Genomic DNA, 53,878 nt, shown 5'->3' with positions numbered 1-53,878 from the left:
GGCGGCCGGCAGCTTGGTCGCCAGATCGGGCGAGTGGGTGAGCAGGACCGCTGCCCCGCCCATGCTGCGCAGGGCCGCCATCGTCGCGGGCAGGTTGTCGGCGTGGCTGTAATCGTCGTCGACGCCGCCGATCGCGAGCGGTCCGCGTCGTAGTGCCTGATTGGCGAGCACGGTCACGCCCGCGCGGGTCAGCGCGGCGCGGACCGCGGCGATGCTGGTGCCGTGGTCGTGGTTGCCCGGCACTGCGACGACGCCGAGCGGCGCGCGCAGCCGCGACAGCGCGGCGGTGAGCGGCGCCTCGACCTTCAGCGCGTCCTCCGCACCGTAGCCGTTGATGAAATCGCCCGCGATCAGCACGATGTCAGGATGGAGCGTGTTGACCTGCGCGACGATGCGCGAAAGCCGCGCCTCGTCCATCGCCATGCTGCCGATGTGGATGTCGCTCAACACTGCGGCGCGGATCGGGGCGGCGCCGGCGGGCCAGTCGCGTAAGGCCACGCGCGCGGTGCGCACCACCGGATCGGCGCGCGCGTTCCACACACCCGCGGCAAAGGCGGCCGCGCCGAGCACGATCACGGCGGTGAGAAGGAGCAGCAGGCGACGACGCATGGCGCGGGGGTGTAGTGGCGGCGGGCGGTGGTGCACGCGCTTCGGCGCTACGCCGTGCTTGCGCTAGGTGGCTCGATCTACGCGGCTGCTGCGCGAACGCCCGCCTGGTGCGCGCCGATGCCCGCGAGTACCCCGGCGGCGGAGGCGAGTGTCGCGTTGTGCATGGGCGTCGCGAGATCGCCCGCCGCCCAGACACCCGGCACCGAAGTCGCGCCCCATTGGTCGACCTTGACAAAGGGACCGGTCGGGCCGTCCTCGAGTTTGCAGCCGAGCCGCGCGGCGAGCGGGGTCGAGGGACTGGTGCGCGGCGCGGTGAAGACCGCCGCGACCGCGACGACGCGTCCGTCCGCCAATCGGACGCCGTCGAGCGCGGGTGCGTCGCCCAGCAGCTCGACCACCGGGGTGCGCTCAACCGTGATGCCGCGCGCGACGAAGGCGTGAAGCTCGGCCGGCTCGGGCTCGAACTGCGCTTGCGTGAAATAGGTGGTCGGCCCCCAGTCGGGGATCAGGACGGCCTGATGCGCCGACATGGGATGCGCGGCGATGACGCCGAGGGCCAAGTCGCGCATCTCGTAGCCGTGACAATAGGGGCAGTGGAGCACGGTCGCGCCCCAGCGCTCGCTCAGCCCCGGGATCGCGGGCAGTTGATCCGAGACGCCGGTCGCCAGGATCAGCCGGCGCGCGTGGCGCTCGCCGCCGGACAGCGCGACCGTGAAGCCGTCGCCTGTTGCCGCGGCGTCTACTGCCTCACCCGACACGATCTCGGCCGTCGGGTAGCGTTCGAGCTGGCAGCGGGCATCACGCATGATCGCTGCGGGTGCGCGACCGTCCTGCCCGAGGAAGCCGTGCGCCTCGTCGGCGAAGCGGTTGCGCGGCGATCCAGCGTCGATGACCAGCACGTGCTGCCGCGCGCGCGCCAGCTGCAACGCCGCCGACAGCCCTGCGAAACTGCCCCCGATCACGATTGCGTCGTACATCAGACCGTCCTTATGTAATCCCATGAGCTACATGACGTGTCCAGGTGTAATAAGCAACACGAGAAGTTACATGACGGACTGCTCGTGATCGGGGATGAGGGCTGATGGACGCGCGCCTGTCGAGAATGCTGCACCTGTTGATCCACATGGGGCGGAGGGATGGTCCGCTGACGTCGGAAGCGGCGGCGGTGATGCTGGGGACGAATCCGGTCGTGGTGCGGCGGACGATGGCGGGCTTGCGCGAGGCGGGGTACGTCCGGTCGACCAAGGGGCACGGCGGCGGGTGGATGCTGACGCGCGGGCTCGACCAGCTCACCATGTTGGACGTGTACCGCGCGCTCGGCGAGCAGCGCGTGTTCGCGCTGGGGCCGGCGGACCCGGCGCCCGCCTGCCTGGTGGAGCAGGCGGTCAACGAGTCGCTGGGTGGCGCGCTGCGCGAGGCGGAGGCGCTGCTGATCCGGCGGCTGTCTGAGGTGTCGCTGGCCGACATCGCGACCGATTTCGAGCAGCGGCTGGCAGCGATGCCGGGGATCGTAGCCGCGGCGGAGCGTCACATCTGACGCCGGCGGAGAGTTCCTGAGCACGGAGCCGCGTCGCGCGCCGATCGTTACGCCCGCATGCACGCCTTTGCGCAGCTTCTCGACTCGCTGATCTATACCCGGTCGCGCAACGCCAAGTTGAAGCTGATCGGCGATTACCTGCGGGTGACGCCCGATCCCGATCGCGGCTGGGCGATGGCGGCGCTGACGGGGGACCTCGACCTGCCGGGCGTCAAGCCGGCGCTGCTGCGCGCGCTGATCGAGGAACGGTTCGATCCGGTGCTGTTCCGGATGAGCCGCGAATATGTCGGCGACACCGCGGAGACGATCGCTTTGCTGTGGCCGACCCCCGAGGGTGCGTTCGAGGCCGAGCCGCTGAGCGTGGCGGCGGTGGTCGACCGGTTGATGCATTTGTCGCGGTCGGACGCGGGCGGGGTGCTGGCGGGGATGCTCGACCGGCTGGACGCGGAGGAGCGGTTCGCGCTGCTCAAGATGGCGACGGGATCGCTTCGCGTCGGTGTGTCGTCCAGGCTGGCGAAACAGGCGCTGGCGGACGCGTTCGGGCTCGACGTCGATGCGGTCGAGGAGGTGTGGCACGGGCTGGAGCCGCCGTACCCGACGCTGTTCGCCTGGGCCGAAGGGACGGGCGAGCAGCCGACGCCCGCCGACGTGCCGGTGTTCCGGCCGTTCATGCTGGCGCACCCGCTGGAGGACCTGCGCGTCGATTTGTCCGACTATGTCGCGGAGTGGAAGTGGGATGGTATCCGCGTGCAGCTGGTCCATGTCGTGGATGCGACAGGGCACGGCGAGACGCGGCTGTACAGCCGAACCGGCGATGACGTGACCCGGGCCTTCCCCGACGTGGCGGCGGCGTTTCGGACGCCGGGTGTGCTCGACGGCGAGCTGATGGTGAAGGGCGACGTGCAGGGCGGCACGCTGGAAGACGGCGGCGGCGCGGCGAGCTTCAATGCGCTGCAGCAGCGGCTGGGGCGGAAGGTCGTGTCGGCGAAGATGCTGGAGGAAAGCCCGGCGTTCGTGCGGCTGTACGACATATTGTTCGACGGCGCGGAAGACCTGCGGCAGCTGGGATGGACCGAGCGGCGCGCGCGGCTGGAGGCGTTCGTGCCCCGGCTCGATCCCGATCGGTTCGACCTGTCGGCGGTGGTCGAGGCGGAGGATTTCACCGCGCTGGAGGCGATCCGCATGGGCGCGCGCGACGCCGCGATCGAGGGCATGATGCTCAAGCGCCGCGACGCGCCGTATGTCGCGGGGCGGCGCGCGGGATTGTGGTACAAGTGGAAGCGCGATCCGCTGACCGCCGATTGCGTGATGATGTACGCGCAGCGCGGCAACGGGCGGCGATCGTCCTACTACAGCGATTATACCTTCGGGTGCTGGACCGGCGGGGCGGCGGGCGAGGGCGAGCTGCTGCCGGTGGGCAAGGCGTATCAGGGGATCACCGACGAGGAACTGCGCCAGCTCGACCGGTTCGTGCGGCACCATACCACCAACCGCTTCGGGCCGGTGCGCGAGGTCGAGCGGTCGCTGGTGCTGGAGATCGCATTCGATTCGATCCACGACTCGAAGCGGCACAAATCGGGGCTGGCGATGCGCTTTCCCCGGATCGCGCGCATTCGCACCGACAAGCCCGCGCACGAGGCGGATACGATCGAGGGCCTGCGCAAGCTGGTGACGTGAAGTGGAACGCGTGGCACGCTGCGATGCTGTGACGCCTTTCACCCTCGCCGCCGTGCTGATGATCGTGTCGGGATCGGTTCACGCGATCGTCAACGCCATCGGCGCCTAAGGTTTTTGGGGGCGGGCGCGACAAGATGTCGGCGCGTGCGCTGACCGATGGCTCGAGCGCGCTGATCCTGCTGCCGGCACTGCCGTTCGTCTCGCCGCCCGCGGGTGCATATTGGTGGTTGGCGGCGAGCACGGTGGCGTATCTGATTTACCTCTACGCGCTGATCCGCGCGTTTGAGCAGGCCGATCTGAGCGCGGCCTATCCGGTGCTGCGCGGGACGGCGCCGCTGCTGACCGCGGTGGTCACGATCGGATTGCTGGGCGAGCCGGTGCGCGCGGCGCAGGTGGCGGGGATCGCGCTGATCGGCGCGGCGATGCTGTTGCTGGTCGTGGGGCGGCATCTGGGACGCGGGGCGCTCGGCTGGTCGTTGCTGACCGGTTGCACGATCGCGCTCTACACGGTGATCGACGCGCACGGCGTGCGCGCGGCACCGGCGACGGCGAGCTATATCGTCTGGTTGTTCGTGGCGATGGGTGTGGGCGTGACCGCGATGTTCGCGATTGTGTCGCGCGGGCGGATCATCGCGAGTGTGGGGACGCAGTGGCGCGCAGGCGTGGTCGCGGGGGCGCTGTCGATCGTGACCTACGGCGCGGCGCTGACGGCGTTCGCGCTCGGTCCGACCGCACCGCTCGCCGCGCTGCGCGAGACGGGGATGGTGACGGCGCTGCTGATCGGGGTGTTCGCGCTCGGCGAGCGAGTGACGGTGCAGCGCGCGGGTGCGGTGGCGGCGATCCTGGGCGGGGCGGCGCTGATCCTGGCGGGATAGCGCCGCGCACCTCGTGCCTACGCGAAGTCGCCGAGGTCTTCGGCCGGTTTGTCGGGGAGGCCGGAGGCGTCGTCGTCGAGCGGCGGTTGTTCGGGGTGGGCGACGGGATCGGCCTCGGTCGGGGTGACGCCGGTCTGGTCCGGGTCATGCTCGCCGTGGTCGGGTAGGGGATCGGGGGTGCTTGCCATGATCTGCTCTCCTGTGTCCGGGTGCGAACGCGTGGGGAGCGGGGAAAGTTACGCCTCTTCCGGTTGTGGCTGACCGAGGCGACGGACGTCGAGCGCGCTGATGCCGATCAGCGTGACGCTGCCGAAGCGGCGGTCGCCTTCGACCACGATGCCCTCGACCGTCTGGCGCAGCGCGGTCCAGGGGACGATGCAGGCGAGCGCGCGTGAACCGCGCAGGCGGACGGCGAGCACCTGTCCCGCAGCGTCGATCGCGAGGCCCGCGCGGCCGTCGTTCGAGACGAGCGCGTCGATTGCGGCGAAGGCGACGGGTGTTTCCGCGATCGCGGCGATCACCTCCCCGGGGGAACGCAGCAGGCGGTTGGGGCGGCCGAACCCGAGCATTACGCGAGCCTCAACGCGGGCGTGGTCACTGCTCGGCGCCACTCCGGTCGCCGCTATTTTGGTCCGGCGAGACCGCGTCCATCAGCGGGCGCAAGCCGTTCAAGTCGTAGCCGGCGGCGGCGCCTTGCCCGACCAGCGTGTCGTGATCCTCGCCGAGCCCGGCTTGCGCGAGCGCCCAGAGATTGCACGAGCGCGTGCCCGAGCGGCAATAGGCGAGGACAGGGCCGTTCGCCTGTGCCATCGCGTCGATCATCGCGGCGACCTGCGGGTGCGAGAAGCCGGCGTGGGTGACGGGAATAGCGGTATAGGCGAGCCCGGCGTCCTCCGCCGCGGCGCGGATCGCGTCGCCGCTGGGCTGCGCGGCTTCCTCGCCATCGGGGCGATTGTTGACGATCGCAGTGAACCCGGCGGCCTTGATCGCGGGGATGTCGGCGGGGTCAATCTGGGGCGAGACGGCGATGCGCGCGTCGATGCGGCGGATGTCCATGCGCGTGGCGATAGAAGATGATCGCGCGATCGTCACGAGGCTTGTGTGGGTTTGATCGGCCGCCGTCACTCCCGATCAAGCTTGGACGGCTGGCCTGTCAGGCATGCTCGCGGATGACCTGGAGGAAGGCGTCGCCGTAGGCGTCGAGCTTGCGCTGGCCGATGCCGGTGATGCGGCCGAGTGCCCAGCCGTCGCGCGGGCGCGCCTCCGCCATCTCGCGCAGCACCGAGTCGTGGAAGATGACGTAGGGGGGCACGCCCTGTTCCTTGGCGAGGTCGCGGCGGCGGGCGCGCAATGCCTCGAACAGCGGATCGTCGCTGGGGTTCGCGCTCGCGCCCGAGCCGCCGCCGCGGCGGCGTTTGGGACGGGCGGGAGCTTCTAAAAGCGCGACGTCGGTCTCGCCTTTCAGGATCGCCCGCGCGGCGGGGCCGAACTCGAGCCCGCCGTGGGGGTTGGTGCGCAGCGCGTCGCGCAGCAGCAGCGCGCGGCCGACCGGCTTGAGAAGTGCGGCGTCGTCGCCCTCGACGATGCCCCAGACCGATAGCTGCTCGTGCCCGTTCATCAGGCTGCGCTCGCTCGACTTCGCGGTCAGCACACTCTCGATATAGCCCGAGCCGAACATCTGGCCCGTGCGGAACACGGCGGAGAGGTATTTGCGCGCGACCTCGGTCGCGTCGGTCGAGCGCGGGGGGGAGAGACAGTTGTCGCAATTGCCGCAGGTGGCGGGCGGGTCTTCGCCGAAGTGACGCAGCAGGATCGCGCGGCGGCAGCCGGCGGTCTCGACCAATGCGCCGAGGCTGGCGAGGCGCTGACGCTCGCCGGCGTGGCGCTCAGGCTCCATCTCGGCGATGCGCTGTCGCGCGCGGGCGAAATCCTCCGCGCCCCAGAAGAGATGCGCGACGCTGGGATCGCCGTCGCGGCCAGCACGGCCGGTTTCCTGATAATAGGCCTCGATCGACTTGGGCAGCCCGGCGTGCGCGACGAAGCGGACGTCGGGCTTGTCGATGCCCATACCGAAGGCGACCGTCGCGCACATCACCATGTCCTCCGACGCGACGAAATCGCGCTGGTTCTTCGCGCGGATCGCGGGGTCGAGGCCGGCGTGATAGGCGCGGGTCGGGCGGCCGGTGGCGGCGAGCGCGGCGGCCATCTTCTCGGTCGCGGCGCGGGTCTGGACGTAGACGATGCCGGGGCCGCGCGTGTCGCGCACCACGTCGGCGATCTGGCGGGTGAGGTTGTCCTTCGGCTGGATCGTGTAGCGGATGTTGGGGCGATCGAAGCCGGCGACGATCATCCCCTCGGCCGGAATGCCGAGCTGTTCGAGGATGTCGGCGCGGGTGTGCGCGTCGGCGGTGGCGGTGAGTGCCAGGCGCGGTACGTCGGGGAAACTGTCGAGCAGCGGGCGGAGCAGGCGGTAGTCGGGGCGAAAATCGTGCCCCCATTCGCTGACGCAATGCGCCTCGTCGATCGCGAACAAGGCGAGCGGGGCTTGCGACAGCAAATCGCGGAAGCTGGCGTTTGAGGCGCGCTCGGGCGCGACGTAGAGCAGGTCGAGCTGGCCGTCGCGGAAGCGGGCAATCGTCTCGGCGCGGTTCTCATCGACGCTGGTGAGGGTGGCGGCGGCGAGGCCGACCGCTTCTGCGGCGCGGAGCTGGTCGTGCATCAGCGCGATCAGCGGCGAGACGACGACGCAGGTGCCCGGCAGCATCGCGGCGGGGAGCTGATAGGTCAGCGACTTGCCCGCGCCCGTCGGCATGACGGCGAGCGTGCGCTGACCGGCGAGGGTGCGGTCGACCACCTGCCGCTGGACGCCGCGGAAGTCGGGAAAGCCGAAGATGCGTTGTAGTTCGAGCCGGGGGTCTTGCACGGCTTCCCTATCGTGATTGCGATGGGCGCGCGCAACAGGCGGGCGGGGCGCGGCGTTGGGGTGCGCGACGAAGCGGGCGCGTGCTCGCGGGCGAAGGGAGTTGGTATGAAGAGCGTGATCGACAACAAGGCCGAGCAGGAATTCGAGCTGACCGTGGACGGTTATCGCGCGGTCGCGGCATATCAGCTGGAGGGCGACACGATTGTGTTCACCCACACCGAGGTGCCGCCCGCGATCGAGGGGCGCGGGGTGGGATCGAAGCTGATCCAGGCCGCACTCGATTCAGCGCGCGATCGCGGGTTGAAGGTGGTACCGCAATGCCCGTTCGTGCGGGCGTACATGGATAAGCACCCCGAGATGCGCGACATGCTGGGGTGAGGTGATCTCCCCTCCCTTGCGCGGGAGGGGTGACCAGTGAGCGTTCTTACTTGCCGATCTTGCCCGGTGCGGCCGGGCGCGGCGCCGGCGCGGTCGGGACCGGGCCGTCGCTGTTCGGGGTCGCGCCGGACGAGGGCGCGATGCGCGAGCCGTCGGCGTTCAGGCCCAGGTCGGCGAGGAGCGGTGCGACCTGCGGATCGGCGCCGTTGAAGGCGCGGAACATCGGCGCGTAATCCATCGTGTGACCCTTCGACAGGATCATGTCGCGGAAACGCTGGCCGTTGGCGCGCGTCATCCCGCCGTGCTGCTCGAACCAGTTGAACGCGTTCGCGCTCAGCATCTTGGTCCAGCTGTAGGCGTAGTATCCGGCCGAATAGCCGTTGCCCCAAATGTGGAGGAAATAGGGCGAGCGGTAGCGCGGCGGTACGTCGGCGACGTCGAGCCCGGTGGCGGCGAGCGCCTTGGCCTCGAACGCGTCGGCGTTCTGCTTGCCCTGAGCCGCGGTCAGCGAGTGCCAGCTCATGTCCATCTCGGCCGCGGCGAGCGCCTCGCCGAACGAATAGCCCGAGTTGAACGTGCCGGCGCGCTTGATCTTGTCGACCAGTGCCTGCGGGATGACCGCGCCCGTCTTGTAGTTGACCGCATAGTGCGGCAGCACCTTGGGATCGAGCGCCCAATGCTCGTTGAACTGCGACGGGAATTCGACGAAGTCGCGCGCGGTGTTGGTGCCCGAGACGCTAGGATAGGTCTGGTTGGCGAACAGGCCGTGGAGCGCGTGGCCGAATTCGTGGAACATCGTCGTCACGTCGTCGAAGCTGATCAGCGCGGGCTGACCGGCGGCGGGCTTGGTGAAGTTGCCGACATTGTAGATGACCGGCTTGGTGCCGTTCAGCTTCGACTGGTTGACGAAGTTCGACATCCACGCGCCGCCGTTCTTGTTGTCGCGCTTCCAGTAATCGAAGTACATCAGGCCAACGGGGGTGCCGTTCTCCTCGTTGACTTCGTAGACCATCACGTCGCTCTGGTAGACGGGGATGTCGGTGCGGCGCTTGAAGGTGAGGCCGTAGAGCTGGTTGGCGGCGTAGAAGACGCCGTCGGTCAGCACCTTGTTGATCTCGAAATAGGGCTTCAGCTCGTCCTGGTTGAGGTCGTATTTCGCCTTGCGAACCTGCTCCGAGTAGAAGTCCCAGTCCCACGGCTTGAGCTGGAAGTTGCCACCGGTCGCCTTGATTTGCGCCTGGAGCTCGGCGGCCTCGCGGCGTTGCTCGGCGGCGACCGGCGTGCCGAGCTGCTGCATGAAGCCGAGCGCAGTCTTCGGGTTCTTCGCCATCTGGTCTTGCAGGACGTAGTCGGCCCAGGTCGGGAAGCCGAGCAGCTTGGCCTTCTGCGCGCGCAGCAGCGCGATCTGCGAAATCGTGTCGCGCGTGTCGTTGGCGTCGCCGCGGCTGGCGCGGGTCCAGCTGGCGTTGAACAGCGCCTCGCGCGTGGCGCGGTCGCGCATGGTGGCAAGTTCGGGCTGCTGCGTCGTGTTCTGGAGCGTGAGGACGTACTTGCCGTCCAGCCCGCGCGCCTTGGCGGCGTCGGCAGCGGCGGCGATCTCAGCGTCGGAGAGGCCGGCGAGCTTCGACTTGTCGTCGATCACCAGCGCGCCCGCCTTGGCGGCGGCGAGCAGCTTCTGCTGGAACGCGGTCTCGAGCGTCGAGAGCTGCGCGTTATACTTGCCGAGCGTCACCTTGTCGGCGGGCGAGAGCTGCGCGCCGGCGCGGACCATCCCCTCGTAGGTGAGGGTCAGGACCTGGAGCTGCTCGGGCGTGAGGTTCAGCGACTGGCGCTGGTCGTAGAGCGTCTTCACGCGCGCGAAGAGTGCGGGGTCGAGGTTGATTGCGTCTTGATGCGCGGCGAACTTCGGTGCGAGATCGGCCTGCGTCTTCTGGAGCGTGTCGTCGGTGTTGGCGCCGACGACGCCGTAGAACGCCATGCTGGCGCGTTCGAGCAGCCGGCCCGAGCGCTCCATCGCGGCGATCGTGTTCTCGAACGTGGGTGCGGAGCGCGCGCGGGTGATCGCGTTGATCTCGGCACGCTGCTGCGCCATGCCGGCGAGAAGCGCGGGTTCGTAGTCGCTGCTCTTGATGCGGTCGAACGGGGGCGCCTGAAACGGCAGCGTGCTGGCTTGCGCGAAGGGGTTCGAGGCGGGGAGCGTCGCGGTCGTGGTGGCCGGGGCGGGCGCGGCGGTTTGGGCGATCGCAGTGGTCGACATCAGCGTCATCAGGGCAGTGGCAGCGAGCAGGCGCATCGTTGTTCCTCTTGGGCGTGTATGGTGCGCGTGATGCACCGCGCGGCGGCGGGCATCAAGGGCGCGGGCGAAACATGGCGTTACATTTAGGGCAGCGGGGCTGACGCGGTGCTGAACGGTGCGGCGCGAGTTCAGGCGGCTTCGGCCTCCGCCTCGGCTTCCTCGCGCTCGCTCGCCTGGCGTTCCCACATTTCGGCGTAGAGGCCACCCAGGCGGAGCAGTTCGGCGTGGGTGCCGCGCTCGACGATCTCGCCCGCTTCCAGCACGACGATCTGGTCGGCGTGGACGATCGTGGAGAGGCGGTGCGCGATGACGATCGTGGTGCGGCCGCGCTCGATCGCCTCCAGCGTGTCCATGATCTCGGCTTCGGTGCGGCTGTCAAGCGCGCTGGTCGCCTCGTCGAGGATCAGGATCGGCGGGTTCTTGAGCAGGGTGCGCGCGATTGCGACGCGCTGTTTCTCACCGCCCGAGAGCTTCAATCCGCGCTCACCGACGCGGGTGTCGTAGCCGTCGGGCTGGCGTTCGATGAAGCCCGCTATGGCGGCGCCCTTCGCCGCGCCCTCGATGTCAGCGCGCGTCGCGCCCTCGCGACCGTAGGCGATGTTGTAGCCGATCGTGTCGTTGAACAGCACCGTGTCCTGCGGCACGATGCCGATCGCGGCGCGCAAAGACGCCTGCGTGACATGCGCGATGTCCTGCCCGTCGATGGTCATGCGGCCGCCGGTCAGGTCGTAGAAGCGGTACATCAGCCGCGCGAGCGTCGACTTGCCAGCACCCGAGGGACCGACGACCGCGACCGTGCTGCCGGGCGCGACGTCTAGGTCGATGCCTTTTAGGATCGGCATGTCGTCGTCGTAGCCGAAGCGAACGCCCTCGAAGCGGACGTGGCCGCGCGCGACCGCGAGCGGGCGGGCATCGGCGGCGTCGGTGACCTCCGACGGCGTGTCGATCAGGTCGAACATCGCCGCCATGTCGATCACGCCCTGGCGGATGGTGCGATAGACCATGCCGAGCAGGTCGAGCGGGCGGAACAGTTGCGACAGCAAGGTCGAGATGAGCACGACGTTGCCCGCGGTGAAGCGGCCCTGGCTCCAGCCCCAGGCGACGTACGCCATCCCGCCGCCGAGCATCAGGTTGGTGATGAGCGCCTGACCGACATTGAGCCACGCGAGGCTGTTCTCCGACTTGACCGCGGCGTCGGCGTAGGCGCGCATCGCGCCGTCGTAGCGGCGCGCCTCGCGCTCCTCCGCGCCGAAATATTTCACCGTTTCGAAGTTCAGGAGCGAATCGACCGCGTGCGCGACCGCGCCGGTGTCGAGGTCGTTCATCCGCTCGCGCAAGGACGAGCGCCAGTCGGTGACGGTGCGGGTGAACCAGATGTAGGCGACGACCATGACGAGCGTGGCGGCAACGAGCGGCCAGCCGAACTTCACCCAGAAGATGCCGACGACGAGTGCGAGTTCGAGGATCGTCGGCGCGATGTTGAACAGGAGGAAGTAGAGCATCGTGTCGATGCTCTTGGTGCCGCGCTCAACCACCTTGGTGACCGCGCCGGTGCGGCGTTCGAGGTGGAAGCGCAGCGACAGCTGGTGGAGGTGGCGGAACACACGCGCGGCGAGGCGGCGGGTCGCCTCCTGCCCGACCCGCTCGAACACGGTGTTGCGCAGGTTATCGAACAGCGTCGAGCCGAAGCGCGCGGCGGCGTAGCCGAGGATCAGCAGCACGACGAGCGATACCGGCGTGCGTGCGATTCCTCCTGATGATCCGGCCATCCCGTCGATCGCGCCTTGGAGCGCGAAGGGCGCGCCATAAACCTGCACCAGCTTCGACGCGATGACGAGCAGCAGCGCACCCGCGACACGCAGCTTCATGCCGGGCGCGTCGCTGGGCCAGAGATCGGGCAGGAAGCGGCGGATGGTGGGGAGCAGCGGGCGATCGGCGCCCGGTGCGATGGTGGTTTGCGGCGGCATTGACACCGATGTCGTGCGCGCGGGTGCCCGCGTCAATGCGGCGCGCGGTGCGGTGAGCTTCGATCCGGAACGACGCAGATCGGGCCGCTTGTCAATAGCCAGCGTGGAACCGGGAAGCGATCCTTACGTTTTGAATCACATAAGGGAGGCCGAAGATGGAAGCTGTCTTCTTCGTCATGGCGATCATGGGCTGCGGTGACGCGAGCACCGCCTGCACCGAGGTCCGAGTCGATCCGGTCCGTTACAGCACAGTGCAGCAGTGCCAGGCGGCGTTGCCCGCGGCGCTCGCACGTAACAACGACCTGTCGTTTCCGGTGATCAGCGGGACGTGCCGCTCGAATGCGCCGCAGTGGGCGAAGTCGTCGCCGAAGGTTGCGACGCGCGGGTAATCTGCGCGGCGTGAGTTAGCCGGGCGGCGTAACCGTCGCGACTTGCTGCAGTTCGGCCGAGTGCGTGCGCGCCAAATCTGCTACTTACTGCGCCTAATCGCGATCTTCCGTGCCGCGGGCCCTCCGATCGCGATGTTTTTCGGCCTTCTTACGCTCTCGCCAAGTTTTTGCCGATCAGAAGCCGGTCGGTTCAAGCATTCTGCGAGGGTAAGGCGGCGGGGTTGGGGAGCGTGACGATCCCGTGATCGGCCTCCGGCGCTTCGGATGGGCGGCGCGCGGTGACGAAATAGTCGAGCGTGGTGGACTGGCCGAGTGCGAAGCCCTTTGCCGACAGCGTCAAGCCGGTGGTGTCGATCACCTCCAGCCCGGCTTGGTGGATCAGCGCGGTGAGTTCTTCGGGAGTCAGGAACTTGTCCCAGTCATGTGTGCCGCGCGGAATGACGCCGGTACGCTCCGCGCCCTCGACCAGCGCGAGGCGGGTGAGCCAGGTGCGGTTGGGGGTCGACATGGCCAACAGCCCGCCGGGTGCGACCGCGTCGGCGAGGCCGCGGACGAACGACGCGGGATCGGAGACGTGCTCGACCACCTCCATTGAGGTGACGAGGTCGAAGCGCTCGCCCGCCGCGGCCTCTACCCCGCCGACGCGGTAGTCGATCGCGAGCCCGCGGCGCGAGGCGTGGTCGCGCGCGACCGAGATGCTCTCCCCCGCGGCGTCGATCGCGGTGACGTGTGCGCCCAGCCGTGCGAGCGGTTCGGCGAGGAGGCCGGCGCCGCAACCGACGTCGAGCACGCGACGCCCGCGCAAGGGTGCGAAGCTGCGGTCGTCGAGATCCCAGTAGCTGTCGACGCGCTGGCGGATGTAGCCGAGCCGCACGGGGTTGAGGCGGTGGAGCATCGCCGACGAGCCCTTGGGATCCCACCATTCCGCCGCCATGCGCCCGAAATGCGCTGCCTCGCGGTCGATCACCGATGCGTGAGGGGTCGCCGAAATGGTCGCGGTTGTTACGGTTGCGGTCGTCATGGGGCGATCCTATCAGGACCGCCCTCTTACCCCAAGGCGTTTGGACCAGCGGCATGGCGCGCATCGTGATGAAGTTCGGCGGCACCTCGATGGCAGGCATCGAGCGCATCCGTTCGGTCGCCGCGCGCGTCAAACGCGAAGTGGAGGCGGGCAACGAGGTGGCGGTGGTCGTCTCCGCGATGGCGGGGGAGACCGATCGGCTGGTCGGCTTCTGCCGCGAGGCGTCGCCGCTTTACGACCCGCGCGAGTATGACGTGGTGGTGGCGTCGGGCGAGCAGGTGACGAGCGGGCTGCTCGCGATCGCGTTGCAGGCGATCGGCGTCAAGGCGCGGTCGTGGCTGGGCTGGCAGTTGCCGATCAACACCGATCAGGCGTTCGCCAAGGCGCGGATCGGCGGCATCGAGACCGAGGCGCTGAACGTGAGTCTGTCGGCGGGCGAGGTCGCGGTGATCCCGGGGTTTCAGGGCGTCAGCGAAGACGGGCGGATCACGACGCTGGGGCGTGGCGGATCGGACACCTCGGCGGTCGCAGTCGCGGCGGCGATGAAGGCGGACCGGTGCGACATCTACACCGACGTCGACGGCGTCTACACCACCGACCCGCGCATCGTGCCGCGCGCGCGCAAGCTCAGGCAGGTGACGTACGAGGAGATGCTGGAGCTGGCGAGCGTCGGGGCCAAGGTGCTGCAGACGCGCTCGGTCGGGCTCGCGATGAAGGAACAGGTGCGCGTGCAGGTGCTGTCGTCGCTGACCGGCGACGACGCGCCCGCGGCGGATACATTGCCCGGCACGATGATCGTGGGCGAAGAGGAGATCGAAGACGTGGAACGCCAGCTCATCACCGGCATCGCGCACGACAAGAATGAGGCCAAGATCACGCTGACGGGCGTGCCGGACAAGCCCGGATCGGTCGCGGCGATCTTCGCGCCCTTGTCGGCGGCGAACATCAACGTCGACATGATCATCCAGAACATCGCGCACCGGAGCAGCGGCTCAACCAGCGCGACCGACGTGACCTTCACGGTGCCGTCGTCCGACCTGCCGCGATCGATCGAGGCGCTCAATCAGGCGCGGGCCGAGATCGGTTTCGGCGAGCTGATCCACGACACGCGCGTGGCGAAGATCAGTGTCGTCGGCGTCGGCATGCGCAGCCACGCGGGCGTCGCGTCGACCATGTTCGAGACATTGGGCGCGCGCGGGATCAACATCCTCGCGATCTCGACCAGCGAGATCAAGGTCAGCGTGCTGATCCACGAGGACGAGACCGAGCTGGCGGTGCGTGTGCTGCACACGGCGTACGGGCTGGACGCGGAGGCGGCGTAGCGGTTTCGCTGCCCTACCTCGCGTCAGCGGGCAAAGGGGGTGCGGACCCACGCGCAGCGGTTGATGATCGCGCGTCGCTGGTGCTGGCGGCTCGTGTCGGTCCGTCATCGCGAACATCGCGACTTGGTGCCGGCGCATACCGGCCGAGCGCTAGTCAGTCGTCGATCGAGAGCACGCGCAGCTGCTTCTCGCGCGCCAGCGCGCGGTCGCGGATGATCGCGATGGCGTCCGCAGCCTGCATGGGAGCGTACATCGTGCCGGTGCGCGTCGCGTACAGTGCCGATTGCGCGTCATCGTCCGCGTCGCGAAAGGTGATCCGCGCGCGTTGCGCGATGCGCAGCCGGGCCGCCGCGGGCGCGGGCGGGCGGCGCATCAGTGCCGAGTAGGCGCGGTTCATGCGCGCGTCGTAGCGGCGAGGGGGGTGTCCTCGCACATCAACTGCCCCGCGGTAGAAGGATCGGAGGCGGCGCAGCGGACGAGCTCGTGCGCGGTCAGGTCGGCGAACGCCGCCGCCACGGCGAGCAGTGCGGTCACTCCCCGATCACGTGGAGCGCGATGCGCCGGCGGTGGGGGGCGGTGCGATGTTCGAAGAGGTAGATGCCTTGCCAGGTGCCGAGCACGGGCTGACCCCGGGCGATGGGGATCGACAGCGACACGTCTGTCAGCGCGGTGCGCAGGTGGGCGGGCATGTCGTCGGGCCCTTCGTCGTCGTGTTCGTAGTCGCGGGACTCGGGCGCTAGCCTCGCGAGATAGCGTTCCATATCGCGGCGGACGGCGGGGGCGGCATTCTCGTTGATGAGGAGCGAGGCGGAGGTGTGTCGGCAGAAGACGGTCAGCAGCCCGGTCGTGATCGCCTGATCGTCCAGCCAGCGCGCGACCTGATCGGTGATCTCGATCAGGCCTTGCCCGCGCGTGTCGATCGTCAGTTCGCCCGATGCCTGCTTCATGCTTTCTCCGCTGGTCTGCCCGCGCTAGGGACGTTCGATGAACGAGATGAACAACACCGGCGCCGATCGCCTGTCCCGCCGCATGGAACGCGGATGCGCCTTTCTCGGGTCCGAGGTCGCGATCATGGCGGGCGCGATGTCGTGGGTGTCGGAGCGCAACCTCGTGTCGGCGATGTCGAACGCGGGCGGGTTCGGGGTGATCGCGTGCGGCGCGATGACGCCCGCGCTGCTCGACGCGGAAATCGCCGCGACGAAGGCGCTGACCGAGCGGCCGTTCGGGGTCAACCTGATCACGATGCACCCGCAACTCGACGAATTGATCGCGGTGTGTGCGCGGCACGAGGTCGGTCACGTCGTGCTGGCGGGCGGACTGCCGCCGAAGGGGTCGCTGGAGGCGATCAAGGCACCAAGAAATGGTGGGGCCGCGAAGGTGATCTGCTTCGCGCCGACGCTGGCGCTGGCGAAGAAGCTGATCCGATCGGGCGTCGACGCGCTGGTGATCGAGGGGATGGAGGCGGGCGGGCATATCGGGCCGGTCTCGACCAGCGTGCTGGCGCAGGAGATGCTGCCCGAGATCGCCGACAAGGTGCCTGTGTTCGTGGCGGGTGGGATCGGGCGCGGCGAGGCGATCGCGGGATACCTCGACATGGGCGCGGCGGGGGTGCAGCTCGGCACGCGGTTCGTCTGCGCGACCGAGTGCGTGGCGCATCCGAACTTCAAGCGCGCGTTCATTCGTGCGTCGGCAAGGGATGCGGTGGCGAGCGTGCAGATCGATCCGCGGCTGCCGGTGATCCCGGTGCGCGCGCTGAAGAACGCGGGCGGCGAATTGTTCACCGCCAAGCAGCGCGAGGTGGCGCAGCGGCTGGACGAGAGTGCGGTCGCGATGGCCGAGGCGCAGCTGGAGATCGAGCATTACTGGGCGGGCGCGCTGCGCCGCGCGGTGATCGACGGCGATGTCGAGCACGGCAGCGTCATGGCGGGACAGTCGGTCGGCATGGTGACGAAGGAAGAGCCGATCGCCGACATCATCGCGCAGCTGATGACCGAGGCAGCGGACGCGCTGCGCGCGCGGGCGGCGTGATGTTCGGGCGGTGAGCGCGCTAAATGCGGTGAGCCGCGCACGGTTCGCCGCATGATTACCGCGCGTTAACCATTAGGCGGCTAGCAGCGAGTCATGCCGGGGGGCCGGAAGGATTCGTGATGCGTAGGTTGCCGCTCCACAAGATCGTCGTCGCGGGCACGCTCGCGATCGTTGCCGGATGCGCGAAGGTCGCGCCGCCGCCCGTCGTCGCGACGCTGCCACCGCCCGCGCCTGTGGTGGCGCAGATGCCGAAGGGCGGGCGTCCGGGCATGGTGATCCCTATCCGGCTGGCCGACGGCAGTTACGCGACGCCCAACCGCGCACTGACCGGGGCGGCGACCGTGTGGCATTTGCGCACCGCGCTGAACGTCGCCGCACTCGCGTGCCGCGACGCCGACGAAGCGCAGACGACGGCGGCGTACAACGCGATGCTGACCGCGCGAAAGGCGGTGCTGGCGAGTGCGGAGACGACGCTGTCGGCTGAGTTCAAGGCGCGCGGCGGCGACTGGCGCGACAGCTACGACGACGCGATGACTAGGCTGTACAATTATTGGTCGCAGGATTTCGCGCGCGCCGGTTTCTGCGCGGCGGCGAAGCAGGCGCTGGCGGCGGCGCCCAGCGTGCCAGAGGCGGAGTTCGCGAGCTTCGCGACGACGCAGCTGGCCGCGCTCGACCAGCCGTTCACCGATTTCTTCCGCGCGTACGATGCATGGCGTACGCAGGCGGCGCTGGTGCCGGTGGGTCCGCGCCCGCTAGCCGCACCGGTCGTCGCAACCGCGGCGACCGTGCAGGCGGTGCCGGGGCCCGAGCCGCGCGCGCAGGTGGTGACGCAGGCTGTGCCCGCACGTGCCACCGCGACGCCGCTGGTCGCGAAGGACCTGCCGAAGATCAACGTGGACGCTTCCGCGCTCAACTAGGCCGCGCGCTAGCTTGAGTGATGGGCCGCGCGCGGGGTTCCGTTGCGCCGCGGTCTTGGTTAAAGCCCGGCGCATGGCGAGTGGCGGACCATTGCCCGCGAGTGGAGGCTTCGAGGGCAGGGTGCACCTGTTCCCGTTGCGCGTCTATTTCGAGGATACCGATCTGTCGGGCGTCGTCTACCACGCCAATTACCTGCGCTACATGGAGCGCGCGCGGTCGGACATGCTGCGCGTCGCCGGCATCGACCAGCGCGCGCATTTCGACGGCGGCGGCGGTGCCTACGCGATCCACGACCTGCAGATCCGCTACGCCGCGCCGGCGCGGCTGGACGATGCGCTGGTGGTCGAGTCCAGCGTCGAGGCGGTGACGCCCGCGCGCGTCGTCATTCATCAGACAGTCAGGCGCAACGCGGTCTTGCTGACGCGCGGCGTCGTCACCGCGGCGCTGGTCGGACCCGACGGCCGCCCGCGGCGGCAACCGGCGGCGTGGCTCGACCTGTTCCGCACGCTGACGCCTATCAACGACATGAACACTGGGGAGCCCGTCACTTGAACCCGATCGTGAACACCGATGCGGCGACGCTGTCGCCGATCGCCCTGTTCCTCCAGGCCGACTGGGTGGTGAAGGGCGTGATGCTGGGGCTGCTGCTCGCCAGCATCTGGACCTGGGCGATCATTATCATGTTCTGGCTAAAGGTCGGGCGGACCAGGAAGGCGACGGAGAAGTTCGAGCGCGATTTCTGGAAGGCGGAGGATATCGACGCCTTCTACAAGTCGAACGGCAATGCCGACCTGCCCTCCGCGCGCGTGCTTGCGGCGGGCGTCGCGGAGTGGCGGCGGTCGACGCAGGGGCAGGTGATCGACCGCGAGGGCACGCGCGACCGGTTGGCGACGACGATGGGCGCGGCGGTCGCGAAGGAGATCGACGAATTGTCCGACCGGCTGAACGTGCTGGCGACGGTCGGGTCGGTCGCACCGTTCGTGGGATTGTTCGGCACGGTGTGGGGCATCATGCGCAGCTTCACCTCGATCGCGAGCCAGCAGAACACCAGCCTGGCTGTCGTGGCGCCGGGCATCGCCGAGGCGCTGTTCGCGACCGCGATCGGGCTGTTCGCCGCCATCCCGGCGGTGATCGCGTACAACCGGTTCAGCCACGGCATCAACCGGATCGAGGCGCGGTTGAACCGCTTCGCCGACGGGTTCCACGCGACCTTGTCGCGCCAGCTCGACCGAGAGCGCTGAGGCAAGCACATGGCAATGCATCTTCCTTCCGGGCGGAGCCGCGGGCGGCGCGCGCCGATGGCGGACATCAACGTCACGCCGCTGGTCGACGTGATGCTGGTGCTGCTGATCATCTTCATGGTGACCGCGCCATTGTTGACCGCGGGCGTCCCGGTGAATTTGCCCGACAGCCGCGCCAAGCCGCTGGACCAGGAAAAGCAGCCGACCGAAATCTCGCTGGACGCGCAAGGGCGTATCTTCATCGCGAAGGAGGAGATGTCGTTCGACACGCTGTCGGCGCGGCTTGATGCGATCGCGGCCGCCGCGCAAGGTGGTGAGCCGCCGCAGGTGTATCTGCGCGCCGACCGCAAGCTCGATTACGGGCAGGTGATGCGCGTGATGGGCGAGCTGAACCGCGCCGGGCTCAACCGCGTCGCGCTGGTGACGGTCGGGGAGGATTGATGGACCGCGCCGAGAAGGTCGGCCTGGGCGTCGCGATCGCGGGCCACGTCCTGCTGTTCGGGTTGATGTCGCTCGGCTTTCTCGACACGCCCAATCCGGTCAAGCTGAAGCAGACGCCGGTCGAGGTCAGCCTGGTGCCCGAAGTGGCGCTGGAGGCGGCGGCACCGGCGAGCAGCGAGGCGCCGTCCGAGCGCGTATCGCCGCAGGAAGGCGAGCCGGAGGATGCGGCGCCGCCCGCGGCCGAACCGGAGCCCGCGCCCGAGCCGGCACCTGCACCGGCGCCCGCGCCCGAACCGAAGCCGGAACCCAAGCCGCAGCCGAAGCCCCAGCCCGCGCCAAAGCCGGCGCCGCCCAAGCCTGCACCGAAGCCCGAACCGGCGCCAAAGCCCAAACCCGCGCCGAAGCCGAAGCCGGTTGCGAAGCCTGCGCCCAAGCCGAAGCCGAAGCCGCCGGTGCGCGAGGCGGCGGAGAAGGCGCCGGCCAAGCCGACCGCGAAGCCAGCGGCCAAGCCCGCGCCGGCCAAGCAGGCGAGTGCGAGCAAGTCGACGTCGAGCAAATCGACATCCAGCAAGTCTGCCTCGACCGCCAAGTCGTCGGGCAAGCCCGCCGCCAAGCCGGCGGCGAAGCAGGGCAGCGGTGCGAGCGAGAAGGCGACCGCGTCGCGTCCGCGCGGCGGCCGATTGGGCGACGATTTCCTGAAAGGGCTGTCGGCCGAGCCGAGCAAGGCGAAGAGCAGCGATGCGCCGCCGTCGGCCGCGCGCGTCGACGGCGCCGCGCTCGCCGCGATCCAGCAGGCGATCGCGCGGCAGATTCAGCCATGCGCCGACAAGCAGGTTGATCCGGGTCCCGGTGCGAACCAGATCGTGACGACGCTGAACCTGCGCCTCAACCGCGACGGCACGCTGTCGGCGACGCCGACGGTCGTGCGCCAGCGCGGGGTCGACGACGACAACCAGCGCTATGCACGCCGCGTCGTCGATCTGGGGATCGCGGCGTTCAAGGGGTGTTCGCCGCTGAAACTGCCGGCCGAATATTATGCCACCGCCAACGGGGGGTGGAGCAACATCAACTACAATTGGAAATTGCGGTGAGGATCAGCGCGCTTCTTCTAGTCTCGGCACTCGCCGCCGGGATCGTTTCGGCTCCCGCATCGGCGCAGGACGTGCCGCCGGTAACGCTCACGCCGCCGGCGGGCACGCAGCCGGCGCAAGGGGCTGTGCCTGCGCAAGCAGCGCCGGGGCAGACGCCGCCGCCGCTCGAGGTCGACGTGACCGGCGGCATCTCCGCGCCGATGCCGATCGCGATCCCCGCGATGCCGACGCCCGCGGTGACGAGCACGCCGGCCGGATCGACCGACGCGCTGGGGCGGCAGTTGGCCGACATCATCGCCAACGACCTGCGCGGATCGGGGCTGTTCACGCCGATCCCGCCGGCGCAGCTGCGCACCGTTATGTTCCCCGAGGTGACCGCGCCCGCGTATGATTACTGGGGCGGGACGGGCGCGCAGGCGCTGGTGCAGGGCTATATCCGCGCCAACAGCGACGGGTCGCTGGCGGTCGGATGTTATCTGTACGACGTGACCGCGCGCGCCGAGCTGGTGCGGCAGGGCTTCGTCGTGCCGCCGTCGCAGTGGCGTCGCGCCGCGCACAAATGCGCCGACGCGATCTATGCAAGGCTGACGGGCGAGGGGCCGTATTTCGACAGCCGCGTCGTCTACGTCAGCGAGACCGGGCCGAAGGGCAACCGGATCAAGCGGCTGGCGATCATGGACCAGGACGGCGCCAACCACCGTTTCCTGACCGCGGGATCGTCGATCGTGCTGACGCCACGCTTCGCGCCCAACCAGCAATCAATCGTCTACATGAGCTACGTCGGCAAGAACCCGGCGATCTACGTCTACGATATCGGCACGGGCAAGCAGCGGCTGGTCGTGCAGAATGCGGCGACGACGTTCGCGCCGCGCTTCTCGCCCGACGGGCGCTGGATCCTGTTCTCGCGCGCGGACGGCGGCAACACCGACATCTACCGCGTGTCGAGTGCGGGCGGAGGCACGCCGCAGAAGCTGACCAACTCGCCCGGGATCGACACCGGCGGCAGCTACTCGCCCGATGGATCGAAGATCGTGTTCGAGAGCGACCGTTCGGGCGGGCAGCAGATCTACGTCATGAACGCGGACGGATCGAACCAGCAGCGGATCAGCTTCGGCGGCGGACGCTACGCGACGCCGGTGTGGAGCCCGCGCGGCGACCTGATCGCGTTCACCAAGCTGGCGGGGTCGTTCCGCATCGGCGTGATGAACCCCAACGGTTCGGGCGAGCGATTGCTGACCGATGGCTATCAGGACGAGGGGCCGAGCTGGTCGCCGAACGGGCGCGTCATCACCTTCTTCCGCACCGGCAGCGGCAGCGGGGGCAAGGCGGATCTGTGGTCGGTCGACCTGACCGGCGTCAACGCGCGGCGTATTCCGACCCCGCTGGACGGGTCCGATCCGGCGTGGGGACCGCTTCAGCCGTAAGCGCTTGGGTCAACCGATAGCGCAGGTTACCACTGGGGGCATCTGCCCGGCACGGGCATCCAGGGGATCATCACGGGAGTTGAAGAGCATGGCACGACTGACGACGACGATATTGCTGGCGACCGCATTGGTGGCGACGGCGGCGTGCTCCAAGAAGCGCCCCGCGGTGCTGCCGCCCGCCGCCGGCGAGGCGCCGCCGCCCGCGTACCAGGACCCGAACGGTGGGATGAACGGTGGCGCGGGTGCGGTGACGCCCGGGTCGGCGGCCGATTTCAAGCGATCGGTGACGAGCGACACGGTGCTGTTCGCGCTCGACATGTACGACATCGACAGCGAGGCGCGGGCGATCCTCGACACGCAGGTGCAGTGGCTGACGCGCTATCCCAACGTGCGCGTCACGATCGAGGGCCACGCCGACGAGCGCGGGACGCGCGAGTACAACCTCGCGCTGGGTGACCGCCGCGCCAATGCGGCGAAGAATTATCTGGCGGCGCGCGGCATCAGCCCGTCGCGGTTGAGCGTCATCAGCTACGGCAAGGAACGCCCGGTCGCGCTCGGATCGGACGAGGCGAGCTACGCGCAGAACCGCCGCGCGGTGACGGTGGTGGTGAACTGATCGCGGGGCAGGCGATCGCTCCGTTGTCCCGGATCGGGTCCGGGGTGGCGCTCAGGCTCTGAGCGCCCAGCGGAGCACGCCGCCCATGCCGTTGGCGCCGAGGCGGACAGCGGGGCGCGCGTAGGCTGGCAGGCTGCGACCGTGGAGCGCCTGCGCCCAGGGCGGCAGCAGATCGACCGCGGCGGCGGCGGCGAGGTTCATCGCCGAGGTCGTCGCCTTGTCCTCGCCGGGTGCGAGCAGCGCGGTCGCCACCTCGCGCATGCGGTGATCGGCGCGCAGGTCGGGGCGGACACGGGCGTAATAGGCATCGATCTGGCTTCGCGAGCGCGGCACCTCGGTGGCGCCGAGCGCTTCGGCGACGGTCGTGGTTTCAGCGAGGTAGCGCTCCTGATCGGCGATGCTCATCTGCGGATCGCGGTAACGGAGATAGGCGCGCAGGAAGCTGTCGACCTCCGCGACATGGACCCAGGTGAGCAAAGCGGGATCGTTGGCGCTGTAGCGCGTGCCATCGGGCAGCGTGCCGCCAACGCGGTCGTGGATGCGGCGGACCTGCGCGATTGCGGCGCGCGCCTGCTCGGTCGAGCCGAAGGTGGTCATGGCGATGAAGCGCGCGGTGCGTTTCAACCGACCGTGGCGATCATCGCGGAACCCCGAATGGTCCCACACGCCCGCTAATGCAGCGGGGTGAAGCATCTGCAGCAGCAGCGCGGAGATGCCGCCGATCATCATGGCGGTAAAGTCGCCGTGCACGCGCCACGCGGCGGACTTGGGGCCGAACAGCCCGTCGTCGCCGAGCGGGCGCGTCAGGTCGACCTCGCCCGAGCCGACCAGCGCGCGCACACGCGTGGCGAGTGCGGCGCGAACGTCGGTCAGGGGCGAGGGGAGATTGAGCGAGGGGATCAGGCCTCGGCGCTGGCGGCGGGCTTGCGGCCGCGGCGCGGCGCGGGAGCGTCGCTGTCGGGGGCCTGCTCGGTCGCCTTCTTCGCGCCGGCCTTGCGGCCTAGACCGATCTTCTTGGCCATGTCGCGACGCGCCTCCGAATAGCTCTCGGCGACCATCGGATAATCCGACTTGAGGCCGTAGCGCTGGCGGTACTCGTCCGGAGTCAAACCCTGACCCGCGAGGTGACGACGCAAGGTCTTGTACGGCTTGCCGTCGATCAGCGAGATGATGTGATCCTTCGATGCCAAGGACTTACGCACCGAAACGGCGGGCGTGTACTCGGCCTGCGGTTCCTCATTGCTCTCGCTCGTGCCAGTACCGGTCAAGTTGCTGACCGCCTGATGCATCTGCTGCAGGAAGGCGGGAACGTCTTCACTGGCGGCGCGGGTGTTGGGATTGGAGAGCCACGCGATGGTCAACTCGGTTGCAAGCTCCACGGTGTTGTTGGTCATCGCGTCATCGGTCACTTGTGCTGGCTCCTTGTTCTTGATCTCCCAGATAACACCGGGCCGTTTATGGTCAACATGCAAGCTTGTAAATTTCAACATAACTGGATCAAAGATTATCGATTAATCATCAATATTCGCCCTGATCGTAAAGTTCGGTGTCAAGTATCGCATCGGCAAGTTGTTCATCGCGCAGGAGCAAGTGCGATCGGCGGCGTGGTTTAGCGCTTGCGCCCGTCCGGGCCGCGCGTCAGGATCGCTGCCAGAATAATCGAACGGGGGCAGGCATGAAGACGGGGCGCGCCGGACGGGCGCTGGGGATGACGGCGGCGCTCGCGCTGGTGCTGCCGGCGTGTACGCAGGCGGGAGCACGACCGCAGACGGCGTCGCGCGACGCGCCGGCGCGCAAGGCGCCACCCAGGCCCTATTCGCGCGATCCGTTTCCCTCGACCTACCACCCCTATCCGGGTGTGCCGACGCTCCTCACCAACGTCACCGTGTTCGACGGCGAGGGCAACCGGATTGAGCGCGGGCAGGTGCTGTTCGCCGATGGCAAGATCGTCGCCGTGGGGCAGAGCGTCTCCGCGCCCGCGGGCGTCACGACGATCGACGGCACCGGCAAGTTCGTGACGCCCGGCATCGTCGATATCCACAGTCATTTGGGCGATTACCCGAGCCCGCAGGTGCGCGCGCTGTCCGATGGCAACGAGGCGACCGCGCCGGTCACCGCCGACGTGTGGGCCGAGCATAGCGTCTGGCCGCAGGACCCGGGGTTCAGCCGCGCGCTGGCGAACGGCGGGGTCACCACGCTGCAGATCCTGCCGGGCTCCGCCAATCTGTTCGGCGGGCGATCGGTGGTGCTGAAGAACGTCTACGCGCGCACGACGCAGGGGATGAAGTTTCCCGGCGCGCCCTACGGATTGAAGATGGCGTGCGGCGAGAACCCGAAGCGCGTCTACGGATCGAAGGGGCGCGAGCCGTCGACGCGAATGGGCAACATCGCGGTCGACCGCGCCACCTGGGCGAAGGCGGCGGCGTACAAGCGCAAGTGGGACAAGTATGACGCCGACGGCGGCGACATGCCCGACCGCGACATCGCGATGGACACGCTGCGCGGCGTCCTGTCGGGCGAGATCCTGGTGCAGAACCACTGCTACCGCGCCGACGAGATGGCCAACGTGCTCGATATGGCGAAGGAGTTCGGCTACCACGTGGAGGCGTTCCACCACGCGGTCGAGGCGTACAAGATCGCCGACCTGCTCCGCGCCAACAACACCTGCGCCGCGGTGTGGGCCGATTGGTACGGGTTCAAGATGGAGAGCTACGACGGGATCGGCGAGAACCTGGCCATCCTGGAAAAGTCGGGCGCGTGCGGGATGATCCATTCCGACGACGAGAACGGCATCCAGCGGTTGAACCAGGAAGTCGCCAAGGTGCTGTCGTCGGCGCGGCACGCGGGGATACAGATCAGCGATGCGGCGGCGTGGAAGTGGCTGTCGCTCAACCCGGCGAAGTCGCTGCACATCGCCGACAAGACCGGCAGCCTGGTCGCGGGGAAGATGGCGGACGTGGTGCTGTGGAACGGCAATCCGTTTAGCGTCTACACCCGGCCTGAAAAGGTGTGGATCGACGGCGCGCTGCTCTACGACGCGGACAATCCGCGGATGCGGCCGGTGAGCGATTTCGAGTTGGGGCAGCCGGGTTCGGGAGATGTGAAGTGAAGCGCGCCCTTCTTCTCGCCGCCGCAGCTAGCTTCGCACTGCCCGCCACGGCTCAGACGGTGGCGATCACCGGGGGCACGGTCGCGATCGGTGACGGCTCCGCGCCGATCGAGGGCGGCACGGTCGTGGTACGCGATGGGCGCATCGTCGCGGCCGGGCGCGGGGTCGCGGTGCCCGCGGGGGCGCAGGTGATCGACGCGACGGGCAAGTGGGTCGCGCCGGGCTTCGTCGCGGGCTTCTCCAACCTGGGGCTCGAGGATGCCGACGGGGTCGAGGAGAGCAATGACGTGACCGCGCGGCAGTCGCCGTTCAACGCCGCGATCGACATCGCGCCGGCGATCAATCCGGCGAGCGTCATCATCGCCAACGAGCGGCTGGGCGGCGTCACCCGCGCGATCGTCTCGCCGCGATCGGCGGGGTCGATCTTCGCAGGCCAGGGCGCGGTGATCGGGCTGGGCGGTGATGCCGACACGGTGATCCGTCCGCGCGCGTTCCAGTATGTCGAGCTGGGCGAGGAGGGTGGGCGCCAGGCCGGCGGCAGTCGCCCGGCGGCATACGCGGCACTGCGCGACGCGTTCGCGCAGGCGCAGGATTATCGCCGCAGCCCGGCGACCTTCGACGGACGTGGACGCGATTCGCTCATCAAGCGCGGCGATGCCGCGGCGCTGGTGCAGGTGCTCGACGGGCGCGTGCCGATGCTGGTGCATGTCGAGCGCGCGAGCGACATCCGCTCGGCGTTGGCGCTGAAGCGCGACTATCCGCAGGTGAAGCTGGTGCTGGTCGGGGTGGCCGAGGGCTGGCTGGTCGCGCGCGAGATCGCGGCCGCGCGCGTGCCCGTGATCGCGCAGGCGCTGGCCGACCTGCCCGCCTCGTTCGAGCAGGTCGCGGCGACCGAGTCGAACGTCGGACGCATGTCGGCGGCGGGGGTGACGGTGGCGCTATCCACGCTCGGCTACAATGACGCGCCGGGCGAGCATGTGGTGAAGCAGTTCGCCGGCAATCTGGTCGCGATCACGCGCGTGCCGGGTGCGACCGGGCTCGACTGGGGCCACGCGCTCGCCGCGATCACCAGCGGGCCGGCGGCGGCGCTGGGGATGGACGGCGAGATCGGTAGCTTGCGCGCCGGGCGGCGCGGCGACGTGGTGATGTGGGACGGCGACCCGCTGGAATTGTCGTCGAAGCCGGTCGCGATCTGGATCGACGGCAAGCCGCAGCCGATGCGGTCGCGCCAGACCGAATTGCGCGATCGTTACCTGACACCGACCGAGGGCGCGCTGCCCAAGGCGTACGAGCGGCGCTGAGGCTGGCGTCGCCGTGCGCGAAGGCGTCCGTGTTGCCTGATCTGCGTCAATTCTCTCCCGCGCGTGACGTTTTGCGTACGCACGGGAGCAGAATGCGCGCGGCGCCGTTCAGGCCGCAGCACGGGGCGTGAAGCGGTTCCGCGCGGCGGAGGTGTTGCATGTCCCGAACGCTCGACCAGCAGGCGCGTTACCGACCCGATGAGCCCGAGGGCGAGCGGATGACCGAGGATGCGGCGAACACGGCCATTCCGCGCCACAGCGAGGCGGAGTTGTTGGAGCAGCAGCCGATCCAGGCGCCGGGGCTGCACCCGACCGCGATGAAAGCGGCGGATGTCTTCTCGACGCTGGAGCTGGAATTGAAACCCGATCCGTCGCGCACCGTCGTGCGGCCGTTCGGCTTCGGCTATCCCGAGGCGTTCGCGGACGGGCGGACGCCGCGGAGCAAGGCGGTGGCCGAGCGGCTGATGGCGCTGGCGCCCGAGATGCGCGCGCGGATGCGCGAGTTGCTGATGAAGCCGATGTGCGAGCGGCATCGCAACGTCCAGCACACCTTTCTGCGCCGATACGATCAGATGCGCGAGGAGATCGGCGATCCGGCGAACGACGAAACCGACCGGCTGCTGATCGGCGCCTATTTCAGCCAGGAATATGCGTTCGAGTCCGCCGCGCTGTTCAACCCCAGCATGGTGGCGCTGCCCGAAGAGGCGAAGACGGAAGGGTCGGTGCGCTTCCTGATGTCGCTGCGCGGGATCGGCGAGGGGCATATTTCCTCCGTCACGTTCCGCACCGGCGAGTGGGACGGCGAGCGCGGGCTGACGCTCGATCCGCCGAGTTCGACCGGCATTCCGCCGCAGGTCGAGCCGCACGACGACGGGTGGCTGCGGCTGATCTGCGAGGAAAGCCAGGATGTGTCGGAGACGGTGATCTTCCCGATGCTGCCGAGCCAGCGGCAGGGGATCGAGGACGTGCGGCTGGTGAATTTCACCGACGACGATGGCACCAAGAGCATTCTGGGCACCTATACCGCGTTCGACGGGCAGAATGCACGGCAGGAGATGCTGCGCGGCGTCGACCTGCGCACGGTCGAGATGCGGCCGCTGACGGGCCGGATGGCGGCGTACAAGGGGATGGCGCTGTTCCCCAGGCGGATCGACGGCGACTTCGTGATGCTGGGGCGGCAGGACAACGAGAATATCTGGCTGTGTCGGTCCAACGACATGGACGTGTGGGAGGAAGGGCAGATCATCATGACGCCCAAATACCCGTGGGAGTTCGTGCAGCTGGGCAATTGCGGGTCGCCGATCGAGATCGACGAGGGATGGCTGGTGTTCACCCACGGCGTCGGCATGGTGCGGGGTTACTGCGTCGGCGCGTGCCTGCTCGACCGCGACGATCCGGCCAAGGTGCTGAAGCGGACGCCGTCGCCGCTGCTGTTCCCGAGCGCCGAGCAGCGCGGTGGGTATGTGCCCAACGTCACGTACAGCTGCGGTGGGTTGCTGCACGGGCGGCGCGTATTGCTGCCCTACGCGATCGGCGACGAGTTCAGCGCATTCGCGGTCGGCTCGGTCGACGACATTCTGGCGGTGATGGAGCCGGCGTAAACGGTCGAAGTCGTCCGTTATCGCGGCGTAAAGTGGAGGGTGCTCAGGCGAGATGATCGCCTGAGCACCCGAGGTGTTACGACAGCCCGACGCGGAGTGACGGGTTGGGATTGTTCGTGCCGTTGGGGAAGAACCCGCCGCCGGTGCGATTGGCGCCGGTCGCGTTGAGGTACACGATGTTGTGCACCTGCTGGCTGTTGCGGCTGTAGGCGAGCCCGTTGACGTTGGCGGGCACGAGGTTCGCCGTGTTGCCAGAGCCGACCAGACCCTGGTCGTCGTCCGATCCGATGCCGCGCACGTCGTCGTTCGCGGGCGTGCCGTCGAGCAGGTCGCGTGCGTCGGAGATCTTGGTCGTCGCGGTGATAAGCGACGTGGTCGACATGCCCTTTGCGTAGAGCACGGTGCGCACGATGCCGGCGTGGTACGATTCCGCCGCCAGGATGCCGGCTGCTGCCTCCAGATAGGTCTTATTGGAGAGCAGCGGCGCTGCGCCCTTGTACGCGGTGACGCCCACGTCCTCAAAGATAAACGCGCCGAGCAGGAAGTTCTCGGGCGAGGAATAGGGGTTGAACGTGTCGGTGGCCCCGATCACCCCGGCCGCGCGCGCGGCGGCCGTGAACGCACCGTTCGCGCCACCGTCGATGTTGATGTTGGGCATCGCGATCGCCGCCGAGCCAAGTACGTTGCGCAGGAACACGACGTGCGCGAGCTCGTCCGCCGCGATCTCGCGCGCGTAGGCGCCGACGACCGGATCGCCCGAGAAGTCGACCTTCGCGCCGCCGGTGACGGTCCCGCCGGCCGTGCCCGAGCCGCTTGCGGTCAGTGCCGCTGTCAGGCCGGTGCCGCCGACCGCGTAGAGGTAGAATTGCGCTTCGAGATATTCGAGGTTGAGCGCCAGGTTGAGGACGTCGTTGTCGGTGACCGCGGTCGAGGTCGGCGTGGGGGTCGGCGACGGGGTCGGCGTCGCGGTCGGCGGGTAATTCTCGTCCTCCTTGCAGGCGGAGAGGAGCGAGGCACCACCCAGCAGCACGGCACCGCCGCCGGCGGCTTTCAGGAACCCGCGTCGCGCCGCGCGCCGGTTTTCGGCCGCAGTCAGGATTTCGATGGCTTTGAAGGGATCAATCATGTGAGCTTTCCTTGGAAACGTCGAAGGGAACATCAGCGAAGCGACGCGTCGCTCAGGTGGTCGATTTGATGTTTCCGTTGACGCCGTTGGGGAAAAAGCCGCCCATCGTGGCGGCGCCGCCATTCAGGTAGACGATGTTGAGCACCTGCCCCGGCGTGCGGCTGTAGGCGAGGCCGTTGCTGTTGAGCGGCGCCAGGTTGGCGGTCAGCGTCCCACCACTACCCGACGGTGCGATGCCCTGGTCGTCATCGGGGCCGATGCCGCGCACGGCGTCGAGCGTCGGGTTGCCGTCCAGCGTGTCGCGCGCGTTAGAAATCTTCTCGGTCGCGTCGACCAGCGCCTGCACGCCCTTGCTGTAGAGCGTCGTGCGGACGATCGCGGCGTGATACGCCTCCACCGCCAGGATGCCGGCGGCGGCTTCCAGGAAGGTCTTGTTGCTCAGCAACGGTGCCGCGCCCTTGTAGGCGGTCACGCCCACGTCCTCGAAGATGAAGGCGCCGAGCAGGAAATTGTTCGGCGACGAATAGGGATTGAACGTATCGGTCGATCCGATGACGCCTGCTGTACGCGCCGCCGCCGTGAAGGGGCCGTTCGCGTCCGAGCTGATGTTGATGTTCGGCATCGCTACTGCCGACCCGCCGAGCGCCGTGCGGAGAAAGGCAACGTGCGCCTGCTCGTCGGCCGCGATTTCGCGTGCATAGGCGCCGACCAGCGGATCGCCTGTGAAGTCGACCTTCGCGCCGCCGGTAACGGTTCCGCCCGCCGCGCCACTGCCGCTGGAGGTCAGGTTGCTGGGCAGGCCGCTGCCATTGACGGCGTAGAGATAGAATTGCGCCTCGAGGTATTCGAGGTTGAGCGCGAAGTTGAGCACGTCGCTGTCCGTCACCGTCGTCTGCGCGAGCGCGGGATCGGCGTAGGCGAAGGCACCGCCGGCGGCGGCGACACCGAGGGCCGCGGTGAAGAATGCGCGTCGGTCGGCGCGGCGTCGCGCGCGTCCGTCAAACGTTTCGATTAGCTGATCCTGCTCGGCTCGTTCGTCCTGCATCGTCACTAGGCACCTCCCAGCCCGCGCAAGGCAACACAAACGCCTTTCTTCATGCGGGCAAATGAAGGTACGAGGTTGATCCGGATTAGGATGCAGGCGCGATCATATAAAATGACGGTCGATCAAACGGAGGCAATGGCGCGGCGAGCGGCGCTGATCACGGCACTGGCGGCGTGCGGCGACGGCGACCGGGCGGCGTTTCGCCAAATCTACGACATGACCGCCGCGAAGCTTTTCGGCATCTGTCTTCGTATCTGTGGCGAACGACAGGTCGCCGAGGACGTGTTGCAGGAGGTTTATCTCATCATCTGGAAACGCGCGCCGACCTATGACGCCGCGCGCGGCAGTCCGATCACCTGGCTTTGCGTCATCGCGCGCAACCGCGCGCTCGACTGGCGCCGGTCGAAGCAGGCGCATTTTGCCGCGGCACATGACGAGGTCGACACCGGTAAGTTCGCCGAGGTCGCGGACGAGGCCGCGCTCGCCGACGACGCGCTGATGCTCGCACAAGAGCGCGAGCGGCTACACCTGTGTATCGATCAGCTCGACGACCGTCCGCGCGCGGCGATACATTCCGCCTTTCTCGACGGGTTGACGTACGTCGAGGTGGCCGAACGCGCGGCCGTGCCCCTGCCGACGATGAAGAGCCTGATCCGCCGTGCCCTGCTCCGTTTGCGGGAGTGCCTGCGCGATGACGGATGACGATCGCGTCACCGCCGCTGAGGTGGCGATCGGCCTGCTGACGGGCGACGAGGCCGCGGACGCGCGTGCCCGCGCTGCGGTAGACCCGTCGTTCGCGCGGGAGATCGACTGGTGGCAGCAGCGCCTGGCGCCGCTGTTCGCGCAAGTCGGCGACGTGGAGCCGCCGTCATACCTGCGCGAGCGGATCGACGCGCGGCTCGACGTGCCGACAATCGGCGCGCACGGGGGCCGAGCTGGAGCGGGGGCGAAATGGCGTCTGCTCGGCCTGGGCGGCGCGCTCGGCGCGCTGGCGGCGTCGATCGTCGCCTTGATGATCCCGGCGACGCCGCCGATCCCGACATCACCCGCGCCGCAGGTCGCGACGGCAACGCGGCCACTCGTTGCATCGCTGCTGCCGACGACCGGATCGACGAAGCAGCCGGTCACGGTCCTGCTCGAGCGCGACGCGGCGCGGCTACGGCTGTCCGCGAGCATCGCGGTGCCCGATGGGCGTAGCGCGCAATTGTGGCGCATTCCGGCCGGTGGCGCGCCCGTGCCGCTCGGCGTGCTGTCGCGCGCGTCGCAGGCGTACGTTCGCTTGCAGCAGTCGAACCTGCCCGCGGCAGGAGACCAGCTGGCGGTGTCGATCGAGCCAGTGGGTGGATCGCCGACCGGCCAGCCGACGGGGCCGGTGATCTTCGCGGGTGTGGTCACCACGGTGTAGCGGCGAGATCGCCACTCGATGCAGCGTGTCCGCGCTGGTTCTCCGACGCGAGCGCGGGTAAGGCGGCGGGCGACGTGAGCTTCGATCCTTTCCCCGCATGACGGCCGAATTCGGCCTTGCCGCCCTTTGGTTCGCCGCGACGCTCGCGGTGTTGCAGATCGCCTTGTCCGGACTCGCGCTTCGGCGTGGACGCGACGACGTGGCGGCGGCGATGCGGCCGGTGGCGATCGTGCAGGGCGCGCTCGTCGCGCTCGCGATGGCGGCGCTGATCGCGTGCTTTCTCGCCTCCGACATGTCGGTGGCGTTGGTGGCGGCGAACAGCCATTCGGCCAAACCGTGGCTGTACAAGTTCGCGGGCGCGTGGGGAAATCACGAAGGCTCGATGCTGCTCTGGGTGACGATCCTTGGGCTGGCGGGTGCCGCGGTCGCGCAGTTCGAGCGGCGATTGCCCGAGCGAACGCTGATCGCGACGCTGGGCGCGCAGGCCGCGATCGCGCTGGGGTTCTACGCGTTCCTGCTGTTCGCCTCCAACCCGTTCGCGCGCGCCGATCCGGCGCCGGCGGACGGCGCGGGGCTGAACCCGCTGTTGCAGGACCCGGGTTTGGCATTCCACCCGCCGACGCTCTACGCCGGTTACGTCGGTCTATCGGTCGCCTTCTCGTTCGCGGTCGGGGCGCTCCTCACGCGCGACGTGGGGCCGGTGTTCGCACGCGCGATGCGGCCGTGGGTGCTGGGCGCGTGGGTGTTCCTGACGCTGGGGATCACCGCGGGGTCGTACTGGGCCTATTACGAGCTCGGCTGGGGCGGGTGGTGGTTCTGGGACCCGACCGAGAACGCGAGCCTGATGCCGTGGCTGGCGGCGACCGCATTGCTCCACTCGGTCAGCGTGCTGGCGACGCGCGATGGATTGCGCGCGTGGACGATCATGCTGGCGGTGGTCGCATTCTCGATGAGCATGATCGGCACGTTCCTGGTGCGATCGGGTATATTGACCAGCGTCCATGCCTTCGCGGTCGATCCGACGCGCGGCAGCTTCATCCTCGCGTTGCTGGTGATCTACATCGGCGGCGCGCTGGCGCTGTTCGGCGCGCGTGTCGGGACGGTTCGGCAGGGCAATCTGTTCGATCCGCTGAGCCGCGAGGGTGCGCTGGTGGTCAACAACCTGCTCTTGTCGGTGATCCTGGGCGTGGTGCTGATCGGGACCTTCTACCCGATCGTCGCGGGCGCGATGGGGGTGCAATTGTCGGTCGGGGCGCCGTTCTTCGACAAGACGGTCGGGCCGCTCGCGCTGCTGCTCGTCGCGGTGATGGCGGCGGGGCCGTTGATGCGGTGGCGACGCGACGAGGTCGGCGCGGTGATCGAGCGGCTGCAATGGCCGATCGCGGCCGCGCTGTTCGCGAGCGTCGGCGTGTTCGTGCTGGGCGGTTGGATCGGCGTGCTGCCGACCGCGGGGATCGGGCTCGCCGCGGGGTTGGCGGTGGCGAGCGTCGCGCCGCTGGCGAAGCGCAACCTGCGCCGCGCGCCGCTGACCTTGTGGGGCATGGTGGTGGCGCATCTAGGCGTAGCGGTGAGCCTCGCGGGAATGGCAGCGTCGAGCGCGTTCACGACCGAGCGGCTGGCGGCGGTGTACGTCGGCGATCCGGTGCGGGTGGCGGGTTTCACGGTGACGCTGGACGGCGTGCGCCCGGTGATCGGTGACAATTGGACCGCGCTGGAGGCCAGGCTGTCGGTCCGCGAGGGCGAAGACGCGCCATTCGTGCTGCGCCCGCAGGTGCGCTATTTCACCACGCCGGTGACGACGACCAACGAGAGCGCGATCGCGACGCTGGCGGGCGGGCAGCTCTACACCGTGCTGGGCGCGCTGGGCGACGACGGGCGCTGGCAGCTCAGGTTGTGGTGGAAGCCGTTCGTGACGCTGATCTGGCTGGGCGGCGCGATGATCGCCGCGGGTGGGGCGCTGTCGATCGTCGGGCACCAGCGGCGCGGGTGGATGAAGCGGCGGCGACGCGCGGAGATGGAGTGGTACGCGTGAGCGGCAAGCGGTGGGTCGTCTGGCTGCCGTTGTGCGCGTTCGGCGTGATCGTCGCGGTCGTGATGTGGGGGCTGTACCTGCCCGCGGACCGCACCGTGCACTCGGCGATGGTCGGCAAGCCGCTGCCCGCGTTCACGCTGCCGCCGATCGTGCCGGGCAAGCCGGGGCTGTCGGACAAGGATTTCAGGCAGGGCAAGCCGCGGCTGCTCAACGTGTTCGCGAGCTGGTGCATCCCCTGCATCGCCGAGGCGCCGCAGCTGATGACGTTGAAGGCGGCGGGCGTGCCGATCGACGCGGTCGCGATCCGTGACACGGGGCCGGCGATCACCGGTTTCCTGCGGCGCAACGGCGACCCGTACGCGCGGATCGGCGACGATGCGACGAGCCGGCTGCAACTGGCGCTCGGCTCGTCGGGGGTGCCGGAGACGTTCGTGATCGACGGCCGCGGCGTGATCCGCATGCAGCACGTCGGTGACATCCGCCCCGAGGATGTCGCGCGGTTGCAGCAGGCGTTGGCCGAGGCTGAGGTTGGGGCCGAGTGAGGAAGTTCGTTCTCGCGCTCGCGCTGATCGCGGCACCCGTGATGGCGCAGCGACCGCCCGCCGCGCTCGCCTATACGCAGCTGCCTGATCCGGCGCAGGAAGCGGAGGCGCGCGCCCTGATGGCGACGCTGCGCTGCCTCGTCTGTCAGGGGCAGTCGATCGCGGACTCGGACGCCGACATGGCTGGCGACATGCGCGCGCTGGTGCGGCAGCGGATCGCCGGCGGCGAGCGACCCGACGAGGTTCGCCAGTGGCTGATCGCGCGCTACGGCGACTACGTGACGTTCGACCCGCCGGTCGGAGGCACGACGTGGCCGCTGTGGGTCGCGCCGATCGTGCTGCTAGGGCTTGGCATGCTGGTCGCGCGCGCGTCGTTCCGCCGTCGCTAGAAAGCGCTTGGGCGCGGCGACGATCGCGCTTAGTCTCGCCAGAACAAAAGTTATGGGCGAGGGAAGTTCGATGCGGCTGGTCAGCGACCATATCGTCGAGGGACGCGCAGGACCGACGTTCGCGCCCGCTTACCCGGTGCTCGAGCAGGTGCGACTGACCGACATTCGCGCGTTCACGCACGGTCAGCCGTGGGATGATTACGCCGCGATGCGCGCGCGCGCACCGGTGATGTGGCACGAGGGACCGCGCACCAGCGGCGGCGGCACGGGCGTCGGTTTCTGGGCGGTGACCGGGTATGAGGACGTGAAGCGCGTCAACGGCGATCCCGAGACCTTCTCGTCGGAGGCGGGCGGCATCCTGATGGGGCTGGGGCCGGAGGAGACGCGGCACCCGACGTTGTTCTCGGCCTCCACCAATTCGATGATCAATCTCGACGGACGCGCGCATCGGCAGCTGCGGCGCGAGCACATGCCGTATTTCACCGCGAGCTACATGAAGGGGCTGCGCGCGCGCGTGGCGGGTGAGGTGGCGCGGTTGCTCGACGGGGTGGCACCGATGGGCACGTGCGACTTCGTCGAGAAGTTCGCGCAGCGGTTGCCGATCTTCACCTTGTGCGAGATGCTGGGGGTGCCGGTGGCGGACCGCGAGCGGTTCGTCGGCTGGATCCACTTCCTGGAAATGGCGCAGCAGGTCGCGGCCGAGCAGATCGAGCAGCTGGCAGGGCTGGCCGCGCCGAGCCCGCAGATCGCGGCGTTCATCCAGTTGTTCAACCACAACGTCGGCGAGATGTTCGAGTATGGGCGCGACATGCTGGCGAAGCGGCGCGCCGACCCGCAGGACGACCTGATGAGCGCGATCGCCAACGCCGAGGTAGAGGGCGAGCGGCTGCCGGGCGAGTATCTCGACGGGGCGTGGCTGCTGATCGTGTTCGCGGGCAACGACACGACGCGCAACACACTGTCGGGCGCGATGAAGCTGTTCACCGAGCACCCCGAGCAGAAGGCGCGGTTGCAAGCGGATGGAAGCCTGCTGACCAATGCGGTGCATGAGATCACGCGCATGGTGTCGCCGGTCATCTACATGCGGCGTACCGCGACGCGGGACGTCGAACTGAACGGTCAGATGATCGCGGCGGGCGAGAAGGTCATCATGTATTACGGTGCCGCGAACCGCGACGCCGCGATGTTTCCTGATCCCGACCGGTTCGACATCGCGCGCACCAATGCGGAGAAGAACATCGCCTTCGGCTACGGCCCGCATCTGTGCATCGGGCGGATGACCGCGCAGGTGCAGCTGGAGGAAGCGTACCGCCAAATCTTTCGGCGCTTTCCCGACATGCACTGGTCGGGCGGGATCGACATCGCGCCGAACAATTTCGTTCATGCGCTGCGGCGACTGGAGGTCGCGTTCACGCCCGAGCGGCGGGCGGCGTGAGCCGCTAGAGCGTGCCGGCCAGGATCGCGCGGGTGCCGGCGTGCAGCGGATCGTATTCGACGATCGTGTCGAGGCTCTGCGCCATTGCGCGGATCAGCTTGGTGCCGACGCCCGTACCCTTCGGCACCGCGTCCCCGATGCCGACGCCGTCATCCTCGACCGACAGGCGGAAGCGCTGGTCGCCGTCGCGGGTGAGCGCGATGCGCACTTCGCCGGGGCCGTGCGGATAGGCGTATTTGCACGCGTTGCTGACCAGTTCGGTAACGATCACGCCCAGCGACACCGCGCGATCGGTCGGCAGGCGGACGGGTTCGGCCGCGAGCTTGAGCGCGCGCGGGGTGGCGGGCGTCGACCAGGTCGCGGTCAGCTCGTCGATCAATGCAGTCAGGTATTCGTGCATGTCGACGCTCTCCACCGCGTCGCCGGTGTAGAGGCGGCGGTGGACCTGCGCGATCGCGGTGATGCGGCGCTGCGTATCCTCCAGCGCCGCACGCGCGGCCGCGTCGGTCAGCGCGCTCGATTGCATGCGGACCATCGCCGAGACGAGTTGTAGCGAGTTGGCGACGCGGTGATTGACCTCGGCGAGCAGCGCCTCGAGCCGGGCATTGCTGGCGCGCAGGTCCTCCTCAGCGCGCAGCGTCGCCTGTTCGAGCAGGCGGCGTTCGATCACCTGTGCGAAGGTGGCGTCGAGCAGGTCGAAGAAATCCTCGCCCGGCGTCTTCACGACGTAGTCGGCGGCACCGGCGCGCAGCGCGGCGATCGCGACGCGGCTTTCCTCCGAGCCCGTCACGTAGACGACGGCGGGCGGGTTCGGCAGCGCGCGCAGCCGCGCGAGCGTTTCCAGCCCGTCGATGCCGGGCATATAATGGTCGACCGCGACGAGATCGAACGGCTCGCTCGCCGCGGCGGCGACGCCCGCCTCTCCGCCGTCGGCCGCGGTGACCGAATAGCCGCGTCTCTCCAGCGCGCGCGACACCAGCCGGCGGATACCGGCGTCGTCGTCGATGTAGAGGACGCGGCGCACGCTCACGCGCCCGTTACCGGCCGTCGTCCAGGTCGGGCACCTGGATGACCGACAGGAACAGGCCGAGCTGGCGGATCGCCTGCGCGAAGCTCTCGTAATTGACCGGCTTGGTGATGTAGACGTTGGCGCCCAAGTCGTAGCAGCGCTGGATCTCGACCTTGTCGTCGGTGGTGGTCAGCACGACGACGGGGGTGCGGCGCACCGGGCCATCGCTGCCCTTGATGCGGGCGAGGATGTCGGTGCCGCTCATGTCGGGCAGGTTCAGGTCGAGCAGGACGAGTGCGGGGCCGTTGCGCTGCGGGCCGTCGGCGGCGTTGAAGAGGTAGTCGAGCGCGGTGGTGCCGTCGGTGAAGTGGCGAATCTCGTTCAGGATGCCGGCGCGGCGGATGTTCTTCTCGATCAGGCGCGCGTGACCCTCATCGTCCTCGATCATCACGATGTTGACCGACTGCGGATTGGAAGAGGCGTTCATTCGGAGCGATCCTGCGGTTCGAGCGAGAGGGGCAGCGTTAGGCGGAAGGTGGCGCCTTCGCCAAGGGTCGAGGAAACCTCGATATGGCCGCCGAGGCGGAAGACGAGCGCGCGGACGGTGGCGAGGCCGATGCCTTCGCCCGGGCGATCCTGCGTGCCGGAGCGGCGGAACAGGTCAAACACGCGCGAATGGTCGCGCGGGTCGATGCCGCGGCCGTTGTCGGCGACCTCGATGATGATGCGCGAGGCCTGGCGGCGACCACGCACGGTGATGCGGCCGGGTACGCCGGGCTTCAGATATTTGACCGCATTGTCGACGAGGTTGGAGAGGATCTGGTCGAGCGAGAAGCGGTCGCTGACCACGTCGGGCATAGGCTGCTCGATCACGATCTCGGCGTCCGCCTCGGTCAGGCGGTGCGTCATCGCGTCGCGGATGTTCTCGACCAGCGCGACGAGGTCGAGCCGTTCGGGCGAGAGCACGCGGCGACCCTGTCGCGACAGCATCAGGATGGCGTTGATCAGCCGGTCCATCTTCTGCGTCGAGGTGCGGATGAAGCCGATCGCCTCGGGCAAGTCCTCGCGCGCGGCGAGGCGCGCGTCCTCGCTGACCAGGTGCGGCGCCTCCTGCTCGGCGCGGTCGACGAGCTGGGCCAGCTGCTGCGTCGAGGCTTCGAGTTCGGCGGTGAAGCCCATGACGTTGACGAGCGGGGAGCGCAGGTCGTGGCTGACGATATAGGCGAAGCGCTGGATCTCCTCGTTCGCGCGCGTGAGGTCAGCGGTGCGATCGGCGACGATCGCCTCCAGATTCGCGTTCAGCTCGTTGAGCGTATCGCGCGACCGCCCGAGATCGCGCGTGTAGGTGAGCACGGCGGCGAGCGAGATCAGCGCGACCACGACCAGCAGCACGCCCGTCAGCGCGAGCATGACGTAGAAGGCGTGCACCGCGTCGCGCAATTCGGCGTCGCGCTGTGCGAGCAGCGTGCGCTCGATCGCGATCATGCGGTTCATCGTGCGGCGCACCGCCATCATGCGGCGCGAGGCGGTTTCGGTATGGAACAGATCGCGCGCCTCGACCACGCGCCCTGCATCGACGAGCGCGATCGATTGCGCGCGCGCGGCGGCGATCGGACCGATCTGAGCGTCGAGTTCGACGACGTTGCGACGTTGCAGTGCATTGTCGGCTACCAACGCGTCGAGTGCGGAGAGGCGAACGGGCAGATCGCGCGCGGTCGCCTCATAGGCGGTGCGCAGCAGCGGCACGTCGGGGGCGAGCAGATAGCCGCGCCTGGTCGTCTCGCCTTCCTCGATCAATCGGCGCAGATCGATGATCGCGTTCTCGACGCGGTAGGTATGTTCGACCCAGCGCGCGTGGACCTGATTGCGCTGCGTCATCCATGCAGCGGCAATCCCCGCGGCGACGAGCGCGAGGAAGCCGATCGACATCAGCGTGGTCAGCCGCTTGCCGATCGGGCTTTCTCTCGGCGAGACGAACAAGGTGGGCGAGCGGGCCATCGCGCCCGCGATAAGCAGCAAAGCGGACCTGTCACAAGTGTGATAGGTTAGGATCGCCGCCTAGCGTGACAATTAGCGCAGCGATTAAAGCAGTAATTCTTGGGCGGTGGCGCGACCGACGTGCCCGCCGCCGCGGCGCCGCGCCATTTCGGTCTCGGCGGTGAAGCGGATGTCGGGATCGCGGTCGGTCATGAACTTGACGAGGCTTTCCTCCTCGATCTCGCGCCATTCCTTGCCGCGGTCGGGGCCGTAGCGGACGCGCGGCAGCAGACCGGGCTCGTTCGACCATTCGACCAGTTGCGCGACGCTCGCCTCGTTCAACTGGTCGCGGACGTGGTGCGCGGTGACATAGGCGTCGGGGAAGGCGCGGTGCGCGGGCAGGCCGCGCTCGTGCTCCAGCCCGTAGGGCTTGCGCCAGTAGCGCAGTACCTGGTTGGAGAAGGACGGGCTGTCGGGCCAGAGCCGCAGCGCGCACTTCCACGTGCAGATCCAGTCGGCGTTGCGCGTGAAGGCGGGAGTGCAGAATTGCTCCTCGAACGCCGCGCGGTGCGCGGCGAGCGCGACGCGGCGCGGGTAGGGGTCGAGCACCTGACGCGCAACATCGTGCCAGTAAGGCGCGTCAGCGACATCCTCGTCGCGGATGTGGTGGATCGCCTGCGTGACGGGCGGCATCAGGCGGCCGGGATTGACGAGGATGTTGCCGCCCTCGCCGTAGAGTTCCCAGCGGCCGTCTTCACCGAGCGCCACGTCCTGCCAGCCGACCTCGCATACCGCATGCGCGGGCGGGGCGGAGCCGGTCGTCTCCAGGTCGATGACGCGAACGATCTGCGGTTGCGGGCGGGGGCGGGTGGTGAACGTCGACACGAAAGATAAATGGGCGTTCAGGCGCGCGAATACCACCATACGCCGTCGCGGGTGGTGCGAACCACGCGGCCGGTGACCTCCAGGTGGCGCAGGTGGGCGAGTGCCTCGCCCGTCGCCATGCCGATCACGTCGGGGCCGATCGGGCGGCGGAACAGCTGTGCGAAACAGTCCACCGCGCGGCGCGGCTCGGTCATGTGCGCGACGAGCGCGTCGAGCCGGTCGCGGTGCTCCTGCTCGAGTGCGTCCAGACGCGCGTGGAGGCCGTGGAACGGGTCGCCGTGGCCGGGCAGGACGAGCAGATCGTCCGGCAGCCGGCGGAAACGCTCGATCGAGGCAAGCCAGTCGCCGAGCGGGTCGGCGCCGGGTTCGCCGGCGTGGAGCGAGATGTTGGAGCTGATCCGCGGCAGCACCTGATCGCCCGCGATCAGGATGCGGCGGTCATAGTCGACGAGGCAGGCGTGCTCGGGCGAGTGGCCGCTGCCCACCACGACGTGCCAGTCGGCGTCACCGATCCGCAGCACCTCGCCGTCGCGGATGCGGGTGTAACCGAGCGGGAGCCGGGCGATCATCTTGGCGAAGCGCGCGAAGCCGCCCTTGCTCGCCTCCGCGATCTGCTCGTCGCTCCAGCCGGCACCGCGCCAGAAGGCGATTTGCTCGTCGGGCACCTCGGGTCGCGCGTCGGACGACAGCATGCGCGCGGTCAGCCACTCGGTGCGCGTCATCAGGATCGGCGCGTCGTCGAAGCGGCGTGAGAGCCAGCCGGCGAGGCCGAGATGATCGGGGTGCATGTGGGTGCACAGGATGCGGCCAACGCGTTCGCCGGCGAGCGGGCCGTCGAGGATGGTGCGCCACGCCTCGGTCGTGCGCGGGCTGGCCGTGCCGGTGTCGATCGTGAGCACGCACGGGCCGTTCGCGTCATGGTCGTCGAGGATCAGCCCGTTGACGTGCTTGAGCGGCCCCGACATCGGCACCCGCCACCAGCGGATGCCGGGCGCGATCGTCACCAGCTCGCCGGGCTTGGGCGCGCGGTCGCCGAACGGATAGGTGAGGCCGGCGGCGCTGGTCGGGGTCAATCCCTCGTCGCCGATCAGTCCTCGCTGGTGGTGTGTCGCCATGCCGGAGACGCTAGCGGGCATAGGCGGCGCACGTCACGCAGATAATGAAGCGGGCGGCTTAAACGTAGGGCGGGTTCGTGCGGTTGGTAGCGCGGCAGGTTTGGCCGAAATTTTGATCCGGCTAGCGGTTCCGGCTGTGCGTCAAAGATAAAGAGCCGCGACCGAGTATTCAGTCGCGGCTCCTTCCATGTCTGACTGCCGGGCAGCGCGGTCGCTTAGCGGCGGAACGGATCCTCGAACGCGGGGCGGGCGGTCGCGCCCTCGTCGTAGCCGTTCTCCGCGTCACGCGCGGCCTGGTCGCGCTCCGCGCGCAGGCTCGCGATCAGCGCCTGACGGTCCCCGTCGAGGCGGGTGTCGGTCTGCTGCTGCTCGATCCCCGCCGCCTTCGCCGCCTTGCTGACCGCGGCGTCGAGCTCGCGCTGGCTGGTGAGGCCGAGCGTGACCGGGTCCTTCGGCGTGATGTTGGCGATGTTCCAGTGGCTGCGGTCGCGGATCGCGGCAATCGTCGTGCGCGTGGTCCCGATCAGCTGCGAGATCTGGCCGTCCGAGATCTCGGGATGGTTGCGGATGATCCAGGCGATGCCGTCGGGCTTGTCCTGCCGCTTCGACACCGGGGTATAGCGCGGGCCCTTGGTGCGGCGGACCTGGTCGGGACCCTTGGTCATCTGCATCCGGTAGTCGGGGTCGGCCTGCGCGCGGTCGACCTCCTCCTGCGTCACCTCGTGCGCGCGGATCGGATCGCGGCCGGTGAGCTTCGTCGCGGCGGTGTCGTCTGCGATCGCCTGCACCTCGAGGATGTGGAGGCCGCAGAAATCGGCGATCTGCTCGAACGAGAGCGCGGTATTGTCGACCAGCCAGGAAGCAGTGGCGTGGGGCATGAGCGGCTGGGCCATGCGGGAACTCCATAAATGCAAAGGGCCGCCCCTTACCGGAGCGGCCACACCATGCCCGCAGACTTAGTGCAGGGGGAGGGCGAGGGCAAGCGGGGTGTGCGTGGCGCTCGGACTGTACGGTCAGGCGGCGAGGCGGGCGGGGGCGATCGGTTGCAGCGCGGCGAGGAACTGCTCGGTCGCGGCGGCCCAGGTGAAGCGCTGTCCGGCGGTGGCGCAGGCGCGGCGGTCGAGCCTTAATGCGGCGCCGATCGCGGCCGACAGGTCTTCGTGCATCGCGCCCGTCGCAGCGGTGAGCACGTCGACCGGCCCGGCCACGGGAAAGGCGGCGACGGGCGTCCCGCAGGCGATCGCCTCGATCATCACGAGCCCGAACGTGTCGGTGCGGCTGGGAAAGACGAAGGCGTCGGCGCTGCGATAGGCGGCGGCGAGCGCGTCGCCCGAGCGACGGCCGAGGAAGTGCGCGGCCGGGAAACGCTGTTGCAGCGACGCGAGCGCGGGGCCGTCGCCGATCACGACCTTGCTGCCCGGCACGTCGGCGGCGAGGAACGCGTCTAGGTTCTTCTCGACCGCGACACGGCCGACGTAGAGTAGCACGGGACCGGGTAGCGGGCGCATTGCGGGGTCGATCGGCCCCGCGGGCGCGAAGCAGGCGAGGTCGACGCCGCGGCCCCACAGGCGTGTGTGGGCGAGGCCGTGCGCGTGCAGCTCGGCGGCGATCGTCGGGGTGGAGACGAGCACGGCCTCGGCCGCGGCGTGGAACCAGCGGACGTAGCGCCATACCCAGTCGGGCGCGACGCCGGTGCGTGCGGCGACGTAATCGGGAAACTGCGTGTGATAGGCAGTGGTGAAGGGGAGCGCGCGCGCGCCGCACCAGCGCCTGGCCGCGAGGCCGAGCGGGCCTTCGGTGGCGATATGGATCGCATCGGGCGCGAAGGTGGCGAGGCGGCGGCCGACCGCGCTGCGCCCGGCGAGGGCTAAGCGAATTTCGGGGTAGGTCGGGCAGGGCAGGCTGGCGAAAGCGTCGGGTGCGATCACCAGCACGTCGTGACCGAGTGCCAGCAGCTGCGCGCGCGTCGCCTCCAGCGTGCGGACGACGCCGTTGACCTGCGGTGCCCAGGCGTCGGTGACGATCGCGATCCGCACGGGACCGCTCAGGCGGCAAGCGTGAGCGGGACGGCGGCGGGCGCGTCGCGGTCGCGCCGCGCGATCTCGTCGGCCCAGTGAAGCAGCTCCATGCGGCCGTCGTGATGCTCGACCAGCGCGGTGCAGCCCTCCACCCAGTCGCCGTCGTTGTAATAAGCGACCCCGGCGATGTCGCGCATTTCCGCGGTGTGGATGTGGCCGCACACGACGCCGTCGACGCCGCGCGAGCCCGCCGCCTGCGCGACCACCTCCTCGAAGCGCGAGATGAAGGCGACCGCGTTCTTGACCTTCGCCTTGGCATGTTTCGACAGCGACCAATAGGGCATGCCGGCGCGGCGGCGGAAAGCATTGACCCAGCGGTTCAGCCCCATCAGCGCGGTGTAGGCGGCGTCGCCGACGTGCGCGAGCCAAGTGTGCGCGAGCGTGATCGCGTCGAACTCGTCACCGTGAAGCACCAGCAGGCGGCGACCGTCGGCGGTCTCGTGGATGGCCTTGCGGCGGATCTGGATGCCGCCGAAGTCGAGCCCGGCGAACTGGCGGAACATCTCGTCGTGGTTGCCGGGGATGTAGACCATCCGCGTGCCGCGCCGAGCGCGCTTCATCAGCCGCCACACGACGTCGTTGTGCGCGGCCGGCCAGTAGAAGCGCTTCTTGAGCCGCCAGCCGTCGATCATGTCGCCGACGAGATACATCGTGTCACTGTCGACATGGTCGAGGAAGTCGATCAGCAGGTCGGCGTTGCAGCCGCGGGTGCCGAGATGCACGTCGCTGATCCAGATCGCGCGATAGCGGCGGCGCTGATTACCCTCTGGCTCCGGGCGGTGCGGACGCGAGGCGGCGAAATCGAACAGGTCGGTGATGTCGGCACCGTTCGGCGGTGCGGTTGTCAGGCGCGCGATCGTCGTGGCGGTCATCGTCGTGGCTCTCCCGGTCGGGAAAGGTCCTACACCGGCCATGTTACGCCCGCGTCTCGGGCGCGTGACGCCGTCGCGACAGCGCCGTGACGCCGCCGCGACAGGGGCGTGACGGTTCGGCGACACGCATCCGGCCGCGCGCCACTGTCTCACGCTTGCAACATCGCCGTGCTTTTACGCGCCCCGCATGCCGCGGGGGCGTGCCGCGTCGTTGACAGGCGTGGCGGCACGAGGGAAGCGGGCACCAACAGGAGGAATTATCATGTCGTTTAAGTCCATGCTGGGTGGCAGCGTCGCCGCCGCGCTGATGACCGTTTCCACCGCCGCCGTCGCAGCGCCCGCGCCGACGAACCCAGCGGCGTCCTTGTCGATCCGCGCGGCGGCGCCGGCGGCGAAGTCGAGCCAGATCGGCGCGGCGGTGCCGACCGGCACGCTGATCAGCATCGGCATCCTGGCGGCGATCGTCGCGGTGGTGCTGGTCGCGACCGACGGCGGCGACGACAACAGCGACAGCAACTGAGCCGAGGCGCTTCGCCGAGCGGCGGAGTGGCAACAGAAAACGGCGCGGCGGGGATGCCCGGCGCGCCGTTTCCCGGCCCGGCTGTGTCGTCGCTCAGTCGAGCGTCAGCACGATCTTGCCGACATGGTCGCCCGCCTCCATCCGGCGATGCGCGTCGGCGGCCTCGGCGAGCGGGAAGGTGCGGTCCATCACCGGCTTCAGGCGGCCCGCCTCGACGTGCGGCCATACCGTCTTGTGCAGCTCGTCGGCGACCAGCCCCTTGAACGCGGCGTCGCGCGCGCGCAGCGTCGATCCGGTCAGCGTCAGGCGGCGGCGCATGATGTCGAAGATCGGGATCGTCGCGTGCGTGCCGCCCTGCACCGCGATCGAGACGTGGCGACCGTCGTCGGCCAGGCACTGCATGTTGCGCGGCACGTAATCGCCGCCGACCATGTCGAGCACCGCGGCGCAGCCATTGCCCCCGGTGATCGACTTCACCTCGGCGACGAAATCCTGCGTCTTGTAGTTGATCGCGTGATGCGCGCCGAGTTCGCGCGCCGCGGCGCATTTCTCGTCCGAGCCCGCGGTCACAATGATCGTCAGCCCGAACAGGTTGGCAAGCGCGATCGCCATCGTGCCGATGCCGCTCGTGCCGCCGTGGACGAGCACGGTGTCGCCCTCGACAGCGAAGGCGCGCTCGAACAGGTTGGTCCACACGGTGAACAGAGTCTCGGGAAGCGCAGCGGCCTCCGCCATCGACAGCGCCTCTGGCACGGGCAGGCATTGCGCTGCGGGGGCGACCGCGTACTCGGCATAGGCACCGCCCGCGACCAGCGCGCAGACCGGCTGGCCGATCATCGCCGCGTCGACCTCGTCGCCGACCGCGACGACCGTTCCGGCGAGTTCAAGCCCGAGCGTCGAGGGCGCGCCTGGCGGGGGCGGGTAGCCGCCCTTGCGCTGGAGCACGTCGGGACGGTTGACCCCGGCGGCGGCGACGCGGATCAGCACCTCGCCCGCGGCCGGAGCGGGCACCGGGCGCTCCACCGGCACCAGCACCTCGGGTCCGCCCGGCGCATCCGGATCGATCGCCAGCATCGTCTCGGGTAGGTCACCCATCACACGAAGTCCCCCATTTCGCCGCGGCCTTATTGACTTCACGTCGGGCAGGGTCAACGTTCGTCATCGTGGACCTGGACGATATCCTCGGTCGCCGCGGCGACGATCCGCTGACGGCGTTGCTGGCCGAGGACCTCGACCGGCTGTCGGTCGGCGAGCTGGAGGCGCGGGTCACGGCGCTAGAGGGCGAGATCGCGCGCTGTCGCGCGAAGATCGCCGGTGCGGTGAGCCACCGCGCGAGCGCGGACTCGCTGTTCAAGTCGTGAGACGCGCGCGCCGATGACCGGGACCGCCCGCCTGCACATGCCGACGACGGCGATGCAGGGGGTGCGTGGCGAGCATGCGCGGGTCCGGCCTTTCCGGAGCCAACCGACCGCCATGAACGTTCAACCCGGTGATGGCGAGAAGGGCGCGCGGCTTGATGCGGGGCGCTCGACTACCGACATAGGTGGAAAGGGCGATGCCTGTTCGGGCAGCGCCCGACAGGAGTAAGTAACCGATGCCTTCTTTCGCCAGCGCTCTCGAGACCACGCTGCACAAGGCGCTCGAGGCCGCGTCCTCGCGTCGCCACGAATATGCGACGCTGGAGCACCTTCTACTCGCGTTGATCGACGACGAGCACGCCAGCCAGGTGATGGCCGCGTGCGGGGTCGACACGGGTGAGCTCAAGACCACCGTCGCACACTACCTCGACACCGAACTCGGCGCGTTGAAGGTCGACGCCGCCACTGATCCCTCGCCGACCAGCGGCTTCCAGCGCGTCGTCCAGCGCGCGATCCTCCACGTCCAGTCCTCGGGCCGCGACGAGGTGACGGGCGCCAACGTCCTCGTCGCGCTGTTCAGCGAGCGCGAGAGCTACGCGGTCTATTTCCTCCAGCAGCAGGACATGAGCCGGCTGGATGCGGTCAGCTATATCAGCCACGGCGTTGGCAAGGGCAACGCCACCCCGGAGGCGACGAGCGTGAAGGGTGCGGAGGAAGAGAAGAAGGAAAAGGCCGAGTCGGGCAAGAAGGGCGAGAGCGCGCTTAAGCAATTCACCGTCGACCTGAACGAGAAGGCGAAGACCGGCAAGGTCGACCCGCTGATCGGGCGCTCGGCCGAGGTCGACCGCACGGTGCAGATCCTGTGCCGGCGCTCGAAGAACAACCCGCTCTACGTAGGCGATCCGGGCGTGGGAAAGACCGCGATCGCGGAAGGGTTGGCGCGCAAGATTGTCGAGGGTGACGTGCCCGAGGTGCTGCTGCCCGCGGTCATCTACTCGCTCGACATGGGCGCGCTGCTCGCCGGCACGCGCTACCGCGGCGACTTCGAGGAGCGGTTGAAGGCGGTCGTCAACGAGCTGGAGAAGATGCCCGACGCGGTGCTCTTCATCGACGAGATTCACACCGTGATCGGCGCGGGCGCGACGAGCGGCGGCGCGATGGATGCGTCCAATCTGCTCAAGCCCGCGTTGTCGGGCGGCACGATCCGCTGCATCGGATCGACCACCTACAAGGAGTTCCGCAACCACTTTGAGAAGGATCGCGCGCTGCTGCGCCGGTTCCAGAAGATCGACGTCAACGAGCCGTCCGTCGAGGATACGATCAAGATACTCGCCGGCTTGCGCTCCGCGTTCGAGGAGCACCATTCGGTCAAGTACACGCCCGAGGCGATCAAGTCGGCGGTGGAGCTGTCGGCGCGCTACATCAACGACCGCAAGCTGCCCGACAAGGCGATCGACGTGATCGACGAGGTCGGCGCGATGCAGATGCTGGTGGCGCCGAACAAGCGCAAAAAGACGATCACCGCCAAGGAGATCGAGGCTGTCATCGCAACGATGGCGCGCATCCCGCCGAAGTCGGTGTCGACCGACGACAAGAAGGTGCTCGAGCATCTCGAGACTGATCTGAAGCGCGTCGTGTTCGGGCAGAATGCCGCGATCGAGAAGCTGTCGTCAGCGATCAAGCTGGCGCGCGCTGGTCTGCGCGAACCGGAGAAGCCGATCGGCAATTATCTGTTCTCGGGCCCAACCGGCGTCGGCAAGACCGAGGTGGCGAAGCAGCTGGCGACGATCCTGGGCATCCCGCTCCAGCGGTTCGATATGTCCGAATATATGGAGCGGCACTCGGTCAGCCGGCTGATCGGTGCGCCTCCGGGCTATGTCGGGTTCGATCAGGGCGGTCTGTTGACCGACGCGGTCGACCAGAGTCCGCACTGCGTGCTGCTGCTCGACGAGATCGAGAAGGCGCATCCGGACCTGTTCAACATCCTGTTGCAGGTGATGGACAACGGGCGTCTGACCGACCAGCACGGCAAGACGGTCGACTTCCGCAACACCATCCTGATCATGACGACCAATGCGGGTGCCAGCGACATGGCGCGCGAGACGGTCGGCTTCGGCAACCTGACCCGCGAGGGTGAGGACGAGCAGGCGGTGCAGCGGATGTTCACGCCCGAGTTCCGCAACCGGTTGGATGCGGTGGTGCCGTTCGGTTACCTGCCCCCCGAGGTGGTCGCGCGTGTGGTCGACAAGTTCATCCTCCAGCTGGAACTCCAGCTCGCCGACCGCGATGTGCACATCAAGCTGGATGACGAAGCGAAGACGTGGCTGACGACCAAGGGCTACGACAAGCTGTATGGCGCGCGCCCGATGGGCCGGTTGATCCAGGAGAAGATCAAGCAGCCGCTGGCCGAGGAATTGCTGTTCGGCAAGCTGGTCCACGGCGGCGAGGTAACGGTGAAGCTCAAGGACAATGCGCTCGCGTTCACGATCGAGCCGGCGGCGCCCAAACCCAAGAAAAAGGGTGGCAAGGCGGCGACCGTCAAGGCGTGAGCCGCGGCTAGCGCTGAGTGACATGGGCCCCGGCCGGGTGACTGGCCGGGGTTTTCGTTTGCGTAGATTTGGCGGCTAGCTGATCAGGTCATCCGCCTCAGGATTTCGTTGCTCTTTGCAGCTCGCCAAGGAACTGGGACCTTGGACCGGGTCTGGGATAACGGGGAAGGAAGGGCAGGCGCGTCCGCTCGCCGCTCAGCCTGCCAGTGCCTCGGTAAAGTGGCGGCGGCATAGCGCGACGTAGCGGTCGTTGCCGCCAATTTCGGTCTGCTGCCCCTGCGCGATTGGGCGACCGGCGGCGTCGACGCGCAGGTTCATCGTCGCCTTGCGCCCGCAGGCGCAGACCGACTTGATCTCGATGAGCGAGTCGGCGAGCGCGAGCAGGCGGGCGGAGCCGGGAAAAAGCTGTCCTTGGAAGTCGGTGCGCAGGCCGTATGCGAGTACCGGCACGGCGAGGGTGTCGGCGAGCCAGGCGAGCTGGTCGACCTGCGCGTCGGTGAGAAACTGCGCCTCGTCGACCAGCACGCATGCGATCGGCGTTTGCGCGTGCTGCGCCGCCACCTGCGCGGCAAGATTGGTCGAGGTGTCGAACGGGGTCGCGGGCGCGGACAGGCCGATGCGTGATGTGATCGTGCCCGCGGCGAAGCGATCGTCGATCGCGGCGGTGAACAGCATCGTCGCCATGCCGCGCTCGCGGTAGTTGAAATCGGCCTGGAGCAGGTTGGTCGACTTGCCCGCGTTCATGCTGGCATAGTAGAAATAGAGCTTGGCCACGGTGCGTAGCCTATTCGTCGTCGTTCAGGTCGCGCGCAACCTCCGGACGGCGCAGCAGCGCGTCGATGTGGCTGCCCTCGTCGAAGCTTTCGTCCGCCAGGAACTTGAGTTTGGCAGCATATTTGTTCTGCACGCGGTGCGCGACCTCGCGCTGTAGGTAAGCCGTGTTGGTGCGCAGCGCCTTGAGCACCGCTTCCTCGTCGCGGCCGAGCAGCGGCTTCACGAACACGGTCGCGTGGCGCAGGTCTGGCGACATGCGCACCTCGGTCACGCTGACCATGTGCTTTGCCAGCGTCTCGTCATGCACGTCGCCGCGTTGCAGGATCTCCGACAGGACGTGGCGAACCTGCTCGCCGACGCGCAGCGTACGGACGGATTTCTCGGGCTTGTCGTCGTTCTTCATCTCATACTCTTCATCGCCACGAGCACAGCGTCGCCGAGCTGTCGCGTGTTCCGGAACCCGCCATTAGCATTGCGCAGGTCAACGCCAAGGGTCGCCGCGAGCATACGGAGCACGGGCATCGCGGTCGCGAGTTCGACACCGTCTTCCAGCACGCGCACGGTTCCACTTTCGTATTGGCGGACCATCCAGCGATCGTAAGCGGCCTCGGCGATGATTGCCTGATCGTCCATGTCGCGCGCGGGGGTACGCGGCGGTCGGATCGGGAATTCGACCTCGCCGTTCGCGAGGGACCGCAGATGGTGATCGAAATCAGCGCGCAGCACATCGAGCAGTGTTTCGATCGCAACACCATTGTCGGCGTCGGTGCTGATCCGCAGCACGATGATGCGGTCGACGAGCGTGAGCGTGCGCGGGTTGAACGTCGCGCGGCCGCTGGACGTGACGGTCTTGACCGCGATGCGCTCGCCATCGAACCCGACCACGTCGTAGCCACGCTGGTTGACCGCGCCCGCCATCTGACGACCTCGGGTCAGCATGGCGGCGTAGAACTCACCAATGCGCCCGGTCAGGTGGCGAAGCCCGGCAAGCGGTGCGCCCCAATCGAGCTCCTTTTCAAGCCAGCCGAGCGCCTCGCCGAGCGAGCGGATGATCTGTGTCTGTGACAGCATCCGCCCGCTCGGGCGCGCTTACAACGTGCGCTCGCGCAGTTCGACTTCGTAGGTCTCCAGGTAGTCGCCCGCCTTGATGTCGGTGAAGTTCTGCGTGAACGTCACACCGCACTCCAAGCCGGCGCGAACCTCGGGCACGTCGTCCTTGAAGCGACGAAGCGACGCGATCTCGCCCTGGTAGATGATGACATCCTGACGCGTGATGCGCGCCTTGAGCGACTTGCGGATAATGCCGTCGGTTACGAGCAGACCCGCCGCGCGACCGTGCTTGCCGGCCGAGAAGACCTCGCGGATCTCGGCGCGGCCGACAACGGTCTCGAACGCCTCCGGCCCGAGTTCACCCGCCATGCCGGCGCGGATCTCGTCGATCAGGTCGTAGATGACGTCGTAGTATTTCAGCGCCACCTTCTGCCGCTCGGCGATCTCGCGTGCCTTGGCATTCGCGCGGACGTTGAAGCCGATGATCGGCGCGCCCGACGCACCCGCGAGCGTCACATCGCTCTCGGTGATACCACCGACGCCCGAGTGCAGCACGCGCGCGCGGATGAGATCGGTCGAAATCTTGTTGATCGACGCGACGATCGCCTCGACCGTACCCTGCGTGTCCGCCTTGACGACGAGCGGATACTCGATCGCCTTGTTGGCGGCGAGCGCGGAGAACATGCTCTCAAGGCTCGCAGGCGCAGTAGTGGTGCGCTTCTGCGTCAACACGCCTTGGCGATACTCCGCCACTTCGCGCGCACGCTGCTCGTTCTCGACCACCTGCAACTGGTCGCCCGCCGACGGCGTGCCGGTGATGCCGAGCACCTCGACCGGCATCGAGGGACCGGCATTCTTGAGCTGGCGACCCTTGTCGTCGACGATCGCGCGCACCTTGCCGCTTTCCGCGCCGACGACGAACACGTCGCCGACCTTGAGCGTGCCGCGTGTGACAAGCACGGTCGCGACCGGACCGCGGCCCTTGTCAAGCTTCGCCTCGACCACGCTGCCCTCCGCATCGCGATCGGGGTTGGCGCGCAGTTCGAGCAGCTCGGCCTGGAGCTGGATCTTGGCGATCAGCTCGTCCAGCCCGATCTTTTTGAGCGCGGAAACTTCGACGTCTTGCGTCTCGCCGCCCATCGCCTCGACCTGGATGTCGTGCTCGAGCAGACGCTCGCGCACGCGCTGCGGGTTGGCGTCGTGCTTGTCGACCTTGTTGATCGCCACGATCATCGGCTTGCCCGCCGCCTTGGTGTGGTTGATCGCCTCGATCGTCTGCGGCATCAGCCCGTCGTCGGCCGCGACCACCAACACGACGATGTCGGTGACATCGGCGCCGCGCGCACGCATGGCGGTGAACGCCTCGTGACCCGGCGTGTCGAGGAAGGTGACCTTCGACTTGTCCTTGAGCGTCACCTGATACGCGCCGATGTGCTGCGTGATGCCGCCGGCCTCGCCGCGCACCACGTCGGTGCCGCGAAGCGCGTCGAGCAGGCTCGTCTTGCCGTGGTCGACGTGGCCCATGATCGTGACCACCGGCGGTCGCGGCTGCAGATCGCCTTCCGCATCGGGCGCGGTGTCGAGCGCGAGATCAATGTCGCTGTCGGACACGCGGACGATGTTGTGGCCGAATTCGGTCACCAGAAGCTCGGCGGTGTCCTGATCGATCGACTGCGTCATCGTGACGGGCATGCCCATCTTGAACAGCGCCTTCACGAGATCGGCACCGCGCTCCGCCATGCGATTGGCGAGTTCCTGCACCGTGATAACCTCGGGCACCTGCACGTCGCGGACCTGCTTGGCCTGCGGCTCGCGCGGGCCGCCGAAGCCACGCTTCTCCTTCTCACGCGCACGCTTCAACGCGGCGAGGCTGCGCGCGCGGGCGCCGTCCTCGTTCAACGCGCGGTTGACGGTCAGCTTGCCGCCGCGACGCTCGTCCGACTTGCGGTCGCGCTGCTGCGGACGGGCCGCGGTTGCACCGCGTGCCGCCATCGTGCCCGCGGGCATCGCGCGCGGCGTGTTGACGCCACCGCCCGATGCGGGCTGCGACGGCGTGGCGGCAGCCGCCGGCTTCGGCTCGGGCTTGGGCTGCGGCTTGGGAATGTCGGGACGCGCGACCGGCGAGAAGCGACGCGGCGCGGGCATCGACGGATCGCGACCGAGTTCGATCGTCGGACGCGGCGCGGGTGCGGGCGTCGGAGCAGGTGCGGGGGTAGGCGCAGGCGTCGGCGCAGGAACGGGTGCTGCCACCTCGACCGGAGCGGGTGCGGGCGTCGCCTCGACGGCCGGAGCCGGGGTCGGCTCGGGTGCGGGTTCGGCCGCCGGCGGCGTCTCACGCACGACCGGGCGGAAGCCGCGCGCGCCCATCGGCGTCGCGACAGTCGGCGCAGGCGCTGCCTCGCGAGCAGGCGCGGGTGCGGGAGCAGGGGTCGGCTCGGGCTCGGGCTCGGGAGCAGGGGCGGGCGGGGCAGCCTGCGCTTCCGCCTCGGCACGGCGCTTCTCTTCGGCGCGCGCGCGCTCGGCCTCGGCGGCGTGCTGACGCTCGCTGTCCTGGCGGCGGCGCGTTTCCTCCAGCGCGTGCATGCGCTGTTCCTCGGCCTCGCGCAGCAGACGCGACTGGCGCTCCTGCGCGGTCTCGTTGCTGACCGGCGCGCGCGGCGGTGCGGCCTGCGGCTGCGGTGCAGCAGGCGCGGGTGCCGGCGTCGGCTCGGGCGCAGGGGTCTGCTCGGCCGCACCCTGCGGACCGAGCACGCGGCGACGCTTCACCTCGACCACTACCGTATTGCTACGGCCGTGGCTGAAGCTCTGCTTCACCTTGCCGGTCTCGACCGTGCGCTTCAGCCCCAGGGGCGCGCGCATTCCGAGTTTCGGCTTGTCGTTGTCGGTCTCGCTCACTCAAATTCCTCGTTCATCGTCACGGCCGTAGGCGCCAGGTTCGAGGCAAGCTCGAGAC

General features: G+C 68.7%; 56 protein-coding genes (2 of these 56 only partly in view). 26 read left to right on the top strand and 30 right to left on the bottom strand.

The genetic code is table 11. The annotated features are described in order from the left end of the window. Both BMW51_RS04410 and BMW51_RS04405 read right to left on the bottom strand, forming a co-directional pair. A protein-coding gene (locus BMW51_RS04410; RefSeq protein ID WP_093003606.1) for a metallophosphoesterase crosses the window boundary here: on the bottom strand, positions 1–609 show its 5' portion. The gene continues 252 nt to the left of window position 1, outside the view; only the first 609 of its 861 coding nucleotides appear in the window; the start codon lies at positions 607–609; its stop codon lies beyond the left edge, outside the window. Positions 610–686: 77 nt separating this feature from the next. Beyond that, positions 687–1,586 carry an NAD(P)/FAD-dependent oxidoreductase gene (locus tag BMW51_RS04405; RefSeq protein ID WP_093003604.1) on the bottom strand — a complete coding sequence of 300 codons (900 nt, stop codon included), beginning with the start codon at positions 1,584–1,586 and terminating at the stop codon, positions 687–689. A gap of 104 nt (positions 1,587–1,690) precedes the next feature. Between BMW51_RS04405 and BMW51_RS04400 the strand changes: the two genes are divergently transcribed. The 3 genes from BMW51_RS04400 (at position 1,691) to BMW51_RS04390 (ending at position 4,698) form a co-directional block, all read left to right on the top strand. Next, positions 1,691–2,146 carry an RrF2 family transcriptional regulator gene (locus tag BMW51_RS04400; protein ID WP_093003602.1) on the top strand — a complete coding sequence of 152 codons (456 nt, stop codon included), beginning with the start codon at positions 1,691–1,693 and terminating at the stop codon, positions 2,144–2,146. 57 nt (positions 2,147–2,203) lie between these two features. Next, positions 2,204–3,823, top strand: coding sequence for a cisplatin damage response ATP-dependent DNA ligase (locus BMW51_RS04395; RefSeq protein WP_093003600.1), 1,620 nt, complete (start codon positions 2,204–2,206; stop codon positions 3,821–3,823). Positions 3,824–3,957: 134 nt separating this feature from the next. Next, positions 3,958–4,698, top strand: coding sequence for a DMT family transporter (locus BMW51_RS04390; protein ID WP_177171509.1), 741 nt, complete (start codon positions 3,958–3,960; stop codon positions 4,696–4,698). Positions 4,699–4,715: 17 nt separating this feature from the next. Here BMW51_RS04390 and BMW51_RS16005 read toward each other — a convergent pair whose 3' ends face one another. The 4 genes from BMW51_RS16005 to recQ form a co-directional block, all read right to left on the bottom strand. Beyond that, complete coding sequence (locus BMW51_RS16005; RefSeq protein WP_177171508.1) at positions 4,716–4,886, bottom strand: hypothetical protein; 171 nt, start codon at positions 4,884–4,886, stop codon at positions 4,716–4,718. A gap of 48 nt (positions 4,887–4,934) precedes the next feature. Then, positions 4,935–5,267 (bottom strand): hypothetical protein, encoded by a 333-nt coding sequence (locus BMW51_RS04385; protein ID WP_093003598.1) that lies wholly within the window; start codon positions 5,265–5,267, stop codon positions 4,935–4,937. Positions 5,268–5,292: 25 nt separating this feature from the next. Beyond that, the gene (locus BMW51_RS04380; RefSeq protein WP_093003596.1) at positions 5,293–5,754 is read right to left on the bottom strand and encodes a protein tyrosine phosphatase family protein; all 462 of its coding nucleotides are present in this window, start codon (positions 5,752–5,754) and stop codon (positions 5,293–5,295) included. Between the two features lie 97 nt (positions 5,755–5,851). Further along, positions 5,852–7,621: a DNA helicase RecQ gene (recQ, locus tag BMW51_RS04375; RefSeq protein ID WP_093003594.1), complete on the bottom strand. Its 1,770-nt coding sequence runs from the start codon at positions 7,619–7,621 to the stop codon at positions 5,852–5,854. 105 nt (positions 7,622–7,726) lie between these two features. Here recQ and BMW51_RS04370 point away from each other — a divergent pair, with 105 nt between their 5' ends. Further along, on the top strand, positions 7,727–7,999 hold the full coding sequence (locus tag BMW51_RS04370; protein WP_093003927.1) for a GNAT family N-acetyltransferase: 273 nt from the start codon (positions 7,727–7,729) through the stop codon (positions 7,997–7,999). A gap of 46 nt (positions 8,000–8,045) precedes the next feature. On the opposite strand, the gene BMW51_RS04365 is transcribed toward BMW51_RS04370, so the two are convergent. Beyond that, a complete protein-coding gene (locus tag BMW51_RS04365) occupies positions 8,046–10,292 on the bottom strand; it encodes a M3 family metallopeptidase (RefSeq protein ID WP_093003592.1) in 2,247 nt (748 codons plus the stop codon). A gap of 131 nt (positions 10,293–10,423) precedes the next feature. Next, positions 10,424–12,262: an ABCB family ABC transporter ATP-binding protein/permease gene (locus BMW51_RS04360; RefSeq protein ID WP_177171507.1), complete on the bottom strand. Its 1,839-nt coding sequence runs from the start codon at positions 12,260–12,262 to the stop codon at positions 10,424–10,426. A 155-nt stretch (positions 12,263–12,417) separates the two neighbouring features. Between BMW51_RS04360 and BMW51_RS04355 the strand changes: the two genes are divergently transcribed. Then, positions 12,418–12,651: a hypothetical protein gene (locus BMW51_RS04355; RefSeq protein WP_093003590.1), complete on the top strand. Its 234-nt coding sequence runs from the start codon at positions 12,418–12,420 to the stop codon at positions 12,649–12,651. A 190-nt stretch (positions 12,652–12,841) separates the two neighbouring features. On the opposite strand, the gene ubiG is transcribed toward BMW51_RS04355, so the two are convergent. Further along, complete coding sequence (gene ubiG, locus BMW51_RS04350; RefSeq protein WP_093003588.1) at positions 12,842–13,672, bottom strand: bifunctional 2-polyprenyl-6-hydroxyphenol methylase/3-demethylubiquinol 3-O-methyltransferase UbiG; 831 nt, start codon at positions 13,670–13,672, stop codon at positions 12,842–12,844. A 53-nt stretch (positions 13,673–13,725) separates the two neighbouring features. On the opposite strand from ubiG, the gene BMW51_RS04345 reads away from it, so the two are divergent. Further along, positions 13,726–14,994 (top strand): aspartate kinase, encoded by a 1,269-nt coding sequence (locus tag BMW51_RS04345; RefSeq protein WP_093003586.1) that lies wholly within the window; start codon positions 13,726–13,728, stop codon positions 14,992–14,994. A 154-nt stretch (positions 14,995–15,148) separates the two neighbouring features. On the opposite strand, the gene BMW51_RS04340 is transcribed toward BMW51_RS04345, so the two are convergent. Genes BMW51_RS04340 through BMW51_RS04335 form a run of 3 tightly spaced genes read right to left on the bottom strand, consistent with a single transcriptional unit; the run spans position 15,149 to position 15,941 of the window. Continuing rightward, on the bottom strand, positions 15,149–15,391 hold the full coding sequence (locus BMW51_RS04340) for a lysozyme inhibitor LprI family protein (RefSeq protein WP_093003584.1): 243 nt from the start codon (positions 15,389–15,391) through the stop codon (positions 15,149–15,151). Beyond that, positions 15,388–15,528: a hypothetical protein gene (locus tag BMW51_RS16000; protein WP_177171506.1), complete on the bottom strand. Its 141-nt coding sequence runs from the start codon at positions 15,526–15,528 to the stop codon at positions 15,388–15,390. The genes BMW51_RS04340 and BMW51_RS16000 overlap by 4 nt, the downstream gene beginning before the upstream one ends. Next, positions 15,525–15,941, bottom strand: a complete 417-nt coding sequence (locus tag BMW51_RS04335; RefSeq protein WP_093003582.1) for a secondary thiamine-phosphate synthase enzyme YjbQ — start codon at positions 15,939–15,941, stop codon at positions 15,525–15,527. Before BMW51_RS04335 ends, BMW51_RS16000 begins: the two co-directional genes overlap by 4 nt. 37 nt (positions 15,942–15,978) lie before the next feature. Between BMW51_RS04335 and BMW51_RS04330 the strand changes: the two genes are divergently transcribed. From BMW51_RS04330 to pal, 8 genes are all read left to right on the top strand, one after another. Continuing rightward, positions 15,979–17,022, top strand: coding sequence for an NAD(P)H-dependent flavin oxidoreductase (locus BMW51_RS04330; RefSeq protein ID WP_177171505.1), 1,044 nt, complete (start codon positions 15,979–15,981; stop codon positions 17,020–17,022). Between the two features lie 119 nt (positions 17,023–17,141). Beyond that, entirely contained in the window at positions 17,142–17,939 is a 798-nt protein-coding gene (locus BMW51_RS04325; RefSeq protein ID WP_143051793.1) for a hypothetical protein, read from the top strand. A gap of 73 nt (positions 17,940–18,012) precedes the next feature. Beyond that, complete coding sequence (locus BMW51_RS04320; protein WP_093003578.1) at positions 18,013–18,492, top strand: YbgC/FadM family acyl-CoA thioesterase; 480 nt, start codon at positions 18,013–18,015, stop codon at positions 18,490–18,492. Beyond that, positions 18,489–19,181, top strand: coding sequence for a protein TolQ (tolQ, locus tag BMW51_RS04315; RefSeq protein WP_093003576.1), 693 nt, complete (start codon positions 18,489–18,491; stop codon positions 19,179–19,181). Before BMW51_RS04320 ends, tolQ begins: the two co-directional genes overlap by 4 nt. 9 nt (positions 19,182–19,190) lie before the next feature. Next, a complete protein-coding gene (gene tolR, locus BMW51_RS04310) occupies positions 19,191–19,622 on the top strand; it encodes a protein TolR (RefSeq protein WP_093003574.1) in 432 nt (143 codons plus the stop codon). After that, positions 19,622–20,713: a cell envelope biogenesis protein TolA gene (locus tag BMW51_RS04305; RefSeq protein ID WP_093003572.1), complete on the top strand. Its 1,092-nt coding sequence runs from the start codon at positions 19,622–19,624 to the stop codon at positions 20,711–20,713. The genes tolR and BMW51_RS04305 overlap by 1 nt, the downstream gene beginning before the upstream one ends. A 125-nt stretch (positions 20,714–20,838) precedes the next feature. After that, positions 20,839–22,137 (top strand): Tol-Pal system beta propeller repeat protein TolB, encoded by a 1,299-nt coding sequence (gene tolB, locus BMW51_RS04300; RefSeq protein ID WP_245708286.1) that lies wholly within the window; start codon positions 20,839–20,841, stop codon positions 22,135–22,137. 88 nt (positions 22,138–22,225) lie between these two features. After that, positions 22,226–22,753, top strand: a complete 528-nt coding sequence (gene pal / locus BMW51_RS04295) for a peptidoglycan-associated lipoprotein Pal (protein WP_093003567.1) — start codon at positions 22,226–22,228, stop codon at positions 22,751–22,753. Between the two features lie 51 nt (positions 22,754–22,804). Here pal and BMW51_RS04290 read toward each other — a convergent pair whose 3' ends face one another. Next, positions 22,805–23,626 (bottom strand): oxygenase MpaB family protein, encoded by an 822-nt coding sequence (locus tag BMW51_RS04290; RefSeq protein WP_093003565.1) that lies wholly within the window; start codon positions 23,624–23,626, stop codon positions 22,805–22,807. A 26-nt stretch (positions 23,627–23,652) separates the two neighbouring features. Continuing rightward, complete coding sequence (locus tag BMW51_RS04285; RefSeq protein WP_093003563.1) at positions 23,653–24,162, bottom strand: Ros/MucR family transcriptional regulator; 510 nt, start codon at positions 24,160–24,162, stop codon at positions 23,653–23,655. Positions 24,163–24,428: 266 nt separating this feature from the next. Between BMW51_RS04285 and BMW51_RS04280 the strand changes: the two genes are divergently transcribed. From BMW51_RS04280 to BMW51_RS04270, 3 genes are all read left to right on the top strand, one after another. After that, entirely contained in the window at positions 24,429–25,862 is a 1,434-nt protein-coding gene (locus tag BMW51_RS04280) for an amidohydrolase (RefSeq protein ID WP_093003561.1), read from the top strand. Further along, a complete protein-coding gene (locus BMW51_RS04275) occupies positions 25,859–27,163 on the top strand; it encodes an amidohydrolase family protein (protein ID WP_093003559.1) in 1,305 nt (434 codons plus the stop codon). Before BMW51_RS04280 ends, BMW51_RS04275 begins: the two co-directional genes overlap by 4 nt. Positions 27,164–27,480: 317 nt before the next feature. Further along, complete coding sequence (locus tag BMW51_RS04270) at positions 27,481–28,764, top strand: glycoside hydrolase family 130 protein (protein ID WP_093003921.1); 1,284 nt, start codon at positions 27,481–27,483, stop codon at positions 28,762–28,764. 76 nt (positions 28,765–28,840) lie between these two features. Here the strand turns inward: BMW51_RS04270 and BMW51_RS04265 are convergent, their stop codons facing one another. Further along, positions 28,841–29,890, bottom strand: a complete 1,050-nt coding sequence (locus BMW51_RS04265; protein WP_093003557.1) for a ferritin-like domain-containing protein — start codon at positions 29,888–29,890, stop codon at positions 28,841–28,843. Positions 29,891–29,942: 52 nt separating this feature from the next. Beyond that, the gene (locus BMW51_RS04260) at positions 29,943–30,935 is read right to left on the bottom strand and encodes a ferritin-like domain-containing protein (RefSeq protein WP_093003919.1); all 993 of its coding nucleotides are present in this window, start codon (positions 30,933–30,935) and stop codon (positions 29,943–29,945) included. Positions 30,936–31,046: 111 nt separating this feature from the next. Here BMW51_RS04260 and BMW51_RS04255 point away from each other — a divergent pair, with 111 nt between their 5' ends. From BMW51_RS04255 to BMW51_RS04230, 6 genes are all read left to right on the top strand, one after another. Further along, entirely contained in the window at positions 31,047–31,637 is a 591-nt protein-coding gene (locus BMW51_RS04255; protein WP_093003555.1) for a sigma-70 family RNA polymerase sigma factor, read from the top strand. Next, positions 31,627–32,340 carry an anti-sigma factor gene (locus BMW51_RS04250; protein ID WP_093003553.1) on the top strand — a complete coding sequence of 238 codons (714 nt, stop codon included), beginning with the start codon at positions 31,627–31,629 and terminating at the stop codon, positions 32,338–32,340. The genes BMW51_RS04255 and BMW51_RS04250 overlap by 11 nt, the downstream gene beginning before the upstream one ends. A 97-nt stretch (positions 32,341–32,437) precedes the next feature. Continuing rightward, complete coding sequence (locus BMW51_RS04245) at positions 32,438–34,372, top strand: heme lyase CcmF/NrfE family subunit (RefSeq protein ID WP_093003551.1); 1,935 nt, start codon at positions 32,438–32,440, stop codon at positions 34,370–34,372. Between the two features lie 62 nt (positions 34,373–34,434). After that, complete coding sequence (locus BMW51_RS04240; RefSeq protein ID WP_093003917.1) at positions 34,435–34,914, top strand: DsbE family thiol:disulfide interchange protein; 480 nt, start codon at positions 34,435–34,437, stop codon at positions 34,912–34,914. Then, positions 34,911–35,303 carry a cytochrome c-type biogenesis protein gene (locus BMW51_RS04235; RefSeq protein WP_245708265.1) on the top strand — a complete coding sequence of 131 codons (393 nt, stop codon included), beginning with the start codon at positions 34,911–34,913 and terminating at the stop codon, positions 35,301–35,303. Before BMW51_RS04240 ends, BMW51_RS04235 begins: the two co-directional genes overlap by 4 nt. A 70-nt stretch (positions 35,304–35,373) precedes the next feature. Beyond that, positions 35,374–36,738: a cytochrome P450 gene (locus tag BMW51_RS04230; RefSeq protein WP_093003913.1), complete on the top strand. Its 1,365-nt coding sequence runs from the start codon at positions 35,374–35,376 to the stop codon at positions 36,736–36,738. Positions 36,739–36,742: 4 nt separating this feature from the next. Here BMW51_RS04230 and BMW51_RS04225 read toward each other — a convergent pair whose 3' ends face one another. The 8 genes from BMW51_RS04225 to BMW51_RS04190 all read right to left on the bottom strand — a co-directional run bounded on the left by BMW51_RS04225 (position 36,743) and on the right by BMW51_RS04190 (position 44,674). Then, positions 36,743–37,768 (bottom strand): sensor histidine kinase, encoded by a 1,026-nt coding sequence (locus BMW51_RS04225; protein WP_093003549.1) that lies wholly within the window; start codon positions 37,766–37,768, stop codon positions 36,743–36,745. Between the two features lie 7 nt (positions 37,769–37,775). Beyond that, positions 37,776–38,234, bottom strand: coding sequence for a response regulator (locus BMW51_RS04220; protein ID WP_093003547.1), 459 nt, complete (start codon positions 38,232–38,234; stop codon positions 37,776–37,778). Beyond that, positions 38,231–39,745, bottom strand: a complete 1,515-nt coding sequence (locus BMW51_RS04215) for a sensor histidine kinase (RefSeq protein ID WP_093003911.1) — start codon at positions 39,743–39,745, stop codon at positions 38,231–38,233. The genes BMW51_RS04220 and BMW51_RS04215 overlap by 4 nt, the downstream gene beginning before the upstream one ends. A gap of 84 nt (positions 39,746–39,829) precedes the next feature. After that, positions 39,830–40,648: a 3'-5' exonuclease gene (locus tag BMW51_RS04210; RefSeq protein WP_425440961.1), complete on the bottom strand. Its 819-nt coding sequence runs from the start codon at positions 40,646–40,648 to the stop codon at positions 39,830–39,832. Further along, the gene (locus BMW51_RS04205; RefSeq protein ID WP_093003545.1) at positions 40,627–41,724 is read right to left on the bottom strand and encodes an MBL fold metallo-hydrolase; all 1,098 of its coding nucleotides are present in this window, start codon (positions 41,722–41,724) and stop codon (positions 40,627–40,629) included. The genes BMW51_RS04210 and BMW51_RS04205 overlap by 22 nt, the downstream gene beginning before the upstream one ends. Before the next feature lie 215 nt (positions 41,725–41,939). Continuing rightward, positions 41,940–42,617, bottom strand: a complete 678-nt coding sequence (locus BMW51_RS04200) for a DUF1013 domain-containing protein (protein WP_093003543.1) — start codon at positions 42,615–42,617, stop codon at positions 41,940–41,942. 120 nt (positions 42,618–42,737) lie between these two features. Beyond that, positions 42,738–43,760 (bottom strand): glycosyltransferase family 4 protein, encoded by a 1,023-nt coding sequence (locus tag BMW51_RS04195; protein WP_093003541.1) that lies wholly within the window; start codon positions 43,758–43,760, stop codon positions 42,738–42,740. Positions 43,761–43,768: 8 nt separating this feature from the next. Continuing rightward, positions 43,769–44,674 (bottom strand): UDP-2,3-diacylglucosamine diphosphatase, encoded by a 906-nt coding sequence (locus BMW51_RS04190; protein WP_093003539.1) that lies wholly within the window; start codon positions 44,672–44,674, stop codon positions 43,769–43,771. A gap of 262 nt (positions 44,675–44,936) precedes the next feature. On the opposite strand from BMW51_RS04190, the gene BMW51_RS04185 reads away from it, so the two are divergent. Next, a complete protein-coding gene (locus BMW51_RS04185) occupies positions 44,937–45,194 on the top strand; it encodes a hypothetical protein (protein WP_245708264.1) in 258 nt (85 codons plus the stop codon). Positions 45,195–45,287: 93 nt separating this feature from the next. Here BMW51_RS04185 and BMW51_RS04180 read toward each other — a convergent pair whose 3' ends face one another. Beyond that, positions 45,288–46,289: an NAD(P)H-quinone oxidoreductase gene (locus BMW51_RS04180; protein ID WP_177171504.1), complete on the bottom strand. Its 1,002-nt coding sequence runs from the start codon at positions 46,287–46,289 to the stop codon at positions 45,288–45,290. 68 nt (positions 46,290–46,357) lie between these two features. Between BMW51_RS04180 and BMW51_RS04175 the strand changes: the two genes are divergently transcribed. After that, entirely contained in the window at positions 46,358–46,555 is a 198-nt protein-coding gene (locus BMW51_RS04175) for a DUF1192 domain-containing protein (RefSeq protein ID WP_093003537.1), read from the top strand. A gap of 233 nt (positions 46,556–46,788) precedes the next feature. Next, positions 46,789–49,101 (top strand): ATP-dependent Clp protease ATP-binding subunit ClpA, encoded by a 2,313-nt coding sequence (clpA, locus tag BMW51_RS04165; protein WP_093003533.1) that lies wholly within the window; start codon positions 46,789–46,791, stop codon positions 49,099–49,101. A gap of 195 nt (positions 49,102–49,296) precedes the next feature. Here the strand turns inward: clpA and BMW51_RS04160 are convergent, their stop codons facing one another. The 5 genes in view from BMW51_RS04160 to BMW51_RS04140 are tightly spaced (at most 18 nt apart) and all read right to left on the bottom strand, a layout consistent with a single transcriptional unit that may run on beyond the window. After that, on the bottom strand, positions 49,297–49,875 hold the full coding sequence (locus BMW51_RS04160; RefSeq protein WP_093003531.1) for a thymidine kinase: 579 nt from the start codon (positions 49,873–49,875) through the stop codon (positions 49,297–49,299). A 10-nt stretch (positions 49,876–49,885) separates the two neighbouring features. Beyond that, positions 49,886–50,278 carry a 30S ribosome-binding factor RbfA gene (gene rbfA, locus BMW51_RS04155; protein ID WP_093003529.1) on the bottom strand — a complete coding sequence of 131 codons (393 nt, stop codon included), beginning with the start codon at positions 50,276–50,278 and terminating at the stop codon, positions 49,886–49,888. Further along, positions 50,275–50,946, bottom strand: a complete 672-nt coding sequence (locus tag BMW51_RS04150; protein ID WP_093003527.1) for a hypothetical protein — start codon at positions 50,944–50,946, stop codon at positions 50,275–50,277. Before BMW51_RS04150 ends, rbfA begins: the two co-directional genes overlap by 4 nt. Before the next feature lie 18 nt (positions 50,947–50,964). After that, the gene (infB, locus tag BMW51_RS04145; RefSeq protein WP_093003525.1) at positions 50,965–53,820 is read right to left on the bottom strand and encodes a translation initiation factor IF-2; all 2,856 of its coding nucleotides are present in this window, start codon (positions 53,818–53,820) and stop codon (positions 50,965–50,967) included. Beyond that, positions 53,817–53,878: the 3' portion of a DUF448 domain-containing protein gene (locus tag BMW51_RS04140; RefSeq protein WP_245708263.1), read on the bottom strand. 682 nt of this gene lie beyond the right edge of the window; the window shows 62 of its 744 coding nt (coding positions 683–744); its start codon lies off the right edge, out of view; the stop codon is at positions 53,817–53,819. The genes infB and BMW51_RS04140 overlap by 4 nt, the downstream gene beginning before the upstream one ends.

Origin of the sequence: Sphingomonas palmae, from assembly GCF_900109565.1 — a bacterium.
GTDB lineage: Bacteria > Pseudomonadota > Alphaproteobacteria > Sphingomonadales > Sphingomonadaceae > Sphingomonas > Sphingomonas palmae.
This window is presented reverse-complemented; position numbering and strand designations above follow the sequence as displayed.

Excerpts from the sequence above, each read along its gene's own strand:
- BMW51_RS04325 (WP_143051793.1), top strand. The coding sequence starts at position 17,142 with ATGCGTAGGTTGCCGCTCCACAAGATCGTCGTCGCGGGCACGCTCGCG.
- BMW51_RS04255 (WP_093003555.1), top strand. The coding sequence starts at position 31,047 with ATGACGGTCGATCAAACGGAGGCAATGGCGCGGCGAGCGGCGCTGATC.
- BMW51_RS04330 (WP_177171505.1), top strand. The coding sequence starts at position 15,979 with ATGAACGAGATGAACAACACCGGCGCCGATCGCCTGTCCCGCCGCATG.
- BMW51_RS04245 (WP_093003551.1), top strand. The coding sequence starts at position 32,438 with ATGACGGCCGAATTCGGCCTTGCCGCCCTTTGGTTCGCCGCGACGCTC.
- BMW51_RS04280 (WP_093003561.1), top strand. The coding sequence starts at position 24,429 with ATGAAGACGGGGCGCGCCGGACGGGCGCTGGGGATGACGGCGGCGCTC.
- BMW51_RS04355 (WP_093003590.1), top strand. The coding sequence starts at position 12,418 with ATGGAAGCTGTCTTCTTCGTCATGGCGATCATGGGCTGCGGTGACGCG.
- BMW51_RS04395 (WP_093003600.1), top strand. The coding sequence starts at position 2,204 with ATGCACGCCTTTGCGCAGCTTCTCGACTCGCTGATCTATACCCGGTCG.
- BMW51_RS04210 (WP_425440961.1), bottom strand. The coding sequence starts at position 40,648 with ATGGTGGTATTCGCGCGCCTGAACGCCCATTTATCTTTCGTGTCGACG.
- BMW51_RS04180 (WP_177171504.1), bottom strand. The coding sequence starts at position 46,289 with ATGGGTGACCTACCCGAGACGATGCTGGCGATCGATCCGGATGCGCCG.
- BMW51_RS04150 (WP_093003527.1), bottom strand. The coding sequence starts at position 50,946 with ATGCTGTCACAGACACAGATCATCCGCTCGCTCGGCGAGGCGCTCGGC.
- BMW51_RS04340 (WP_093003584.1), bottom strand. The coding sequence starts at position 15,391 with ATGAACCGCGCCTACTCGGCACTGATGCGCCGCCCGCCCGCGCCCGCG.
- pal (WP_093003567.1), top strand. The coding sequence starts at position 22,226 with ATGGCACGACTGACGACGACGATATTGCTGGCGACCGCATTGGTGGCG.
- BMW51_RS04215 (WP_093003911.1), bottom strand. The coding sequence starts at position 39,745 with ATGGCCCGCTCGCCCACCTTGTTCGTCTCGCCGAGAGAAAGCCCGATC.
- BMW51_RS04390 (WP_177171509.1), top strand. The coding sequence starts at position 3,958 with ATGTCGGCGCGTGCGCTGACCGATGGCTCGAGCGCGCTGATCCTGCTG.
- BMW51_RS04380 (WP_093003596.1), bottom strand. The coding sequence starts at position 5,754 with ATGGACATCCGCCGCATCGACGCGCGCATCGCCGTCTCGCCCCAGATT.
- tolR (WP_093003574.1), top strand. The coding sequence starts at position 19,191 with ATGGCAATGCATCTTCCTTCCGGGCGGAGCCGCGGGCGGCGCGCGCCG.
- BMW51_RS04185 (WP_245708264.1), top strand. The coding sequence starts at position 44,937 with ATGTCGTTTAAGTCCATGCTGGGTGGCAGCGTCGCCGCCGCGCTGATG.
- BMW51_RS04200 (WP_093003543.1), bottom strand. The coding sequence starts at position 42,617 with ATGGCCCAGCCGCTCATGCCCCACGCCACTGCTTCCTGGCTGGTCGAC.
- BMW51_RS04190 (WP_093003539.1), bottom strand. The coding sequence starts at position 44,674 with ATGACCGCCACGACGATCGCGCGCCTGACAACCGCACCGCCGAACGGT.
- BMW51_RS04365 (WP_093003592.1), bottom strand. The coding sequence starts at position 10,292 with ATGCGCCTGCTCGCTGCCACTGCCCTGATGACGCTGATGTCGACCACT.
- clpA (WP_093003533.1), top strand. The coding sequence starts at position 46,789 with ATGCCTTCTTTCGCCAGCGCTCTCGAGACCACGCTGCACAAGGCGCTC.
- BMW51_RS04230 (WP_093003913.1), top strand. The coding sequence starts at position 35,374 with ATGCGGCTGGTCAGCGACCATATCGTCGAGGGACGCGCAGGACCGACG.
- ubiG (WP_093003588.1), bottom strand. The coding sequence starts at position 13,672 with ATGACGACCGCAACCGTAACAACCGCGACCATTTCGGCGACCCCTCAC.
- BMW51_RS04240 (WP_093003917.1), top strand. The coding sequence starts at position 34,435 with ATGTGGGGGCTGTACCTGCCCGCGGACCGCACCGTGCACTCGGCGATG.
- BMW51_RS04205 (WP_093003545.1), bottom strand. The coding sequence starts at position 41,724 with ATGGCGACACACCACCAGCGAGGACTGATCGGCGACGAGGGATTGACC.
- BMW51_RS04260 (WP_093003919.1), bottom strand. The coding sequence starts at position 30,935 with ATGCAGGACGAACGAGCCGAGCAGGATCAGCTAATCGAAACGTTTGAC.
- BMW51_RS04360 (WP_177171507.1), bottom strand. The coding sequence starts at position 12,262 with ATGCCGCCGCAAACCACCATCGCACCGGGCGCCGATCGCCCGCTGCTC.
- BMW51_RS16005 (WP_177171508.1), bottom strand. The coding sequence starts at position 4,886 with ATGGCAAGCACCCCCGATCCCCTACCCGACCACGGCGAGCATGACCCG.
- BMW51_RS04385 (WP_093003598.1), bottom strand. The coding sequence starts at position 5,267 with ATGCTCGGGTTCGGCCGCCCCAACCGCCTGCTGCGTTCCCCCGGGGAG.
- BMW51_RS04400 (WP_093003602.1), top strand. The coding sequence starts at position 1,691 with ATGGACGCGCGCCTGTCGAGAATGCTGCACCTGTTGATCCACATGGGG.
- BMW51_RS04250 (WP_093003553.1), top strand. The coding sequence starts at position 31,627 with ATGACGGATGACGATCGCGTCACCGCCGCTGAGGTGGCGATCGGCCTG.
- BMW51_RS04320 (WP_093003578.1), top strand. The coding sequence starts at position 18,013 with ATGGCGAGTGGCGGACCATTGCCCGCGAGTGGAGGCTTCGAGGGCAGG.
- rbfA (WP_093003529.1), bottom strand. The coding sequence starts at position 50,278 with ATGAAGAACGACGACAAGCCCGAGAAATCCGTCCGTACGCTGCGCGTC.
- BMW51_RS04305 (WP_093003572.1), top strand. The coding sequence starts at position 19,622 with ATGGACCGCGCCGAGAAGGTCGGCCTGGGCGTCGCGATCGCGGGCCAC.
- BMW51_RS04405 (WP_093003604.1), bottom strand. The coding sequence starts at position 1,586 with ATGTACGACGCAATCGTGATCGGGGGCAGTTTCGCAGGGCTGTCGGCG.
- BMW51_RS04220 (WP_093003547.1), bottom strand. The coding sequence starts at position 38,234 with ATGAACGCCTCTTCCAATCCGCAGTCGGTCAACATCGTGATGATCGAG.
- BMW51_RS04345 (WP_093003586.1), top strand. The coding sequence starts at position 13,726 with ATGGCGCGCATCGTGATGAAGTTCGGCGGCACCTCGATGGCAGGCATC.
- BMW51_RS04370 (WP_093003927.1), top strand. The coding sequence starts at position 7,727 with ATGAAGAGCGTGATCGACAACAAGGCCGAGCAGGAATTCGAGCTGACC.
- BMW51_RS04335 (WP_093003582.1), bottom strand. The coding sequence starts at position 15,941 with ATGAAGCAGGCATCGGGCGAACTGACGATCGACACGCGCGGGCAAGGC.
- BMW51_RS04270 (WP_093003921.1), top strand. The coding sequence starts at position 27,481 with ATGAAAGCGGCGGATGTCTTCTCGACGCTGGAGCTGGAATTGAAACCC.
- BMW51_RS04265 (WP_093003557.1), bottom strand. The coding sequence starts at position 29,890 with ATGATTGATCCCTTCAAAGCCATCGAAATCCTGACTGCGGCCGAAAAC.